This is a genomic window from Photobacterium sp. SKA34, from assembly GCF_000153325.1.
Classification (GTDB): domain Bacteria; phylum Pseudomonadota; class Gammaproteobacteria; order Enterobacterales; family Vibrionaceae; genus Photobacterium.
On the sequence record NZ_CH724141.1, the window covers coordinates 383185 to 440855 of the forward strand.

At 39.0% G+C, this 57671-nt stretch carries 43 protein-coding genes and 1 pseudogene (1 of these 44 running past the window's edge); 14 read left to right on the forward strand and 30 right to left on the reverse strand.

From position 1 onward, the window contains the following. The 12 genes from SKA34_RS23260 to SKA34_RS03200 all read right to left on the reverse strand — a co-directional run. The coding region (locus SKA34_RS23260) for an ABC transporter permease (protein WP_006644061.1) at window positions 1-273 on the reverse strand (273 nt) is incomplete at its 3' end. After that, entirely contained in the window at window positions 273-1199 is a 927-nt protein-coding gene (locus SKA34_RS03150; protein ID WP_006644062.1) for an ABC transporter ATP-binding protein, read from the reverse strand. The genes SKA34_RS03150 and SKA34_RS23260, both read right to left, overlap by 1 nt. Beyond that, the gene (locus tag SKA34_RS03155) at window positions 1199-2152 is read right to left on the reverse strand and encodes an HlyD family secretion protein (protein ID WP_006644063.1); all 954 of its coding nucleotides are present in this window, start codon (window positions 2150-2152) and stop codon (window positions 1199-1201) included. Before SKA34_RS03155 ends, SKA34_RS03150 begins: the two co-directional genes overlap by 1 nt. A 261-nt stretch (window positions 2153-2413) precedes the next feature. Continuing rightward, window positions 2414-2785, reverse strand: coding sequence for a nitrite reductase small subunit NirD (gene nirD / locus SKA34_RS03160; RefSeq protein ID WP_006644064.1), 372 nt, complete (start codon window positions 2783-2785; stop codon window positions 2414-2416). Then, window positions 2782-5298, reverse strand: coding sequence for a nitrite reductase large subunit NirB (gene nirB, locus SKA34_RS03165; RefSeq protein WP_006644065.1), 2517 nt, complete (start codon window positions 5296-5298; stop codon window positions 2782-2784). The genes nirD and nirB overlap by 4 nt, the downstream gene beginning before the upstream one ends. A gap of 9 nt (window positions 5299-5307) precedes the next feature. Further along, window positions 5308-6141, reverse strand: coding sequence for an ABC transporter ATP-binding protein (locus tag SKA34_RS03170; protein ID WP_005364475.1), 834 nt, complete (start codon window positions 6139-6141; stop codon window positions 5308-5310). A gap of 20 nt (window positions 6142-6161) precedes the next feature. Beyond that, window positions 6162-7088 carry an ABC transporter permease gene (locus tag SKA34_RS03175; RefSeq protein ID WP_086004110.1) on the reverse strand — a complete coding sequence of 309 codons (927 nt, stop codon included), beginning with the start codon at window positions 7086-7088 and terminating at the stop codon, window positions 6162-6164. A gap of 57 nt (window positions 7089-7145) precedes the next feature. Further along, on the reverse strand, window positions 7146-8606 hold the full coding sequence (locus SKA34_RS03180; RefSeq protein ID WP_006644067.1) for a CmpA/NrtA family ABC transporter substrate-binding protein: 1461 nt from the start codon (window positions 8604-8606) through the stop codon (window positions 7146-7148). Window positions 8607-8862: 256 nt separating this feature from the next. Beyond that, window positions 8863-9438 (reverse strand): ANTAR domain-containing response regulator, encoded by a 576-nt coding sequence (locus tag SKA34_RS03185; RefSeq protein WP_006644068.1) that lies wholly within the window; start codon window positions 9436-9438, stop codon window positions 8863-8865. Window positions 9439-9561: 123 nt separating this feature from the next. Beyond that, window positions 9562-10449, reverse strand: coding sequence for a uroporphyrinogen-III C-methyltransferase (gene cobA, locus SKA34_RS03190; protein ID WP_006644069.1), 888 nt, complete (start codon window positions 10447-10449; stop codon window positions 9562-9564). A gap of 15 nt (window positions 10450-10464) precedes the next feature. Further along, window positions 10465-13164 carry a nitrate reductase gene (locus SKA34_RS03195; protein WP_006644070.1) on the reverse strand — a complete coding sequence of 900 codons (2700 nt, stop codon included), beginning with the start codon at window positions 13162-13164 and terminating at the stop codon, window positions 10465-10467. 244 nt (window positions 13165-13408) lie between these two features. Beyond that, window positions 13409-14446: a potassium channel family protein gene (locus SKA34_RS03200; RefSeq protein ID WP_006644071.1), complete on the reverse strand. Its 1038-nt coding sequence runs from the start codon at window positions 14444-14446 to the stop codon at window positions 13409-13411. Window positions 14447-14846: 400 nt separating this feature from the next. Between SKA34_RS03200 and SKA34_RS03205 the strand changes: the two genes are divergently transcribed. Continuing rightward, the gene (locus SKA34_RS03205) at window positions 14847-15425 is read left to right on the forward strand and encodes a hypothetical protein (protein ID WP_157044442.1); all 579 of its coding nucleotides are present in this window, start codon (window positions 14847-14849) and stop codon (window positions 15423-15425) included. A 331-nt stretch (window positions 15426-15756) separates the two neighbouring features. Here SKA34_RS03205 and SKA34_RS03210 read toward each other — a convergent pair whose 3' ends face one another. Further along, window positions 15757-16089 carry a YnfA family protein gene (locus SKA34_RS03210; RefSeq protein ID WP_039859952.1) on the reverse strand — a complete coding sequence of 111 codons (333 nt, stop codon included), beginning with the start codon at window positions 16087-16089 and terminating at the stop codon, window positions 15757-15759. An 824-nt stretch (window positions 16090-16913) separates the two neighbouring features. On the opposite strand from SKA34_RS03210, the gene SKA34_RS03215 reads away from it, so the two are divergent. From SKA34_RS03215 to SKA34_RS03250, 7 genes are all read left to right on the forward strand, one after another. Beyond that, the gene (locus SKA34_RS03215; RefSeq protein ID WP_006644074.1) at window positions 16914-17513 is read left to right on the forward strand and encodes a LemA family protein; all 600 of its coding nucleotides are present in this window, start codon (window positions 16914-16916) and stop codon (window positions 17511-17513) included. Continuing rightward, window positions 17513-18271 (forward strand): YgcG family protein, encoded by a 759-nt coding sequence (locus SKA34_RS03220; RefSeq protein WP_006644075.1) that lies wholly within the window; start codon window positions 17513-17515, stop codon window positions 18269-18271. Before SKA34_RS03215 ends, SKA34_RS03220 begins: the two co-directional genes overlap by 1 nt. Before the next feature lie 2 nt (window positions 18272-18273). After that, window positions 18274-18891 (forward strand): TPM domain-containing protein, encoded by a 618-nt coding sequence (locus tag SKA34_RS03225; RefSeq protein ID WP_006644076.1) that lies wholly within the window; start codon window positions 18274-18276, stop codon window positions 18889-18891. Window positions 18892-19182: 291 nt separating this feature from the next. Continuing rightward, entirely contained in the window at window positions 19183-20007 is an 825-nt protein-coding gene (locus tag SKA34_RS03230; RefSeq protein ID WP_006644077.1) for a GIN domain-containing protein, read from the forward strand. Between the two features lie 166 nt (window positions 20008-20173). Then, window positions 20174-21247, forward strand: coding sequence for an acyltransferase (locus SKA34_RS03235; RefSeq protein ID WP_006644078.1), 1074 nt, complete (start codon window positions 20174-20176; stop codon window positions 21245-21247). Between the two features lie 638 nt (window positions 21248-21885). Beyond that, window positions 21886-23988 carry a S9 family peptidase gene (locus SKA34_RS03240; RefSeq protein WP_006644079.1) on the forward strand — a complete coding sequence of 701 codons (2103 nt, stop codon included), beginning with the start codon at window positions 21886-21888 and terminating at the stop codon, window positions 23986-23988. A 911-nt stretch (window positions 23989-24899) separates the two neighbouring features. After that, on the forward strand, window positions 24900-25829 hold the full coding sequence (locus SKA34_RS03250; protein ID WP_006644081.1) for a VirK/YbjX family protein: 930 nt from the start codon (window positions 24900-24902) through the stop codon (window positions 25827-25829). A 297-nt stretch (window positions 25830-26126) separates the two neighbouring features. Here the strand turns inward: SKA34_RS03250 and SKA34_RS03255 are convergent, their stop codons facing one another. Continuing rightward, on the reverse strand, window positions 26127-26531 hold the full coding sequence (locus SKA34_RS03255) for a DUF2007 domain-containing protein (protein ID WP_006644082.1): 405 nt from the start codon (window positions 26529-26531) through the stop codon (window positions 26127-26129). 112 nt (window positions 26532-26643) lie between these two features. Then, entirely contained in the window at window positions 26644-29022 is a 2379-nt protein-coding gene (ppsA, locus tag SKA34_RS03260) for a phosphoenolpyruvate synthase (protein WP_006644083.1), read from the reverse strand. A 173-nt stretch (window positions 29023-29195) separates the two neighbouring features. Between ppsA and SKA34_RS03265 the strand changes: the two genes are divergently transcribed. Continuing rightward, window positions 29196-30029, forward strand: coding sequence for a pyruvate, water dikinase regulatory protein (locus tag SKA34_RS03265; protein WP_006644084.1), 834 nt, complete (start codon window positions 29196-29198; stop codon window positions 30027-30029). 170 nt (window positions 30030-30199) lie between these two features. On the opposite strand, the gene SKA34_RS03270 is transcribed toward SKA34_RS03265, so the two are convergent. The 9 genes and pseudogenes from SKA34_RS03270 to tssJ all read right to left on the reverse strand — a co-directional run bounded on the left by SKA34_RS03270 (window position 30200) and on the right by tssJ (window position 43361). Then, window positions 30200-30553 (reverse strand): PAAR domain-containing protein, encoded by a 354-nt coding sequence (locus SKA34_RS03270; protein ID WP_006644085.1) that lies wholly within the window; start codon window positions 30551-30553, stop codon window positions 30200-30202. A gap of 318 nt (window positions 30554-30871) precedes the next feature. Beyond that, window positions 30872-34411 carry a type VI secretion system membrane subunit TssM gene (gene tssM, locus SKA34_RS03275; RefSeq protein ID WP_039859652.1) on the reverse strand — a complete coding sequence of 1180 codons (3540 nt, stop codon included), beginning with the start codon at window positions 34409-34411 and terminating at the stop codon, window positions 30872-30874. Window positions 34412-34427: 16 nt separating this feature from the next. Next, window positions 34428-35882: a type VI secretion system protein TssA gene (gene tssA, locus SKA34_RS03280; RefSeq protein WP_006644087.1), complete on the reverse strand. Its 1455-nt coding sequence runs from the start codon at window positions 35880-35882 to the stop codon at window positions 34428-34430. Window positions 35883-35891: 9 nt separating this feature from the next. Next, window positions 35892-36569: a type VI secretion system-associated protein VasI gene (vasI, locus tag SKA34_RS03285; RefSeq protein WP_006644088.1), complete on the reverse strand. Its 678-nt coding sequence runs from the start codon at window positions 36567-36569 to the stop codon at window positions 35892-35894. Then, window positions 36566-38101, reverse strand: a complete 1536-nt coding sequence (locus tag SKA34_RS03290; protein WP_006644089.1) for a sigma-54-dependent Fis family transcriptional regulator — start codon at window positions 38099-38101, stop codon at window positions 36566-36568. The genes vasI and SKA34_RS03290 overlap by 4 nt, the downstream gene beginning before the upstream one ends. A gap of 5 nt (window positions 38102-38106) precedes the next feature. Beyond that, window positions 38107-40737, reverse strand: coding sequence for a type VI secretion system ATPase TssH (gene tssH, locus SKA34_RS03295; RefSeq protein ID WP_006644090.1), 2631 nt, complete (start codon window positions 40735-40737; stop codon window positions 38107-38109). A gap of 9 nt (window positions 40738-40746) precedes the next feature. Next, window positions 40747-41544 (reverse strand): annotated as a pseudogene (gene icmH, locus SKA34_RS03300) (type IVB secretion system protein IcmH/DotU). Beyond that, window positions 41544-42881 (reverse strand): type VI secretion system baseplate subunit TssK, encoded by a 1338-nt coding sequence (gene tssK, locus SKA34_RS03305; protein ID WP_006644093.1) that lies wholly within the window; start codon window positions 42879-42881, stop codon window positions 41544-41546. Before tssK ends, icmH begins: the two are co-directional and overlap by 1 nt. After that, complete coding sequence (gene tssJ, locus SKA34_RS03310) at window positions 42882-43361, reverse strand: type VI secretion system lipoprotein TssJ (RefSeq protein WP_232284206.1); 480 nt, start codon at window positions 43359-43361, stop codon at window positions 42882-42884. Between the two features lie 111 nt (window positions 43362-43472). Between tssJ and SKA34_RS03320 the strand changes: the two genes are divergently transcribed. Then, window positions 43473-44650, forward strand: a protein-coding gene (locus SKA34_RS03320; RefSeq protein ID WP_086004105.1) for an IS3 family transposase whose coding sequence is annotated in 2 segments (ribosomal slippage) — window positions 43473-43731 and window positions 43731-44650 — 1179 coding nt in all. Because the reading frame shifts where the segments join, the coding sequence is not laid out codon by codon here. On the opposite strand, the gene tagH is transcribed toward SKA34_RS03320, so the two are convergent. The 6 genes from tagH to tssB are packed head-to-tail and all read right to left on the reverse strand — an operon-like array spanning window position 44643 to window position 51227. Next, complete coding sequence (gene tagH / locus SKA34_RS03325) at window positions 44643-46022, reverse strand: type VI secretion system-associated FHA domain protein TagH (RefSeq protein ID WP_006644095.1); 1380 nt, start codon at window positions 46020-46022, stop codon at window positions 44643-44645. The genes SKA34_RS03320 and tagH overlap by 8 nt on opposite strands. Before the next feature lie 11 nt (window positions 46023-46033). Then, the gene (gene tssG, locus SKA34_RS03330; RefSeq protein ID WP_006644096.1) at window positions 46034-47059 is read right to left on the reverse strand and encodes a type VI secretion system baseplate subunit TssG; all 1026 of its coding nucleotides are present in this window, start codon (window positions 47057-47059) and stop codon (window positions 46034-46036) included. Then, window positions 47023-48789, reverse strand: coding sequence for a type VI secretion system baseplate subunit TssF (gene tssF / locus SKA34_RS03335; protein WP_006644097.1), 1767 nt, complete (start codon window positions 48787-48789; stop codon window positions 47023-47025). The genes tssG and tssF overlap by 37 nt, the downstream gene beginning before the upstream one ends. Before the next feature lie 2 nt (window positions 48790-48791). Further along, the gene (tssE, locus tag SKA34_RS03340) at window positions 48792-49229 is read right to left on the reverse strand and encodes a type VI secretion system baseplate subunit TssE (RefSeq protein ID WP_006644098.1); all 438 of its coding nucleotides are present in this window, start codon (window positions 49227-49229) and stop codon (window positions 48792-48794) included. Window positions 49230-49234: 5 nt separating this feature from the next. Beyond that, window positions 49235-50692 carry a type VI secretion system contractile sheath large subunit gene (tssC, locus tag SKA34_RS03345; protein ID WP_006644099.1) on the reverse strand — a complete coding sequence of 486 codons (1458 nt, stop codon included), beginning with the start codon at window positions 50690-50692 and terminating at the stop codon, window positions 49235-49237. Window positions 50693-50729: 37 nt separating this feature from the next. Continuing rightward, the gene (gene tssB / locus SKA34_RS03350) at window positions 50730-51227 is read right to left on the reverse strand and encodes a type VI secretion system contractile sheath small subunit (protein WP_006644100.1); all 498 of its coding nucleotides are present in this window, start codon (window positions 51225-51227) and stop codon (window positions 50730-50732) included. A 988-nt stretch (window positions 51228-52215) separates the two neighbouring features. Between tssB and SKA34_RS03355 the strand changes: the two genes are divergently transcribed. From SKA34_RS03355 to SKA34_RS03370, 4 genes are all read left to right on the forward strand, one after another. Then, a complete protein-coding gene (locus SKA34_RS03355; RefSeq protein WP_006644102.1) occupies window positions 52216-52734 on the forward strand; it encodes an Hcp family type VI secretion system effector in 519 nt (172 codons plus the stop codon). 112 nt (window positions 52735-52846) lie between these two features. Continuing rightward, window positions 52847-54919 (forward strand): type VI secretion system tip protein VgrG, encoded by a 2073-nt coding sequence (locus tag SKA34_RS03360; protein WP_006644103.1) that lies wholly within the window; start codon window positions 52847-52849, stop codon window positions 54917-54919. Beyond that, window positions 54919-55443 (forward strand): DUF4123 domain-containing protein, encoded by a 525-nt coding sequence (locus SKA34_RS03365; RefSeq protein ID WP_006644104.1) that lies wholly within the window; start codon window positions 54919-54921, stop codon window positions 55441-55443. Before SKA34_RS03360 ends, SKA34_RS03365 begins: the two co-directional genes overlap by 1 nt. 8 nt (window positions 55444-55451) lie before the next feature. Next, window positions 55452-57671 carry the 5' portion of a LysM domain-containing protein gene (locus SKA34_RS03370; protein WP_006644105.1) on the forward strand. Its footprint extends 1434 nt past the window's final position, so only the first 2220 of its 3654 coding nucleotides appear in the window; the start codon lies at window positions 55452-55454; the stop codon falls past the right edge of the window.

The window sequence follows — 57671 nt, forward strand, 5'->3', positions numbered from 1 at the left end:
TTGCTGAGGAGTAGCATAACTATGAATTACATCAACAGCTTGCGTTGCTTTTACTGCCTCCACCATCATCCTACCTGTTGTAGAATGACTTTGATCAACAACCGCAACAGGAATATTACGTACATCAGTATTTATCGCATAGCCAAACAGTAGTAATTGAACCAATGGGATCATAACAATCATGGCAAAGGTAATACGATCACGACTTAATTGACGTAGTTCTTTTATTATTAGTGCTTTGATACGCAGTAAACTTAATTTCGCTTTATTCATTACTGCCGACCTTTTCCAGTGTTGGTAACAAAAACATCTTCAAGACTGGGACGTGTAATGGACATTGTTGCTGTCTGCAATTGAGGTATTTGAACTTTTAGCCATTCGATAGGATTATTAATCTGTTTGGCTATTAATACTCTTAAACGTATACCAAGCTGTGCTGCAGAGCGTACTTCAGGAAGTCGTATTATAATCGGCTTTAATTGCCTTAAATGCTCAGCTTCCACTTCGACAACATTAACAGCCATATTCTCCATGAGTTGCTGTGGATACCCATCAGCACGCACAATTCCCGCTTCCATAATCGCAAGACCGTGGCAGCGTTCAGCTTCATCCATATAGTGTGTAGTAACGAGGATTGTTGTCCCTTTATCTGAAAGATCAAACAACTGCTCCCAAAAATCACGACGATTTTCTGGATCAACGGCAGAGGTTGGCTCATCAAGCAACAAAAGATCTGGATTATGCACTGTCGCCGCAGCTAAGGCTAAACGTTGCTTTTGACCACCACTTAAACTTCCAGCTCGCTGTTTGGCTCTTTGATCTAAACCATACACTGCAAGCTGTTCATCAATTCTTGGTTTTAATTGCTTATTCGATAGCCCAAACATTTGCCCCATAAATTCAAGATTTTCATAGATGGTAAGATCTTGGAAAAGAGAAAATTTCTGGGTCATATAGCCCATACGAAGACGGAGTTGTTCAGCTTGTTGAGGAATTGATAACCCCAACACATCTACCTTGCCTTGGCTCGGTGTTAACAAGCCTGTGAGCATTCTTAATGTTGTGGATTTTCCACAGCCATTCGGACCAAGAAACCCGTAAATAGCACCTTTTGGCACTGTCAGGTTTAAATTATCAACCGCAACAAAATCACCAAACTTGCGAGTAAGGCCTTGAGTAACAATCGCATTACCACTCATTACGGCATCTCCACTTGTACGGGAATACCGGCAGGTAAATATTGACCATCTTGTGGTAGATCGATTTCTGCGAGATAAACTAAACGAGAGCGATCATCACCGCTTAACGCATAATAAGGTGTAAATGAAGGTTGGGTAGCAATCCAGCGCAGTGTTCCCTGATAACTCTTTTCAAGTCCATCAATATGTATCTTAACATTATCACCAGCTTTCAATTTAACTCGATAAGGTTCAGGCACATAAACACGCGCGTAAGGGACAGTATGCGCCGTTAAAATTGCAACCGTGCTGTTTGCTGTTACTCGGTCTCCCACATGAAATGGCAGACTTTCAAGTAAACCATCTCGCGTTGCTTTGATCGTATAGTCATTTAATAACTCTTGCTGTAATTGCACTTCAGACTTTGCCGCTAACAGTGCCGCCTGCGCTTGTTTAATATCTTCTAAACGCTCGCCATTAAGTAATTTTTTGAGTTTATTCTTAGCAACTGTCAACTCGGCTTGAGCGATATCTCTTTGTGCCAATACACGATCTCGATCTGCGGCCGAAACAACTCGTTTTTGATAGAGTTTTTGAAATCGTACGTATTCATCGTGTTTTTCTTCGAGATTCGCTTGATTTTGGACAACTAAAGCTTGGGCTTCAGCAATATCTTCTGGTCTTGCACCATTGGTTAAACGCTTTAAATAAAATTCGGCTTGTTGTTGCGATGCACGTGCTTTATCTAATCGACTTTGCTGCTGTAAAGATCGTAAGGTAACCAGCACATCGCCTTTTTTAACGTCACTTCCTTCTTTAATCGGTAACGAGGTAATGATTTCATTGGAGGTTGCCGTTAATTTGATTTGATCTCTTTCCAATGTTCCTAATGCCAACTTACTTTCTTGTTGGGTACAGCCCATCGTTAACGCTGAGATAAATAATAAGGTATATAATTTTATTATTAGTCGCATTTACGCATTCCTTTTCAATACACATAAATGTATATGCGTATAAAATCACCTTGTATTCAATATGATATTAGAACATCAAAGTCATTTTAAAAGTTATTTATTCATCACACCTTTAGTCATTCCCTATAACAACATGCGAATAATTAACTTAGAGCCATTAACAAAAAAAGCCGGCCTTGAGCCAGCTTTGTTGTTATTAGTGGTAGAACGCGATTTTCAACGTTTTCTTAATTGAATTACACCTCAACTTCACATTAATCACTAACCTATATAAAGCCATAATTCGTTATTGTTCCAGCGGGTTTTCCATGTACCTAGGGTATGCTCAGGCACTTCTAAGCACTTCCCTGTGGCCAGATCGTAGTGTTGTTTCAATAATGGTGATGCAACACATAGCACTCCATCTTGATCGCCAACAATACCGCGACTCATGACATAAGCTTTTGCAATAGGATCCCAATTATCAACGGCATAAACTGCGTTATTTTGTTTAGGCAGGTAATACAGTGCAATTTGTTGTTGATTCACTAAGGCTGTAATACCAGAGTTAGGAACTAAATCATCTTTATGGCAGATCTTAACCCAACGAAGATCTGATTTTATTGATCGAGGTATTTCCATTACAACACTCATAATTCCTCCTTAATAGGGATACGTTGACCTCTAATACGTTGATATGGTAGGGAGATCTCTTCATCTTTGAGATTGACAAACTGACGAAAGCGGTTCAATTTTTGCTCTGATGATAAAGTTGTTTTCCATTCACATTGATAACTATTAATAACATGTTCCATTTGCTGCTCTAATGAGGTGTTGATGGTAAGTTTATCTTCAATAACCACTTGTTTGAGATAATCGAGCCCACCATCTAAATTTTCTAGCCACACTGATGTTCGTTGTAGACGATCAGCTGTTTTTACATAAAACATTAAAATTCTATCGATATAAGCAATCAAGGTTGGTTTATCTAAATCAACAGCAAATAGATCGCCATGACGTGGACGCATACCACCATTACCGCCAACATAGAGGTTCCAGCCCTGCTCTGTTGCAATAATGCCAATATCTTTACTTTGTGCTTCTGCGCATTCTCGGGTACAGCCTGAGACAGCAAATTTCAATTTGTGCGGTGAGCGTAACCCTTTATAACGATTTTCTAATTCAATCGAGAGTGCCATTGAATCATCAACCCCATAGCGACACCACGTCGAACCCACGCAAGATTTAACGGTTCGTAATGATTTACCATAAGCATGACCCGTTTCAAATCCAGCCTCAATTAACTCAGCCCAAATATCAGGTAATTGTGATAATTGTGCGCCAAACAAATCAACCCGTTGTCCACCTGTGATTTTGGTATATAAATCATATTTTTTGGCCACTTCACCAAGGGTGATTAATTTATCGGGGGTAATTTCACCACCGGGGACACGAGGCACAACTGAATAGCTGCCATCCTTTTGAATATTTGCGAGAAAAGCATCGTTAGAATCTTGCAGAGGTTGATAAGGTGATTCGAGAACATGCTCATTCCATAATGAAGCAAAAATTGATGCTGCTGTTGGCTTACATATATCACAACCTAACCCTTTTCCATGAGTAGAGAGTAAGGTTTCAAAATCTTGAATTTTTTCCACTTGGCATAAATGGAAAAGCTCTTGGCGAGTATAAGAAAAGTGCTGGCAAACATGATTGTTTACTTCCATTCCCATGCACGCTAATTGCTCATCAACAATCTGTTTAACCATGGAGCTACAGCCGCCACAACCTGTACCCGCTTTCGTCACTTGTTTAATTTCACCGAGTTCGTGACACCCCTGCTGTACTTGGCTGATTAATGCGCCTCGAGTAACGTTATGACATGAACAAACCACACTATTTTCATCAGTGGATGGCGCTAACATTGAAGTATCAAATAACAGTTGTGCTGGGTGCTCTGTTAATATTGTCTGATTTAAATAACATTGTAATAAGGCGTCATAATCGCTGCTATCTCCCACTAAAATAGCGCCTAGAATTTGAGTACTATCAGCATTCACAACTAACTTCTTATAACGTCCACCAGCACTGTCTTGCAATACAACTTCTTTCGCTCCTTCAGTGCGCATCTGTGCATCACCGATAGAAGCCACTTCAACGCCTAATAGTTTCAATTTGGTGCTCATATCCGCACCAATAAACTTAGCCTCTGTATCGCTAACTAATTGTGAAGCGACAGTACGCGCCATGCTATAACCTGGTGCAACGAGGCCAAAAATTCGAGCTTGCCATAACGCACATTCACCAATCGCGTAAATATTCTCATCACTAGTTGAGCAGGTATCGTCAATCACAATACCGCCACGTTCGCCAATCTCTAATTCACATTGGCGAGCAAGGGTGTCTTGCGGTCTTATCCCTGCAGAAAAAACAATCACATCGACATCTAATGGCGTATCATTTTCAAACCACAAACGATGAGTTGCGGTTTCCCCATCAGTGATTTTTTCTGTACGCATATCTGTGTGGATATGAACGCCTAATTCAGTGATTTTCTTTGCCAGTAAATCACCCGCTAAATCATCTAACTGAACAGGCATTAATCGAGGAGCAAACTCAACGACATGGGTTTCTAAACCTAATAAACGTAAGGCATTTGCCGCTTCAAGCCCAAGTAATCCACCACCAATAACAGCGCCAGTTTTAGCTTGTGAACAGGCATTCTTTATAGCCGCAAGATCATCAACAGTGCGATAAACAAAGCAATTCTGACGATCGTTGCCTTTAATCGGCGGAACAAATGGTGTTGAGCCCGTCGCTAAAACTAACTTGTCATAATCTAAGCAGATCGACTCAGAGGTGACCACATCACGAATATTTACCGTTTGCTGAGCGCGATTGATCTCAACAACTTGTTGCCCTAGTCGTAAATCAATGCCTTGGTTTTGATACCACGACACATCACCCAACATAAGATCCTGTTGAGATTTATCAGCAAACATCGCTGATAATTGCACCCGATCGTAAGCCGCTATCGACTCTTCACCAATAACCGTAATGCAATAGTGCGCTAAACCGCCTTTATCGACTAATTGATCAATAAAGTGGTGCCCCACCATCCCATTACCAATCACAATAAGATGTTGTTTATCGATTCCGTTGTTCATATTGCCTCCTTACGCGACTTCTTGCGTTCTTGGCTGAGTCATGGGCTTAACTTTGCAGTGCTTCTCATATAAAAATTGTAAAACTTGCTGACGTAGATATTGATACCGTTCATTATTTGCGAGAGAAACACGATTTCTAGGACGAGGTAGATCAACCGCTAATACTTGACCGATTGTGGCTGCAGGACCATTTGACATCATCACAATACGATCAGACAACAGCACAGCTTCATCCACATCGTGGGTGATCATAATAATGGTATTATTAAGCTCAGCTTGAATTGCCATTAAGGCATCTTGCAGATGTGCTCTTGTCAGTGCATCTAAAGCACCAAATGGCTCATCCATCAATAAAACATTGGGCTGCATTGCTAAAGCACGAGCAATCCCTACCCGCTGCTTCATACCACCAGAAATTTCATCAGGCTTTTTGTCACTAGCATGGGTCATTTGCACCAACTCTAAATAGTGCATCACCTGCTGGTTAAGTAAGGTCTTACTCACTTTTTGTTTTTGATGTATCGCGACTTGTTTAAGCGCTAACTCAACATTTTGATAAACAGTTAACCACGGTAATAAAGCATGATGCTGAAAGACTACCGCCCTATCAGGCCCAGGCCCTGCAACTTCTTTATTACTGACAATAACCCCACCATCGGTTGGCATCTGAAGTCCTGCGATTAAATCAAGTACTGTCGATTTACCACAGCCAGAATGTCCAATTAAGGAAATAAACTCTCCTTTATTGACGGTTAGATTAACATCTTTCAAAGCAACAAATTCGCCCGTTGCGACAGGGTAACGCATCCCTAATTGAGTTAACTCAAGTAATGGTTTTTGCATCTTACTTCTCCTTTTTCGCCTTATCGCAACACTTGCTGCTTATCCCATGAAACACGCTTTTGGATCATGAGCATTAATCGATCGAGCATTAAGCCAATAAAACCAATCATCACCACTGCAACCATAATTCGGCTTAACGAAGATGCACTGCCATTTTGAAATTCGTCCCATACAAACTTGCCTAACCCCGGATTTTGCGCAAGCATTTCTGCGGCAATAAGCACCATCCATGCAATACCAATTGATAATCTTAAGCCGGTAAAAATCATGGGAATTGCAGAGGGCAAAACAATCGTTCGGATATGCTGCCAATAAGATAAACGCAATACTCGACTCACATTGACTAAATCTTTATCAACATTTGTTACGCCAACGGCCGTATTAATTAAGGTTGGCCATAAACTGCATAAGGTGACGGTAAGCATTGAATTAAGAAAGGATTTTGCGACTAACGGATCTTTTGTTACATAACTTGCGCTTACCACCATGGTCACTAACGGCAACCATGCCAATGGTGATACGGGTTTTAACAGTTGAATAATAGGGTTAAACGCCATGTATAACTTGTGATTGAGTCCAAGTACTAACCCCAATGGGATCGCAATAACGGATGCTAAGATAAAGCCACAAGCAACGGTCACTAAACTGGTGACTATTTGATCGAAAAATGTCGCTTTACCCGTGTAAGCACGCACTTTAATATTGGCATCAGGATCAGCGGCTAATTTTTTAGCATTACGTACTTCCTGACGCTCATAGAAAGCCTGTTCTTTTTCTCCCTCCTGCAGGTGATCTTCAACCAGTAACACAAATTGTTCAGCGGTTTGAACAGGTCCTGGTAATGAACCTAATGACGTTTTCACTTGTAATGCTGAAAAGTGCCAAACCACAACAAAAAACAAGACGCCTAATACTGGTAGTAACCATTCGGATGAGCGTTTTAACATGACTTTTTGCTCGGGTAATTGTTTAAGAAAACTAATCGTTGCTGACATGATCTCTCCTTAGATCTGCTGATCGCCTTTTAAGCCAATCGAAAATTGCTCGAGATACGCATTCGGGCTACGTCCGTCATAGGTAATATTGTCAATGAAATGATTATGTGGAGGGCGGAAACCCGTTTCATTATCGACGTCTGAAAAATCTGATTGCTTCATCAGGCCATCTGAAATCAGCGCATTAACTGCTAATCGATAAATATCAGGACGATAAACTTGTTTAGCGATATCGATATACCAGCTATCAGGTTTTGCTTGTGGTATTTGTCCCCAGCGACGCATTTGGGTTAATGACCAAACAGCATCACTGTAATAAGGGTAAGTGGCGTTATAACGAAAGAACACATTGAAATCGGGTGCAGGTCTAATATCACCAGCTTCATATTCAAAGCTCCCTGTCATGCTATTCGCTATTACCTTTTCATCTGCCCCTACATACTCACTACGAGCAAGTATCTTTGAAGCCTCAGCACGATTCTCATTACCATTATGATCAAGCCACGCCGCCGCTCGAATTAAGGCTTTAACTAAACGAATATGCGTATTAGGGTTTTCTTTCGCCCATGATTCCGTCACACCAAAGACTTTCTCTGGGTTATTCTTCCAAATATCATTATCTGCAATGATCGGTACCCCAATTTTTTTCGCTACCGCTTGTTGGTTCCAAGGTTCACCAACGCTATATCCTTGAATTGTTCCAGCTTCCATGGTCGCGGGCATTTGCGGTGGTGGCGTCACATTAAGTAAGATTTCAGCTTCACGTTGCCCACTGTTATCGCCTTTTTCAGGGGCATAAAATCCAGGATTTATCCCAGCAGCCGCTAACCAATAACGTAATTCGTAGTTATGGGTAGATACAGGGAAAACCATGCCCATTTGAAATGGCTTTCCGGTATCTTTGTAATGTTCCAGTACAGGCTTTAACGCTTCAGCTTTAATCGGATGGATAACTTTCCCATTCTCATCAACGGGTAATTGTGGCTTAATTTGTTGCCATACTTCATTTGAAACTGTGATCGCGTTACCATTTAGATCCATGCTAAATGCCGTAATAATGGGTGCTTTGGTACCAATACCGATTGTTGCACCGAGTGGTTGACCGGCCAGCATATGCGCGCCATCTAACTCACCATCAATCACGCGATCCAGTAGCACCTTCCAATTAGCTTGGGCTTCTAGTGAGACATACAAGCCTTCGTCTTCGAAATAGCCCTTCTCATAAGCAATAGCCAGCGGTGCCATATCCGTAAGTTTAATAAAGCCTAGTTTTAGTTCTTCTTTCTCAGGCTCTCCTAACACCAACGGCGATGCATTGACCGTTAACGCCCCAAACAGCAAAGCAGATAAACTGACGCCGTACGATTTTTTGATGAGCTGCATGAGTCCTTTTATAGCCATAATATTTCCTACCCAACTTAAAAAATAAAAGCCACTGCTTCGGTTAAGAAACAGTGGCTTCGGTGCCATCCCAAGTACCTTCATGGTAGCTATGGATTTTTATCGCTCTCGTCGGTTATTTAAGTGCGACCAAAAATTTTTGTGTAAGTGATGCAGTTGCACAACTTACACATTAATTAATCCATCATTTATGCCAATTTTTTTAAAACCGTAAAAAACATTAAAAACAGCCAGTTACGAAATTTCGATTATTCGTTTTATTCATATTTGCCTTAATATGGTGCAGGTCGCACCAGATAAGTAACAGATAAAAAAGTAAATAAAGCTAATATTTTTCAGTTTTCTGTAATGTTGAGATTAAGTTTCTCGCTATTTTCACCATCGGCAAACCATTATCCATCGCCGCTTTTCGTAGTACGTCATGAGCTTGATTCTCATTAAGACCATGGTGTTTTTGAAGTAAACCTTTTACTTTATCTATCCATTTTTTATCTATGATTTTTTGCTCTAAATCTGCAATTTCTTGCGTCAGTTTTATTTGGTTATCACGTACTTGTTTTGCTCGCCCTATCCACGTTTCAAACTCGCAGTCAACCGTTAACGGCAGTAACAAATACCCTTCGGGATCATGTAAGGCATTGAAAGTATTCATATTAAATTTACGAATAAAAACAATAAGAGGCATGCTATTTAAAGAAGTGAGTTTAATGATCTCTTTTAATTCAGCACAAGGTTGTAGCCATGAAGTCACAATAGTAGCGTCAGGATATTGCGATAACATCCCAGTTAATTGATTAAACTTAACCTCGATAACAACGCTGAAATCAATGGCAACACGCTGCGATATTTTGCTTTGTTCTTCTTGGCTGTCGCTGCAAATAATAATAGGGATAACTGGCATAATCTTTCCTTGATAACAACGTCTTTCTATACAAGTGGTTATTTTCCTATTACGTACACTGCAATTAGACTGCCAACTCTAAAACATAACTATTAATAAATGTATTTATTTAAAATCAGCCCCTTAAAGCAAACACACTTGCTCAGTTAATTGCCTTGCTGTGCGCTGTAATTGCTCACGTAGTGCCACCACATCACCGATGATGATCAAGGCGGGGGATTCGCCTTTAAGATCCTCTGCTAATGACGCGAGTCCTTTAAGTCGCTCAATATAGACGGCTTGATTAACAGAGCAGCCATGACAGATCACGGCAACAGGCGTCTCTTCACTTAACTTGGCCTTAATTAATTGGTTTTGTATCTGTTGTGCTTTCTCTAGTCCCATGTAAAACACTAAGGTTTGCCCATTCTCGACAAGTTGCGACCACGCATTAAAAGCCCCTGTTGCTACATGCCCTGTAACTAAGGTAACGGAACGCGAAACTTCACGGTGAGTAAGAGGAATACCAGCAGAAGCCGCGCAGCCAATCGCAGCAGTAATACCAGGAATGAATTCATAATTAATATTTGCATCCACCAAGGCTAACGCTTCTTCTCCCCCTCGTCCGAAAATCAAAGGATCACCTCCTTTAATTCTCACCACGTACTGCCCTTTAAGTGCTTCTGATATCAAGATCTGATTAATTTCCTCTTGCGATAAACTCGGTTTACCACAACGCTTACCTACATAAATATGGATAGCTTCAGGGTTGGCTAACGCAATAATATCTTGGCTGACTAAACGGTCATAAACGACAATCTCAGCCTGCTCAAGTGCGCGTAATGCTTTTATCGTTAATAAATCAGGATCGCTAGGGCCTGCTCCCACTAAACTTACAAATCCGCTATCAGGCTTACGACTTGCAGGTGAAAGCGGCCTCAGTACCTTTTTGTACCCCTGATCATCATGAGGCTGAAATCGACTTTTTAAGACTTGTTTTGCGGTTCGTTTGATTGTTGAAAAATCATCCATGATTTCATCCTTCATTTATAATTGAACAGTTGGAATAAGTTGCTGACTTTCTGAAAAATGTCGTTCAACTTGAGGTAGGCAGGTACCACAATTAGTGCCGCATTTTAATTGCTTAGTAAGATCGGATAATGATGTGATGTTATTGATGACAATCGCTTGTTCAATCATCAGATCCGTAATTTGAAAACAACTACAAACAAGCGTTTGCTTACTATGCTGACAACCTAGGGCTTCTAGCACATCAGTCATCACAAAGGGTTGATTCACACAGTTAATCAGTGTCGTCATATCAACATTAATTGGCTGATCACTAAAAAGATGGAGCGCTGTAGTATTCAATTTAACATCAGGGTTAATAACCTTGGCTAACTGCACTAAGGCAAATCCCCACTTTTGTTCTACTAATAAATACTGCTGTTTAGATTCAGATAAAGATCGCAATAGTGCTGTTTTGTCTAAGCAAGCCTTACCTGCATATCGCCAGATCCCTTTCTGCTGATAATGTTCATTCTTGTAAGTTTGGAAACTGGCATATTCATAGTCCAATTGTGCCGGAATATCCCCTAATGACACGCCATAAAATTCCATCGAGATCGGTGTTAGTTTTACTTGTGCGGACTTAAAACTTGGTTGACCCGAAATAGGATCACAAGCCACAATCACACTTTGATTGATAGCCGATTTCGCACCGTATTTTCCAGCCCAATGCATAGACATAAACACTTGCTGCTGGCTAAGTGTCGAATCAAAAACAACCCGAGCAAGGTGTTTATTCAAATCTTGATAGCTCTCAAGCGATTCAATACAAACGAAGTCACCATCAACTAACCCAACATGTTTTGCGCTGGTTGGATGAATATAAAGGCTCGGTTCGGCTTCAGACTGTGCCAATGCTGGAACATGCCCAGTCCGTGTCATGGTATGCCATTGATCTCGTTGTCGGCCAGTGTTAAGCCAGAAGATCGATTGAGGCCCATCTTGCGCTAACATCACATTTGACGAAGTGTTTTCACTTGGTGAAGGCGTGACGACTAATTGGGCTTTTCTGGTTGGGGTAGAAAATAAAGGAAGATTATTGTGTTGTTCAAATACGCGATTACCGTTCGGATTGAGAGGCCATTGCTGCGGCTGCCACGTTTGATAATCATCATCACTAAGCAGTGCTAAACATGAAATATCAAATAACAAATCAGTACTATTATTAATACCACTTAAGGCGGCATGTTCACGGAAAATATCTGCTTCTGATTGATATTTAAACGCTTTGCTAAAACCTAACTGCTTCGCCACATCACAAATGATTTGCCAATCTGCTTTAACCTCACCAGGCATTGCGGTAAATGCCCGCTGTCGGCTCATCATACGCTCTGAGTTTGTCACCATACCTGATTTTTCGCCCCATGCCGCTGCTGGTAATAAGCAATCTGCATACGCTGCTGTATCTGATTCAGGTGTAATATCAGAGACAATCACATATTCACACTTTTCTAATGCTCGGCGTATTTGCTCACTGTCTGGCATTGAAATCATGGGGTTAGTGGCCATGATCCACAAAATCCGGATATCACCGCTTTCTACGCTTTTAAATAAATCGACCGCTTTATGCCCTGCCTTTGTGGCGATATTAGGCGCTTGCCAAAACGCTTTAACTTGCGAAATTGAATTATCATCAAAGCCTCGATGAACGGCGAGTTGATTAGCAAGACCGCCAACTTCTCGCCCTCCCATTGCATTAGGCTGACCTGTTATAGAAAAAGGACCACAACCTTGTTTTGCAATTTTTCCACTCACTAAGTGGCTATTAATAATGCTATTGGCTTTATCTGTACCACAACTTGCTTGATTCACCCCTTGGCAAAATACAGTCACAGCACGCGGTGCTTCCTTCATCCATTGGTAAAATGTTGCTAGTTGTTCAATCGCAATGCCGCTACTTTTGCTTACTTCAAGCAATGTATATTTATCTTTCATTACCTCTTGCTGTAATGCATCAAAACCTTCAGTTACCTGAACAATAAAATCACTGTCGACAGCGTTGTTTTCTATAAAATAACGAATTAACCCATTGTAAATATGAATATCGGTATCATTGGCTAATGCTAAATGTAAATCTGCTTGTTCTGCTGTTACCGTTTTACGCGGATCTATCACCACAATTTTTAATGATGGATTTTGTGTTTTTGCTTGTTGAATACGTTTAAAAACAATAGGGTGAGTCCACGCTAAATTTGAGCCCACCAGCACAATTAAGTCCGTACTGTCTAAATCGCTATAATTAGTAGCAACGATATCTTCACCGAATGCTCGGTTATGTGCTGCAACAGCAGAAGACATACATAACCGAGAGTTTGTATCGACATGGCTACTACCAATAAAGCCTTTCATTAATTTATTGGCAACATAATAGTCTTCCGTCAATAACTGACCTGATAAGTACATACCAATAGCTTCAGGACCTGATTCTGCTATCACACGGCTAATGGTTTCAGCAATTTGAGTGGTTGCCTGAGCCCACTCGACAACCTCTCCTTTAATTTGAGGATATAACAACCGATTAGGTTGGCTCATACTGGCTGCAAGAGACGAACCTTTTACACAAAGTGCACCTCGATTTGTTGGGTGAGATACATCACCAATAATTTCAGACTGCTTTGTTACAACGCCACAGCCAACACCACAATATGGACATGCTGATTTAATTCCTTGGCTAATCATCCCTTCCCCTTAACAATATCGCACTGTCACTGAAATAAAAAAACGCTTATCCCAAGAAGAGATAAGCGCCAATGCTAAACGTGATAGTGAATGTGCAATTAAATTAATGCAGTGAGTATGCCAACATGAAGGAATAAAATATTATCATTAAATAACATATGGTTAGATATTTCTCTTTTACTTTTTAATTCTATCGCAATCCCCATAGCACCAAAATAATGCTTCATTGCACAATGATGAGTCATCAAGATGCAGGCTCTGGCCACGTCATATCATCAACACGTTCATCCGCAATATAAAATAGACGAGTAGCAGGAGTAATAGACTGGTTTAATGGTGGATTGACTTGAATACCCTTACCATCTTCATAAGCAATAAGGATAGCATCGTGCTGATATTTAAAATGCTCAAACAATAGCGCGAAAGTCGTTGATTGTTGTGTCGTAGGATAATCAATCGCATATTGAGTCATACCCTTATCCGTGCTTAATAGCTCTTGATGAAGCAAACTCGACCCCGGATCGACGGCTGATTTCGCAAGCATTTCAATCGCAACCGAAGGAATACATTCCGCATTAGGACAATGAAGCTTTAATAAATCACTCAGTCCCTCATCATCAAAATAAGCCAGTAAATGTGCACTTGGATTACGACCTGCCGCAAATAAGGCTGCAGTTAAGGTTACATCGTCATGTAGCGCATCAACAATAATACAACTGGCTTTATCTATGCTGGTGCGTGCCATTTCTTCTGCACTGGTATAGCTAGTAACACGGACAAATTCAATTTTATCAGGCATAGGATTTTCGATTTCAGAACGCGTACATAACACAATAGTCCGACGCCCTGCTTCTTCATGTAATAACATTCGTAACATGCTAAGCGTTCGATTTTCATTCCAACCTAACAGTAAAATATGCTGATCCATTTGAAGACTCCTTTTTCCTAACATGCCACGTCGCCAAACACTCACAAACAAGGTTGCTACCCGACCAACAACAATGGCAAATAACCCTAAACCACCCGGAATAATAAATAGCGCAGCCATCCATTTACCTAATGCGGTTTCAGGGGAATGATCGCCATAGCCCACAGTAGAAGCAGTTACGACTAAGTAATAAAAGAAAGTGGAGAAAGAACTACTTAATTGTTTTTCACCCACAAGAAACAGTAGCAACCAGCTTATTAAGATATATAGACCCGTAAGAACTGCAATATTTCGCCCAGTTAATTGAGAGAAATATTTAACGGTGATCCGTTGTAGATATAACCACAGCCCCATATTCACCCCACACTTAAATAAATATAACCCTCGTATTTAAGCGTAGCTTGTAAAAGGTAAATATTTAAAAGACGTGCTTAATTTGTAAATCATTTAAACCCCATTCAAAGAAAATAACTAAAAACAACCACCAATAATGAAACATTAAATACTACAAAATACTCACAACAACGTCTTTAATTAGCATTTAATTCTATTATCGATTGCTGTATATTGCTTTTCTTTATCAGTATGAGGATATTAATCTCCGTGTTAATTTAACAATGAATATCTTCGTCTTCATATTCAATTCATGTTTGTCATTTCTTTGTGATAGTAGCTTTACCCTTGCTCAAGTCTATTTACAGCCCTAGACACCTCGTTTATTGTCTGCAATAAAACAACAGCCAATTACATAGTTATGAAGAAATATGGACTTATAGGCGCAGTAGCACTGATTATGATTTGCTGCTTTTATTACAATAAAGCCGAGCAACCGACGGCTAATATTGCGCATTTTTCTAAGCAAGAAAAATCACTGCAATCAAAGTTAGAACTTGATATAAACCAAACCATTCTAGAGCAAGCAAAAAAGTGTATTAATAAAACACCAACAAGAAAAAACTTTCACTGCCCTATTGATATCAATACAGCGGCAATCGCAATAAATGGAAAACTCAACATTATACGAACAGGTAACCATTACGATATTCATACCACAGATTTTGTTTATAACGATAAAGCAAGAAAAATGCAGACCTCAGTAACCACTGAAGATAAGGGCTTTTATCAAATTAACGATGCATTACAAATTGTGAACTATCGCCTTACTTTTCAGCAAGGTGATAAAGATTGGTATAGTGAATCAACCAAGCCATTTACGTTTTCAGAGTCTTCAGCAAATGCGATCAAAATTGTAAAAGGCTCAGCAAGAAACTATGGTTGTAACAACTCCTATTTTGATTGGCATTCAAACAATCAGAAGGTCTTAAACGCCTAATATCAAGCAACCCAATTACTTTCCCTGATTGGGTGCTTGAGATACCTTTGCGATTCATAACAATGGGTTTTATAGCTACATTTTTGTTGGGTAGTTAAGATGCGACAGAGTCGCTCGGTGACATAATTAAGTTAGTTAAATAGCTAACTCATTTGTGAACAAAACCTTGTTAGACAGCCAGTTCAATTTGGATTGTTTAATATTAAGAAAAATAAGGGTAACGCTCGACTTCTTTTAGACATTACCCTTTATTATATTTCCTTATATAAGGTAGCTTGGGCTTGCCCTACACTTCGAATAGGTGTCGCTGTGCGACACATATCCTTATCTGTTATGTGGTTCTGGGCGCGAACATTATGATTGCCATACCCAACAGTGCTACTGACACGCCTAGTACATCCCATAAACTAGGACGAATACCATCTACTACCCAAAGCCATAAGATGGCTACAAAAATATAGACTCCACCATACGCCGCATAAACTCTACCCGCTGCTGTTGGGTGAAGAGATAGCAGCCATGCGAATAACGCTAAGAAGAATGCAGCCGGAACTAAAAGCCAAACCGACTTGTCCTCTTTTAACCAGAGATAGGGTAAGTAACAGCCAAGTATTTCCGCAATCGCCGTAACAAAGAACAAGCCGATTGTTTTAAATTCTACCAATTGATTTTCTCCGTTTTTATGCAACCACATAACAGTATATTAATAAGCATTCTTACTTTCGCGCAAAAACATACTCATAAAATACCTTTATCATACTCGATATACTCTTATATATATCATGACGTTGATAGTGCTTTTTTACACTAAGCGCTTTGTGAGAGGATGTGAAAAGTAAGAAATGTATTTAATACAATATGAAATTTATTAATTTTCAATTGTTTATGGCTTCACTTCCGTTTTTAACAAGAAATATTTCTTATTAAAAACAGAACTCATACGATAAAATCACCACGGGTCATTAAACTGTTTATATATACAGAAAATGAAACTAATCCAAAATCACGTTATCATGATATGAATGAGTATCTGTTCTAAGTAACTTTGGGGCAATTTTGAGTTGGATGGATAGATCATTCATGTGTGATAGCTAATTCATAATGTAGAAAGACATCTTTTCAGCATGACGGATGTTGTTGTATCTCTCCCCTTTAACTTCAATTCGCAAATTTAACTTCAATTCGCAAAAAATCGCGACAACAAAAGAAATACGCTTTCTCTACATACAACATCCAACGCTTCAGCGGTTAACAAGCAAGATAGGTATTACACATTTAGATGTGTATAACACCTAACCTTCTCCTTTATTTTCTCAATAATTATTACGTCTTATTGATTTTTTATACTAAAAATAACAATGACATATTTATGATAATTATTTAATTTTATTTATACTTAACATGTATAAACTCCATTATTTTGCATTGTTCAATTATCAATAAACAACGTAAATGTAATCATGACCATACATAATAGAAGGGATACGAATGTTTAATTTTCCAAAAATACTGAAATGGGTATTTAGATTAGCTTTACTGCTCCAACTGACCGGTTGCGGTATCAATACAATTCCCACGCTCGATGAACAAGTAAATGCAGACTGGGCACAAGTTGAAAATAATTACCAACGCCGTGCTGATTTGATCCCGAACCTTGTAGCAACGGTGAAAGGCTATGCGAGCCATGAGAAAGAGACATTAACAGCCGTTACAGAAGCGCGAGCAAAAGTCTCGTCAATGCAGGTAACCCCTGAAACATTAAATAACCCTGAAGCGTTTAAAAAGTTTGAAGCGGCCCAAGGAGAATTAAGCAGTGCGCTATCTCGTTTAATGGTTGTGTCTGAGCGTTATCCTGATTTAAAAGCCAACGAGCAATTTATCGCACTTCAAGCGCAACTTGAAGGCACAGAAAACCGTATTGCCGTTGCTCGTCGTGATTACATTAATAGCGTTAAAGCCTTTAATACAGAAATTCGTACTTTCCCAGGTCGTATCTGGCATTGGATCATGTATAGCGATTTAACCGTTAAACCAAACTTCTCAGCAACGACACCCAATGCTGATGTTGCACCTAAGGTAGCATTCTAATGATAAAAAAAGTCCTGTATTTTACCGGACTCTTGTTGCTAGTTAGCCAAGTTTGCTTTGCACAACCCACCTTTCCAAAACTGACGGGACGTGTGGTGGATGATGCGCATATCCTTAATGCTTCGCAAACAAAACAACTAGATCAACTGCTTGCGGATGAAGAGAAACGATCTTCAAACCAAGTCGTTGTTGTTACCATTCCATCAACAGATGGGATCCCTATTGCAGATTACGGGTATCAACTCGGACGCAAATGGGGTATTGGCAATAAAGAGCATGACAACGGTGTGCTTTTAATTGTTGCCTATAACGACAAGAAAATTCGGATAGAAGTCGGTTATGGCTTAGAAGGCGCACTACCAGATGCGACAGCTATTAGTATCATCAACCACGAAATAAAACCGGAGTTTAAATCAGGACAATTTGCCAAAGGGATTGAGAATGGTGTCTTAGCGATCCTTAGTGCAATTAAAGGTGAATATAAGCCTGTAGCTCAAGAAGAAAAGCCGTCTTATGATCTTTACCTATTCATACTCTTTGTCATCGTGATTCAAATTATCGCCTTTAGCCGACGTAGAAGTAATCATTCACAATACTATCGTCGTAATGGTGATGTATTCACCAGTGGTGGCTTTGGTTCGGGGAATTTCCCTCGCTCGGGCGGTAATGGTGGCGGCTTTGGCGGAGGCAGTAGTGGCGGTGGTTTTAGTGGCGGCGGCGGTGGATTTGGCGGCGGTGGCGCATCAGGAGGATGGTAAATATGAAATTATTTACTAATGAACAACTAGAAACAATCAGCCAAGCAATTGGGGAAATTGAAAAAACAACCGATGCTGAATTAATGACTGTTGTTGCGACTAAAGCCGACGACTATTATTTTGTACCGACATTATGGGCAGCAATTATTGCGTTATTTATTCCTGCCCTACTCAATTTCTTACCTTTTTGGTTAGAGTTAAACGACGTCCTATTATGCCAGTTAGTCGGCTTTATCGCGTTTACCTTGTTATTTAGGATCCCTGCGATTAAATATCGTCTGGTGCCAAAAGCAGTGAAACATCGTCGTGCTAGCCTTGTGGCAAGAGAGCAATTTCTCGCCAATGGTATTCATCGTACCAAGCAGCATTTAGGCGTGATGATTTTTGTTTGTGAAGCCGAACATTACGTTGAAATCTTAACGGATTTCGGTATTAGTGAACAAATCAGTGATGATGCATGGAGCTCTATTGTTGCTGATTTCACAACCAATGTTCGCGCAGGAAAAACCTATGAAGGCTTTCTACAGTGCTTAGAGCAATCAAGCAAGTTACTGGCTAATGCTTATCCATTAACTGAAAATAAAAATGAGTTACCTAATTGCTTAGTCGTGATTAGTTAATCTCAGATACCACAACCCAAAGGCGCTCACTGAGCGCCTTTTTCTTTATTACCATTTTGATGTGTATATAGGCATTTAGGCACATCTCGGCAGCAACGTATTAAATTGCTGAATCAGTGTTTCGCCCTAACATCACGCCCCATTATTTGTTAACTAAACAATATTGTATGTATCATTTAGTTACATTATTTTACACTCCCTTGGCAATTTTTAACAAAATAACACTATATTTTTTGTTTAACGTACACAGCTACGTTGTATGCAGTAATTATACGATTAAAAGGACATCCGATGAAAAAAAGTTCACTTTTCGTAACAGTGCTCCTGGCTGTTGGTACCCTCTCTTTTTCAAAAGCTATGGCTGAAACCGTAACAATGCATGAGGATATTCAAGGGATTTCCAAGATCGCTTTAACTTCAGCGGGGGATCTTTTCATCAAGCAAGGGAATAAGGACTCTCTAAGAATAGAGATCGATAAGGCACTCGTACCTGAACTTGACGTATCTAAAACTCGGAACACGCTCAATTTAAACCTAAAACATAGTAATAACTATCAGCCTAACTCGGTGAAATACTATGTTGTTATGAAAGACATCACAGAGATTAGTACAAAGAACTCAGGAAAAGTTGTTATTTCTTCTAACATCAAGGCAAAAGATTTTGATTTAAATGTCGAAAATAGCGGTAGCATTTCGGCTGAACAAATTAATGTCAGTGATTCAAGCAACATTAGACTTGCTAATAGCGGTAGTATTTCAGTTGGAAATTTAAATACAAATAATTTCCATCTTAGCCTTAAAAATAGTGGGTCAATTGATATCAGCAAACTGAATGCAAATAACCTTGATTCATCACTTGCCAATAGTGGTTCCATTAATATTTCAGAAGGTAAGGTAAATTTGCAAACGATTAAACTTGAGAACTCAGGAACATACAAATCAGGCGTCCAAGCTAGTCATGCTGATATTGATATTTCAGGCTCTGGAAGTGTTTATGCCGATGTAAAAGATCAGGCTTCAGTCAATATTTCAGGTAGTGGTGATCTCTATCTTACAGGATCACCTGCGCTTAAATCGGTATCTATAACAGGATCAGGGCAAATACACTCAATGTAAGCCGACCCATTAATCTTATCTACGAGAATCCTCATTAGCATGTTATTCGATAAAAACAATAAACAACTGATTTAAATTAGAAAAACGCTCGTATAAACCAGCGTTTTTTTATTCTTATCATGCTGTCTTTTTGGGGTTTTAAAAAAGTTAAAAAAACAGGAAACGAATGAATAATTCAATAGAAGCTAAGCGCTACGACTACCTGGATAATATCAAGTGGGTGTTGACGATAATTGTAATTTTGCATCACAGTGCAATGACGGCTAGTCTGGAGCCTATTGGTTACAATTTGCCCCCTGTCCAAGAATCAATGCAATATCAATATGGGATTTTAGGCACATTTCTGGGCATCAACCAGTCATTTTTTATGTCGCTGTTTTTCTTTATATCAGCCTACTTCGTGATACCCTCCTTTGAGCACAAAGGGGCTGGAAAGTTTATGTTGGATAAACTAAAACGCCTCGGGATCCCTACTTTAATGACCTTGCTTGTGATCTTTCCAATGATGTCACTTGACTTTGCCACATCAAACATTAAAGGCCTTTTCCTTACCGCAAATATTGTATTAGGCGTCACGTGGTTCTGTTGGACCTTGATTGTATTTAGCGCGGTATTTGCATTGTTCCAAGTTGTTAGTACAGGGAATCAGAAGGTTGAAGCTGATAAACCTTTTCCGGCGCTTTGGAAGATCTTGCTGTTTGCCGTAATCGTGATTCCATTCAATTTCTTTGGCTTATACCTGATGGATACGCTAGGTAGTGATTTCTTAGGCTTTCATCTCCTTAAATATTTCCCGATGTATATCAGTATGTTTTACTTTGGTATTCTGGCTTATAAATACCAGTGGCTGGATAAGCTGGAATTGAAACACGCCTTTTATGGGATCCTAATGTGGCTTATAGCTAAAGCATTCATCGAACCGATAGCTTCCGGCTATGGTTTTGATGCAGATATGGTTACCCGAGGATTTACCGTGATAGGGATGTCGATGTTTCTACTCTATTGCTTCAAAAAGCTATTCAATACAAAGGGAAAATGGAGTTCAATGCTGACCCGTACCGCTTTTGCTGCTTACGTTGTACAGAATCTCCCAATGAAATATACCGCAGATTTTTATCAGTCTTTCATGACCCAGACTCCCTTAATTAATTTTGTCGTTATTGCTATTCCTTCGGTGATAGGCTCTTTTGCGATTGGCTACCTTATTTGCAAGACACCCATCCTCAAACGTATCTTCTGAACAAGCTAAACATGTGACTCTGTCATCGGGTGACAGAGTCACAGCCCATCAGATTTATTACTCGTATGACCTACAGTAGTTGTCACAGACTAATCCACCTTCACTATGCCGCCGATCACGATAGTCCCAGCAACAACTCCTAAGGCTATAATCCATGCACTCTTCATAAAAGTTCATATAATCAATTACTTATATTTATTACATTAGTCTTGAGCAAAACTCATTTAGTGAGTTAAACCACGTTATTTCGTTTTTTAAAGCCCAAAAGACTGCATGAGCAAAAAACACTCCACTTAATAAATAAAACATATTAAAAACAATGAGTTAAAACTCTCACGTATATATGAAAGAATTACACATATTACTGTTTCATATAAATAAAACACAACATATTTGATATTACTTTTTACCTTAATTCTACGATTTAAGTTCTAAGGATTGAAAAATAGAGAATTACCCCAAGATATAGAATATAAGCAGAGCACAATAAAGCCATAAATGCATTCATATCGCTTTTATTCATGCCTAAATCTGTCTTAAAAAATAACAAAAATACAACACCTTAAGGCAATCGTTGTATCCTATTTTAAATTTTCTTTTATGCTCAATGAAAAGAAAATACTTGGAAGGACATTATTGTGAATACAAAAACAACAAACGTGGTTCATGCGTCTTCATTTAAAGCGCCAGTCGCAAAGAAAGTACCACATGAAATGACCATCCATAATGATACACGGACTGATAATTACTATTGGATGCGTGATGATAAACGCAGTGATCCTGAGATCATTGCACACTTAAACGCAGAAAACGCCTATACCGATGCTGTAATGGCACATACGGAAGCATTACAACAGCAGTTATTTGAAGAAATTAAAGGCCGTATTGTAAAAGATGATAATTCAGTCCCCGTAAAACAAGGCAATTACTTCTATTCCAGCGAAGTAACGGGTGATAATGAATATCCAATTTCAGTTCGAGCAGATGATTTCGCAGGAACGAATAAAACCATATTACTTGATATTAACGAACTGGCTAAAAACCACGAGTACTATAACGTTTCAAGCCTAAGCATTAGCCAAGATGAAAATTTACTGGCTTATGGTGAAGATACCGTTAGCCGTCGTATTTACACTATTAAAGTGAAGAACCTTACAACGGGTGAATACCTTACTGATGAAATCATAGGCACCAGTGGCTCTGTTGCATGGCAGAACGATAACAAAGCGTTTTACTACATCAAAAAAGATCCGCAAACCTTACTGGGTTTTCAAGTATTTCGTCACCAATTAGGTACAAACCAAACAGAAGACGTATTGATTTTTGAAGAAAAAGATCAAACGTTTTATACCTCCATAGGTAAAAGTAAAGATAACGATTTGGTGTATATTTGGCATTCAAGCACAGAAACTAGTGCCGTTTCTATTATTGATGCTAATGATCCATATGCCACAGCTAAGCCATTCTTAGCGCGTGAAGAAGGCTTAGAGTACAGTATTTCGAAACTTGGACAGCAATTTTACGTATTGACCAATTATAAGGCAGTTAACTTCCGCTTAATGAAGGTTGCGACCGATCAAATTGGCGATAAGTCAAAATGGCAAGATGTAATAGCGCCAGCTGAAGGTGTGATGCTGGAAGATTACGAGTTATTTGATAACTACCTTGTATACCAGCAACGTTCAAATGGCTTAACCCATGTGACAGTTCGTCAATTAGATAGCAATGAAGAACGTGAATTACACTTTAATGATGAAGCATTCACCGCTTTCTTCTATGGTAATAAAGAGTTAAATACCAACAAGCTACGTCTTTACTATTCCAGTATGACAACGCCAGCGTCTCACTTTGATATCAACCTTGATAACAGTGAGTTTGACCTTTTAAAACAGGCTGAAGTATTAGGTGATTTTGACGCTGATAGTTACAAATCTGAGCGCTTGATGATCAACGCTCGTGACGGTAAACAGGTACCTGTTTCTTTGGTTTACCGTAAAGATCTATTTAAAAAAGATGGCACCAATCCGCTTTATCAATATGGCTACGGTTCTTATGGTTCAACCATTGATCCAAGCTTTTCATCATCACGTTTAAGCTTGCTTGATCGTGGTTTTGTTTACGTGATTGCTCATATTCGTGGCTCTGAAATGTTAGGTCGTCCTTGGTATGAAGACGGTAAAAAACTCACCAAGCAAAACACCTTCAATGATTTTATTGATGTAACGAAAACACTAGTCGATCAAGGTTACGGTGCGAAAGATAAAATCTTTGCTGTTGGTGGCTCTGCAGGCGGTTTGTTAATGGGTGCTATTGCTAACCAAGCGCCTGAATTGTATTGCGGTATTGCAGCACAAGTGCCATTTGTTGATGTGGTAACAACCATGCTGGATGAGTCTATTCCATTAACGACAAACGAATATGACGAATGGGGTAACCCTAATCAAAAAGAGTATTACGAGTACATGTTAAGTTACTCACCATACGATAATGTTGGTCATCACGACTACCCAAATATGCTTGTGACAACAGGGCTACATGATTCACAGGTGCAATATTTTGAGCCGATGAAATGGGTAGCAAAATTACGTGAGATGAAAACAGACAACAATCGTTTACTGTTTAAAACCGATATGGAAGCAGGTCACGGCGGTGCATCAGGTCGCTTTAAAGCACTTCATGAAGATGCATTGGAATATGCCTTCTTCATCGACCTTTTAAATGAGAAAACGTTGAAGAATTAAGACGTTTCAATCGTTATAAAACATCAAAGCCAGCATATTCGCTGGCTTTTTTATTCAATTTGTATCGAATCAATCTGCTCAATACAAATTTTCTGTATATCACTGTCAGTTAAAGCAACTTGGGTTAAACCACACCAATGTGTGCTATCACCCAGTATTTGATTATGCATGCAAGTTTTACATAATCCGAAAGACTTGCACTGATTTTGCTTCTGCATAGCAGCTAAAAGGCTTACAAGCTATTGCTGTAATAGTTCGCCATCTAACCCACAATCCCCCCAGCTGTTTTGCCATACATTTTTCAAAAGTTGTGATGGTTGAGTTAAGTGACGGCGATAAAACTCTTCCCTTGCTCTGTGACAGTAAGATGGGGTATCCGTTTGTCATCAGGGTTAATGAAAGTGCTCATACGCCATCTTTTATCTTTATTATTCCGTTTACAGGGTATTTTCAATACTTACCTAAGTAAGCTATTTGGGATACAACATTTTAATAAATATCTTTGATACTTTATACATTTAAAAATCCTTAATTTAAAGCCACATCCTCGTATTAGCATGAGATAACTTATTATATTTCAGATAAAAATATAACGACTAAAAACGTCACTTTATTGATTTCATATTCATAAGATAAAAGACTAAATTAAAATTTCAACACTCTTACTCTTGTAATATATAGAAACAATTAAGTCATACCCCTTCATATAAACCCAGATTATAACGCCTCATATTAACACCTTTTCATCACTGTTAATGATAATTAACGATAAAACCATTTAGTTATAAGTATTAATCTTCTGTTCAGCCTTCATTAAACGAAACACTGTTTAATTAAGTTTTTAACTTTCAACTCTTATTACCAGAAAATACCCATACTAAAAATATAAATATATATAAGGTTTATCAAAAATGTCTCAACAAACCATCGCATCAAACACGGTACTTAAGCGTGGTTTATTTTTATCCAACATGCTTTATCCAAACATCAAAGGAATAGATAAAGTAAGAAAAAAATTTCGTCTCTATTGCTGGTGTGTTTTATCACCCAAAGTTACTGATGAACTAATGGACTACTTCGATGACCCATTACTCCAAGAATTAATAACGGTATATCCGTCATTTATTGAAAAACCACTTAAGCCATATGGCTGTGTTTCATGGGATAAAAAACAAAGAATGCAGATATTGAAAAAACATCTGCAATTTATGCTGAAAAACTTTTTTTCAAACCTTTTTAATATATACCAGCATGAAGGCCTTAAGTTATCTCAAATAACAGATAAAAATGACATCGTTTACAATATATATCTTGATGCAGGTTACTCAAGAGAAGGATCACTGGGCCTTACGCTCACCGATAGTAACGACACGCAATTATATTGTATTAGTTTTACCGTTGATCAAGAGCAAAGCCATTTACATATTGGCGCTTTACAAGGCCCAGACAGTGATATTGAGAACCGTCAAGAACTCATAAAAGAGCTAACAAAGGGGCTATATGGTTTACGCCCTAAGGCATTAATGGTGGAATTGGTCTTAATTTTTGCTAATGTTTATCAATTAAAAAACATTACCGCTGTCAGTAATAAAGGTCACATTTATCAAGCACTCCGTTATATCGGTTCAAAACGTAATGCTGTTAGCTGTGACTATGACCAGATATGGCAAGAATATCATGGAGTTAAACAAAGTAACGTAATCTATAAATTACCCTTATTACCGATACGAAAAGACTTAACCACCCTCAATCGTAATAAGCGCAAGCTTTATAAAAATCGTTATCAGTGGCTGGATGAACTAAAACAAGCATTACCGTTAGCACTTAAATCGTTAAATTAATAAAAATCAGCATGAGTGATAGTTATTATTACTCATGCTGATTTTATTAGAAACCTTGTCGCTAAATGATAATAAAAGAAAAACCTCTTCAAACAGATATATCGAGCTATTTAATAGGATAATCAACTAACCTTCAAAAACGTGATTATATTTAAAATAGCAAGGTTAGATACGTGAATAGGAGTGAAAAACGACAGAGTTAGAATGATTCAACTAAACTATCAAATAAAGATTCTTTTAAAACAGAATTAACAGCTTACTGATAAGTAATAGCATTGACAATAATAATAAATAGTTTTACAACTTCTTACTGAATTTACCGCACTGGTTACATTTATAACCATGTTGATATGTAAACAAAGGAAAACCAACCACAATAAACATTAAAAATGCTGGGCGCTTACCTTTCGTATAAGTAACTACATCATTACTACCGCAATAAGTACAATGGTCATGTTCGCTATCATCAGATGGTATTTGTTCTTCTAGCGCATCAGAAAAATCACTTTCAAGCAGCACTCTCGCTGACTCTATATCTTTTTCTTCTACCATTAAACGCACTCCCCCCATTGCATTAGAATAGAGCCATTGCGTATTGACCGTAAATTCGTCGGCAAGGTAGCAGTGAATACCTGCACTTTCTAGATTGGCTTTCGCTATATTCGCTTCATGTACAAATGAAAATCTCTCAACAACAACCATATGTCCTCCTAACTTAGGTGTACAGTATTTAATTTTCAATCCGCTATAAAAAAAGCTCTGATCAATAATCAGAGCTTAATTTTACCTTTACTAACTAAACCTAACCTGTCAGTTAATGATTTTTATTTACATCACCTAACTTTAACCAAGTATCGATCACAGTATCAGGGTTTAACGATACTGAACTAATACCTTGCTCCATTAGCCATTTCGCTAAATCATCATGGTCTGATGGTCCTTGACCACAAATACCAACGTACTTACCCGCTTTCGTTGCCGCATCAATCGCCATTTTCAGCATTGCTTTAACCGCAGGGTTACGCTCATCAAAGAGATGTGCAACATCACCTGAATCACGATCCAAACCAAGCGTTAGCTGCGTCATATCGTTAGAGCCAATCGAGAAACCATCAAAGTATTTTAAGAAATCATCCGCCAGTACGGCGGCATTTGATGGCAGTTCACACATCATGATCACTTTCAAACCTTGGTCGCCACGACGTAAATCATTTTTAGCCAGTAACTCAATAACCGATGCAGCTTCACTAGGCGTACGTACAAACGGGATCATAATTTCAACGTTCTTTAAACCCATTTCATTACGAACACGCTTCATCGCTTGTGTTTCAAGTTCAAAGCAATCTTCAAATACCGGTGATATATAACGAGAAGCACCACGGAAACCTAACATTGGGTTTTCTTCATGGGGTTCAAATTCTTTACCACCAATTAAGTTACTGTACTCATTCGATTTGAAATCAGACATACGAACAATCACGCGCTTAGGCCAGAACGCCGCAGCAATGGTAGAAATGCCTTCAGTTAACTTACTAACATAAAAATCAATCGGATCGTTATAGCCCTTAATTTTCTCTTGAATTTGCGCTTTTAACTCATCACTTTGCGTATCAAAGTTCAATAATGCTTTCGGGTGAATACCAATCATTTTATTGATGATAAATTCTAAGCGCGCTAAACCTACGCCTTCATTGGGTAACTGCGCAAAATCAAACGCACGTTCTGGATTACCTACGTTCATCATCACTTTGGTTGGTAATATTGGTAATTCATCTACCGCAGAGCGTCGAACTTCATAGTTCAATTCACCTTGGTAAACATAACCTGTTTCACCTTCCGCGCACGAAGCAGTAATCGTTGTGCCATCTTTTAATACTTCAGTTGCATTACCACAACCAACAATCGCAGGGATACCCAATTCACGGGCAATAATCGCAGCATGACAAGTACGACCGCCACGGTTAGTAATAATCGCTGAAGCACGCTTCATCACAGGTTCCCAATCAGGATCTGTCATATCAGTCACGAGTACGTCCCCTTCCTGTACCAGTGACATTTGATCAAGCGAATCAACCAAGCGTACTTTACCGCTGCCAATACGTTGACCAATAGCGCGGCCTTCTAATAAAACATCCGCTTTATTGTTCAACTCATAACGTTCAATTACATTTTGAGACTCTTGCGAACAGACCGTTTCAGGACGTGCTTGAACAATATATAGCTTGCCATCAATACCATCTTTAGCCCATTCAATATCCATCGGACGTTGATAGTGATTTTCAATGATCATCGCTTGTTTAGCAAGCTCTTTAATTTCTTCATCATTGATTGAAAAATTCTGTTGCTCTTCAGATGATGTATCAACAATATCGACTTGCTTACCAATCTCCTGGTTATCTGAATAGATCATCTTGATCAATTTAGAACCAAAGTTTTTTCTTACAATCGGTGCATTGCCAGCTTCAAGCATTGGTTTATGGACATAAAACTCATCAGGGTTAACAGCTCCCTGAACCACCATTTCACCTAACCCCCAAGATGAGGTTATAAATACCACTTGGTCAAAGCCAGATTCAGTATCAAGCGTAAACATTACCCCTGATGCTGCTTTATCAGAGCGTACCATGCGCTGAATACCCGCAGACAGTGCAATACCCTTATGATCAAAACCTTGGTGAACACGGTAAGAAATAGCGCGGTCATTAAACAATGACGCATACACATGCTTCGTTGCTTCTAAAACTGCATCAACGCCTTTAACATTAAGAAATGTTTCTTGTTGCCCCGCAAAGGAAGCATCTGGTAAATCTTCTGCGGTCGCAGATGAACGAACCGCTACAGAAAGTGCTTGATTACCCTCAATCAATTCAAGGTAATCATGACGGATGCTCTCTTCGAGTTTACTTGGAAACGGCGCATCTAAAATCCAATTTCGGATTATTGCCCCTGTTTCACGTAGCGCATCTACGTCATTAACATCAAGAGTATCTAGCAAATCGTAAATACGATCATTTAGCCCTTCATACTCTAAAAACTCATGAAATGCGAAAGAGGTAGTCGCGAAGCCGTTAGGAACAGACACTCCCGCATTTGAAAGGTTTGATACCATTTCACCGAGCGAGGCATTCTTACCGCCAACTTGGTTCACATCGTTCATCGATAATGTATTGAACCAAAGGGTGTGCTTTTGCATGTGTTTCTCCAACAATAATCAACTACCATGTAAAGAAAATGCAAACGTTTGCTTAAGAAAGTAAAAAATTTTCACTTTTAAGTCAGGTTGTGGACTTGGTAGCAAAACGTTTGAACTCTTTTCTATACCTTAACTGCATCTTATCTAAATTTATTTTATAATTTAAACTTATTATGCATACCAAAATTAAAACTCGTGACGTATTCTACATTTCTGATGGAACAGCGATTACTTGTCAGACCGTTGGTCACGCAGTCCTCGCTCAATTCCCAGTTAAAGTCAATGAGAAAACCTTCCCTTTTATTGAAAATGCGCACAAAGTCACTGAGGTGCTTAAGGAGATTGATCGATCTTTTTTAGCGACGGGAGAAAAGCCTTTAATTTTCTTCTCTATGGTCGTGCCAGAAATCAAACAACAGCTATTGTCAGCCAATGCTCTGTTCTACGATGTATTACAAACCATGGTCAATTTCGTTGCTGATGATCTACAGCTAGAGCCAAAGCCACAACTGCAACGCTCACACAGTGTTGGTAAGGATCAAGACGGTTATTTTGATCGAATAGCGGCCATCGAATACACCCTTTCCCACGATGACGGTATATCTCTTCGTGGTTTAGAAGAAGCTGATTTGATATTACTTGGCGTGTCACGCAGTGGGAAAACACCCACCAGCCTTTACATGGCAATGCAATTTGGTTTAAGAGTGGTGAACTACCCATTTATTGCCGAAGATCTTGCTAAACTCCGTTTACTGCCTGAATTTGAAATTCACCGCCATAAGCTTTTTGGCTTAACCATAGATCCAGAAAGATTAACAGAAATCCGCAACAACAGGCTCGCCAATAGTGATTATGCAAGTGAAAGTCAGTGTGAGTCTGAATTGTTCAGTGTTGAGAGTTTATTTCGAAGAGAAGCGATCCCTTATATCAATACATCCAGTATGTCCGTCGAAGAGATCTCAACCAGAATATTAGAAAGAACAGGATTAAAGCGCCGACTGTTTTAATACTTAATTAAAAACTTAGAAAAAGAAAATGAAGCTCTGAATACATAACCGTAAACAGAGCTCTTATTGATTCAATCACAACGAGTCAGAAGAAATATTTGTTAATTCCTGCTGTTGTACTTAAATGAGAACCAAAGGTTACAACATTACCAATATTGATATTACTACCATTAATTAATATTGACGCCATTACCAATGTTAACACCACTTCCCATATTTAAATTGGTGGCGGTTGATGTGCTCAAACTTACCTGATGAGAACTTGCTTCAAGAAAACAGCTACCACACCCAGTATCAACAAAATCACCTACTCGTGCTAGATTTGTACCTGACACATTTGCAGCTCTTGGTGACTGAGCAATAATAGGCCCTTGACCACTACAACTTTTACTTCCACATGGGCAAGTTGCAATATCACCAACAAGGGCAACCTTTTGTCCATTTATAATTACACCGCCGTGACCTGATATAACAGAGCCGCCAGTTGTGGTTTTACTGCCAACCGTTATTACGTCATTACTCATCAGATAGCCCTTTAAATTTACTGAACGTAATAATACTAAATAATGTGCGTAGGCAATAATTTGCCCGTATTTCTGAAATATTTATAGCAACCCATTTACTCTTAAAAACCTAGTCATATCTATTTCCACCATAATTTTCTGTTTTCCCTGACCTTTCAGCTCATACCGGATAATAGGACGATAAAAGGAGTAATGTAATAATGCACATTAATGCCCGATTTTCTCTATATCATCGAAAGGCAATAAAATTAGAAAGTTAACTTAGATCAAATCATGGTAGGAAGCGAAATGACTCGCCTCCCACCATTTTATAATTGATCAATATAACGTCTTACTTAATTTAAAATTCTTAAACAATGACGTAGTAAAAGGATTGGCATCCGCTTCCGAATTTAAACGATAAACGACATCCCCACCATCAAGCGCAAACTTGTAATCCACACTAGTAGAACTTGCGCTTACAACTTCTCCTTTTTCTAATAATCGGAAGAATGCCCAAGGCCCTTGTACAGTTACAGCTCTTGGTGACAAGTTGGCTGCCGAAGGCACTAAAGAAAGCTTAGAAATTGCCGTTTCTCGAAGAGTATTTGGCCATATAACCTCTGTCGGATGACGAGGACCATGACTAAACTCGATATATTGACCATCAACATTAATAACACTGCGAAGTTGATTTGCACTTAAACTAACAGGCTCAATTGTAAACTCGACATCCAACAGTCCTTTACGGTTAAAGAATGCATGTTGAATTTTCTTAGCGCTCTCAAATTGCTTCTGCACATCACCACGTAGTATTGAGTTTTCACCATTGTTTCCCAAAGAAATATTGTCATCTACAAATAGCTTCAAATCATTTTCATAGAAATTATCCAATGTTCCATCAGGCGCAAAAATTGACTCAAAGTCTTTTAACGATACATCTTTCGACGCATTATGATTAAATGGATATCGTGTCATCAGCTTCTCTTGATATTCTTTATAAACATCATTTTGCCAGCGAACTTCTACATACTTAATTGCTTCTTGTTTTAGTACATACCAACTCTCATCAGCAATACCTTTAACTAAGGTATCAAGCGGTGCTGGCAAATTTGTCGCCATTTGGTTTAATGCGAAAATTGGATCGTTATTTTTTAATGCTAACCTTTCCTTCGTTGATTCTAGTGCAGCTTTTCCTTTATCAGGAGCATCTTGAATTGCCTTCATGTAATGATAAAGTTTTTGTACCGAAGACATTACTTCTTGTAAGTATGCTGGTTGATTACCATTTTTTTCTAACATTGAATCTATATCAGCAAACGGCAATGCAATCGTTGAAGCAACACGGTATTGAGGAGATTTCATCATTGCTAAACGCGCATCATCATTTTCAGATAACTTAGGAAATAGCTTTGTGTTAACGTCAACGGTTTTAACAAAACGTTCTATTGGTTGATTATGACCAACAAGGTTCCCTAAGATACTTACCGCTTCATCAATATCTGAGAAATATTTTATATCTAGGTTATTAAGAGCAAGCTGCCAAGTATTTATGTAATCTTCTACATATAAATCGCGAATTTTATTACGTAAAACCTGTTTGTCTTCTTCACTAAACTTCGCAACTGTTGATTCACCAAGAACCCAACTGTCAGCCAACGCGATATCAGATAAAGATTCTACCTTTGGTAAAAAGTAGCTATTAAAACCTTTGCGAGTTAACAATTGTGAGATAACAAGTGCATTATCTTGAACACGTTCTTCGAAAACAGATTCAAACATAGGTCCAACAGACTTCTTCAAATTCAGCGGTGCACCTAAAGTTTCAGCAGCTGATCGCTTTAAGCTGTCATAAACACGATCCGCTAGAGCAACAGAACTAAGAGCGCTCTGTGTATTGCCAATTAAGTTATCATAAGGTTTTAATACTGCGGCCGCACTCTTATTTCTTTGATTTCGCAGTCCCTGTAAATCAGTGTGCAGCAAAGCATAATTTAAGTGTTCTAATAGCTGATCTTGAGTTTTTGCATCATTAGGAAATGCGTGTTGCCATAAGCTCGAAAAGTAACTTAATACAATAGTATTTTGGCGGCCACTTAGATCTGTTAGCATTCTAAAAGTACGTAATGCAGCCAGCTCTTGTTGCTCTGAATCAGCATTTTTCATATCCAAAGCAAGTTGCTTCATTAATGCGGGTAAAAAACGAAACTGTAAAAGACCCAAATACGTTTCTTCTACCTTAGGTCCAATAGCGTGCCCCTGATATAACCCCATATCAGATAAATATTTTGACTTATCTTGAAACACTCCAAATTCTAAGGTGGCATTGCGAATTGAATTTAAAGGCTCTAATAGTTCCTGCTCCGTTCGCATCAATTTCACATCAGAATATTCGTCCTTAAATTCACTAACTTGCTCAAGAACAGTGTTTTGATGTGAGATATTCTGCTGATAATAACGTTGCCAGCTACCAATTAAGAGAACAGAAGCAATTGAACAAGCGAGAACAGATACAGCCATCACCCTTCGTTTGTGCTTTATCACACGTAAACTATCTGACGCTATACCCGCCTCAGGATAAATAACTTCACTAAAAAGTTTCTTGATAAAGTAAGTGGTTGAGTTTTTCGAGTGCTGTGCACTGTTAATACTATTCGACAGCCCATATCGACGGGAAGAAGCATCAACAAACACATCTGTTGGTACGCCCTGTTGATAAACAGACAGAAAGTACATACCACGAATAAGGGCTGGTGTTGAGAATTGGTCACTGACAAAAGCATCATTTAATAGCTGCTTTAGTATGTGATGTAAGCCTGCTATCTGGCGAGAGAAACTATAAATGGCAGCCCTATCATCACTATCCGTTGCATGACGCAATGCCGCAGGCAAAGAATCATTAATTCGATTAATAAACTCTTCATAGTCATTATCGAATTCAGTTAGCCATTTATCAAAGTCTTCAACAGTATCAAGCGAGAATGTAAATCCCATGACCTCTTCACGTTGGCTTTGAGTATAGCTTCGGAAATAGGGTTCAAAACCATGCAAAAGGTCAAACTTTGTCAACGTTATATATACAGGCATACGGGTAGAGAGAATTTCCATTAATTCCCTCAAACGTGCACGCAAAAGGTTCGCGTACGCACGACGTTCAGATACCGTAGAGCTCGCTAAGTGCTCAATATCTAGTGCAATTACAACACCGTTTAATGGACGCTGAGATCGTGTTTTTTCAAGCCAGTTAACAAAGTTTAACCAAAGGCGGCGCTCCATCTCACCATCATTATCTTTCTCATTTTGGCGCTGAGTTAACAACTCTCCATCAGGATCAATTAATACTGCATCATCGCCAATCCACCAGTCAAAAGAATAAGGATTTTCACTTTTCTTACCTGAGGCTCTCATTACATTTGAAAATACAAAATCTTGGCTCGAACGGTTAATTAAGCTTGTTTTTCCTGCATTCTCTAAACCTAGCACCAGATACCAAGGTAAGGAATAAAGGTAGTTACGCTTATTTAAACTGTGTTTCAACTCCCCCATCACTTGGTTTAATTCTGTTTCTTGACGCTCTTCTAAACGCTTTATCGGATCTTCAAGTAACCTTTCTTCACGATCATTATCTTTGTGAATACGTTTCAAACTGCGCCATTGCATAAATCCCCATACAGCAAAACAGCATAAGGAAAAAATAACACTCATAACGATACGAGATGCCACAGAGGCGAATGGTTGTTGGTCACCAATTTTTAACCATGGGCCTGCCCACCAAATGGCAACATTAATCAGAATAAAAATTGTAAACATGAGCATAGGCATTGATGATTTAACACCTGAAAGAAGCCTATTTATGATCGGTCTTATTAAATTCAACATATGATATTTTCCGGTGTTATTGTTCGGCAATATTATTTTTAAGTTGGACGAGTAATGATGGTTCCCATTCAGTCACCGACATTTCATTAACTTGCCGATATAACGTCTGGTATTGCACCGTTGCCATGGAAGAGAGTGAATGAGCTTCCATGACATCTGCAGATAGTAATCGCCAATAGAAAGCATCTCTGGGTTCTGTCGCTTGTGATAATCCTTCATCAAGCATGCTTAAGGCTGGTGCTATCCCTTCATCCTCAGCTAACTGTAATGCTTCTGTACGCTTTACATTCCAACTGCCTTGTTGAGTTATTTGAGCGACTTTAACGCTTTTATCTTGGTTAAGAAGCCAAGCGATTGTAGTTTCACTCGAAAAAGGAACTTGTCCTTTGAATGAATAAGTCAGTAATGCTGGAAGACGATCAACAAATGATTGAAGTTCATCTTTAATAATTGAAGCCCAATCATCCAACCCTAAAGCCTTTGCAATACGAAAACTAAGAAAGTGTCCATCTAACCAATAAGGTGACTTAGTTAAACTTTCTTCAACACGACTCCACAATTCAATATCCGCACCACGCTGTAAAGACTCTTCATAATCACTAATACGATCTGATGAAACGGGCATTAGTTGTGTTTCTTTTTGAGCATTTGCATCTGGTAAGGTGTTGATTGAAAACCACATAGCAAAACGACGCACACGTATACTCAGCTTTATTGCATCGCTGCCAAGCTCATTTAGCGAATCTACCGCTTTCAATAACGAATTTTTAAAAGCACGCTCACTACTGTTATCTATATCTAAATTAGGAATAGAAATCGGGGTTCCAGTCGACGTCTGACTCGTAATGACTGAAGATGACGAAGCTGCAACATCTTGTGATGGTTGTGGAGCTTTAATTTTATTCTCATGATTATTACGACCAGCCTGTCCTAAGTTAACGCGAACACGAGCAGAAATATCATTAATAATATCTACGGGCAGTGATAGCGAAGATGCTTGGTTATCGAGCTCTTCAAGCAATGCCTCTAACACTTGTTTTAAATCACTGTCGAATAGGCTCCAATCTAACTTGTCTGCGGCAACATATGTTCTCTGACAAATTTGATTAAAGAATTTTTTACGGTGTGTTTCACCACGCGCCCCAGGAAATGGTTGGCATTCAAGCCAAAAATTAGAGAGAAAATCAACCAATACACCTATCGACAATGAAAAACGCTCTGGTGTTGCCTGATGCTGTAAACATTGCATCAACACTGTCAGTAATTTCAGATCCTTGGTGTGCTCTGAAATTAAGCTTACGGCGCAACTTTCCACTTCATGCCATTGCACTTCTCCATGGGAAAGAGTACCTACCTTCATCATCTGATCATCGATAAAATTTAATTGAGGATGATCTCTTAAACGCTCTCCTACTGGGTTATCCGGTGATATCGGAGCGAGAAGTTGCTCCCTTAAAGTTCCCTTCAACATGATTCACTCCTACCAGCGACAATTTTCACGCATCGGCTCTAAGGCCTCTGCTAGATTGGAGTTATCAAATTCCAGATGATCAATATCAGCAACATTTGAACGTAAAATTAATTGCGGTGAAGAAATCATCGCTTTTATTGCTCTAATAGCAGGTAAACCTCGACCTGAACGTAATACATACCCTGTTTCATCACTCATCCACTCTTGTGTAATAACAGGAGAACCCGGTATTGATAGTTCAACTTTTCCAGCCTCAACCGGAGTCGGTAAGATCAATTCAGCACGGGTGATTTTTTCATAACACTCCAACATCAAAATTGGGGCTTTCTGATCTTTTAACTGCCCTGATGAACGAACAGCAGCAGACGTTAACCACATTCGAGAAGCCTGATTACTACTGTCTAACTGATGAAAAATAAACCCTGATCTTTTATCTCGTTTTTTCTCACTATCAACGGCACGAAACCATGACGATGGATATTTCACATCTGCTTGACTGATCGACACTTGCTCTACAGGTGTGTTAAAAATAGCGTCAAAGCACTGTAACCGCTCAAGTTTAGAAGGGATATCACGACAAGCTTCAGCGCGATTCAACTTGGTTAGCGTACTCGATTGAGAAAAAACAGACACAGAAAAGGTGTTCAACCCGATTAGTAACGTATATATCATCCACGACTTTTTCATTTAAACTGGATCTCCAACTTTTGACACTTATGTGCAAGTGTTCGTTTAGGTAAACCCAGGCTTTCAGCCGCTTTTGCACGATTACCGTTATATTGCTTTAATCGCTCGTTAATGATGGCTTTCTCATACAGTTCCACTGCAATGCGTAGATCATCTATGCTTGAAAAGTCGTCTTTTGGCGCAACTGAGTCTTTTACAGGAAGGCTAATATCTAAAGGTAATTTTGCTACAAATACCTTTTTTTGAATAAAATCATCACATTCAGTTTGTACACAAGCCACTTCTATTAACGAACGTAATTCACGGACATTACCGGGAAAACTCATTTCTTTAAGGTGATCTAAAGCCTTGGGAGATAAACCCAAAATATTTCGTTGTTCACGATTGTTATATTGCTGGATAAAGTAAGTAGCTAACTCTTCAATATCATCCTTTCGCTCATTAAGACTTGAGAGCAATAATGGGTATTGATAAATGCGATAATAAAGATCTTGTCTAAAACCACCATCATTTACACTTTGACTTAAATTTACATGCGTTGCAGCGATCAAACGAAAATTAGAAGATTGCTCTTTATTAGAGCCAATCGGGCGATATTGGCATGTCTCAAGCACACGTAAAAGCTTCGCTTGAAGGCCTAAAGATAACTCTCCAATTTCATCTAAAAATAATGACCCACCGTTAGCTTGAGCAATCAGTCCCTTACGGTTAGCTACCGCGCCAGTGAATGCCCCTTTTTCATAACCGAACAGTTCACTTTCTAACAAGCTTTCAGGTATTGCCGCACAGTTAATCGCTACAAAAGGCTCTTTACATCGATCCGATAAGCTATGTAGTGCTTTTGCGACTAACTCTTTACCCGTTCCGGTTTCACCTTGAATAAGTACACTAAGGTTTGAGCCAGCAGCCACTGTTATTTGTTCTCGTAACTGTTTCATTACAGAGCTGCTTCCAATGAGCTTGCATGTCATATCTGACCATGCGCTCTTTTTCTGATGCTCTGCTTTTAGTCGTGTAATCGAGTCACTAAGTTGCTTTTTATGAGAAGACTGCGCATCCATATCCCTAATGAGTAACCACTGAGAGATAAAGGCACTGCTAAACTCACGCCAGTTTTCATCAGATAATAAATCGTTAATCTGCTTTTGTTCACCGATTAATACTTGAATAGCTGTCACATGGTTTTGACTATTCATTAAAGGAACAATAAGTAAACTACTTGATGCATCTACTTGCGAAGATAACTGCTTAAACGAATCATTTTGTTGCCAATAAACCAATTGTTGGCGATCCAGTAAAACAACTGACGCTTGCTGAAGTACATGTGAAAAGGGATGATCAAAATCATTTACATCCCATACCCACGATTGATTTTCTGTCGCAAATAAAGTGCGACCGTCATCCGTCGGATAGATGATATAACTGGCCGTTAATGCAAGCACTTCTTTTAACGCACTCTTATAGAAATCAGTGAGTGTAGCTCGGTCACGATAACCTATTAATGCTGAGGTATAATGAAACCACTGCTGCATAACAATTACTCCACCTCACTGCAGAACTCGCCATTTTCTACCGTTAAACAAATACGTGTAATCGCTTCACGATGAGCAAGTTTATTTAACAAAGCTAAAGAGACTGGCGGTAACATCTGCCCTTCAATGATCGCTTCTAACATACGCGCACCATTTTCAGAGCGCGTTGCACGTTCAAGTATTTCTTCAACAAGGCATGATTCAATAACAACTTCCGCCTTATAACGAGAAGTTAATAACTTCTCTAGTCGTGAGAGTTTTCCTCGAACAATTTGTGCTAAAACGTCCTTATTCAGAGGTAAGTAAGGCACTACCTCCATACGCGCTAACAATGCGGGTTTAAAGAAATTCGCCAACTCTGGATACATCTTTTCTTCGATCAGCTCTGGCTGCTCTGCATAATCAACAATGGTCTGATAACCAAGGTTTGACGTTAGGAAGAACAAGATATTTTGACAATCGATTAAACGCCCTTCGCCATCAGCAAGTTCGCCTTTATCGAAAGCTTGATAGAACAGATTCAAGACTTCAGGGTGTGCTTTTTCTACCTCATCAAGTAAAACAATTGAATAAGGCATCTTTCTAATAGATTCAGTTAATACGCCACCCTCACCAAAACCGACGTAGCCAGGGGGGGAACCAATAAGACGAGAAACCGTGTGCTTTTCCTGATATTCAGACATATTTATGGTGGTTAAGAATTGCTGCCCACCATATAACTGCTCAGCTAATTGAACCACAGTCTCTGTTTTACCCACACCACTTGGACCAACTAATAAAAATGCACCTTGAGGTCGGCCTGGACGACGAAGATCAGCACGCGCAGTCAATAAATGGCGATGAATACTTGCCAGTGCGATATCCTGACCTTTAATCATCGCACTTAATATAGAGGGCAACTCAGTAATTTTGGCTAACTCATCAGTATTCATCTGATCGACAGGCACTCCCGTCCAGTCAGCAATGACTTGTGCAATTTGCGCCGCATCTACCTCTGGGTAAATAAGCAACTCGTCATGAGGAATGAGTGCTAATTGAGAGTAAAGATCGACTAATCGATTCTGTAATTCATCAACCGACAAGCAAGATTCATCATCATCCTTCTGCTCTGGCAATAGATCAGTCATCGGCGATAAAATCTGTTGGCGTGTCTCGATAATCTCAGTAACAAGTTCTTTTTGTTGCTGCCAATCTTTATAGAGAGATTCACACTCTACTTGTTCTTCTAAATCTTTTTCTAATAATGCCGATAGTCGCTCTTCATCAACGGCTTTGCCTAGTAATTGCTGACGATTGATCATTTGAATTTCAAGCTGACGTTGATAAGTACCACTTTCAATCTCAGAAATTCTGCGAGGAGGCGCTGTAAGATTAATAGCAATACGTGCACAAGCAGTATCTAAGACATCAATAGCCTTATCGGGAAGTTGACGGCCAGATACATAACGAGCAGACAATTCTGCTGCCGCACGTAGCGCATCATCACTGATCAATACATTATGCGCATTTTCATAAACACAGTGCAGACCACGCATAATATCAACAGCTTGCTCGGTTGTTGGCTCATCCAATTTAACTAACTGGAAGCGTCGAGTAAGGGCGGGATCTTTCTCAAAGTACTTTTTGTACTCTTTCCACGTTGTTGCCGCAATTGTACATAATTCACCACGAGCTAAAGCTGGTTTAAGTAAGTTCGCAGCATCACCACCACCCTCTTGATTACCAGCACCAATCAAAGTGTGAGCTTCGTCGATGAAAAGAATGATCTTCACTGGTGAATTTTTTACTTCATCAATCACTGACTTCAAGCGTTTTTCAAATTCACCTTTTACTGATGCTCCTGCTTGCATAAGCCCTAGATCAAGTAACCATAGCTCAACATTCTGAAGCTGCTCTGGCACTTTGCCCGATTCAATGCGTGAAGCGAGACCTTCAATAACGGCACTCTTTCCAACACCAGCATCACCGACCACGATGGGATTGTTTTTGCGTCGACGACATAAAATATCAATCATTAGATTAATTTCATTATCGCGGCATAAAACAGGATCTAACTTACCTTGGCGAGCTTGCTCTGTAACATTTGAACAAAAACGATTCAGCGCACTATCACCAGAATTTACATTTAGTGGCGCTTTTGTTTCGCCAGAATTTATAACAGGTGTTTCAGCAGAGTTCGCTACAAGTGATGTGAACTCTTTACGTAAAGCCTCTCGATTAATATTTTCAAAGGCTTTTACTAGGCTAAAACTTAAATAACGATCGGGGCGAATAAGCGCTGCCAAGAAAATAAGACCCGATCTTAACTCTGCTTCATTCATTTCTGTTGATGCTAATAACCATGCATCTTGAAGTAGTTCAACCAGTAAAGGTGAAAAGCTCGGATATGTATCATTCCCTTTATCATGCGGCATTGCATCACCACACAACTGCTTAACAACATCTGTTTTTAAATTAACTTGTTCAAGTAAAACCCTAATATCTGATAAAGGATTTTCTAGAATAGAAAATAAAAGGTGCTCAATAGTAACTTCATTATTTTCACGGCTCATACATAACGATGAAGCCTGTTCTAATGCAATTTTTGTTTGTGCATTTAATTTATTGATGAGTACAGGGAGTTCTATTCTGATCACAATGAAGTCCTATTGAAGAATGTGATTAAGCTGTGTTAAAACATCTAAAGATTTATTATTGAGTAAGATTGAATACGCGATATAAATAGCAACCCAAGATAGACCAAAGCCTGTAAATACAGCCCAAAGAGGAATCTGTCTTGTTAACTTATATTTTTTTTGTGCAACATGTTTTGTTGCGGTAGTTAACGGTTTCGGTTCTTTATCTATTCTTCTTAACGTTTCATAAAGATTTGAAACGACTTTATCAAACGCTTCTTGACCATTATTCATCACCTTATATCGACCTTTAAATCCTTGCATTAAACAAAGATAAATAAACATCAATAAATCATGATAACGTTCTGGCTCAGTCATTAATCGAGATAAGATCGAGAAAACTTTTTCTCCACCCCATGTTTCATTGTGAAAACGAGTCAGCAATGAATGTTCAGCCCATATGCTATCCGCTCCCCAAGAAGTACTCATTACCGCTTCATCGATAAAGGATCAGAGAACATAGCGATAAGCTAGAATCACAGCATGATCATAACCTGCTTCGGTGAGCTCTACCTCTATCGCTTTAATTTCTTCAACAACTTGATGATAAATTTCTTCAATATTATCGCAGCTACTTAAACTACGAATGCGTGACGTCATGCCCATTAGCGGCGTTGCAGCATCAATCAATAAATTAATATTGCTACCGCGTAATTGGAACCAAAAGTCCTGATCAAGATTTGTATTTTCTACATTGTCATACAGTAAATCATCATAGTGCGTGTCGCGTATACGGCCTTTCTTTTGAATAGTATGATCCATCATCATTAGCTCCTGATTGCCCAAAATTGAAGATCAAGTTCAGGGAAATCACCTGCAACATGGAATGCAAAACCACTTGAATTATTAAGCATCAGCCAAGCTTGGCTCGTCTTGTCCAATTTAAAGTACGTGTATCCAGCGTGGTAAGGTAATTGACGTGGAGCCACAGGCAATGGCGACAATGGAATACCAGGTAACTGCAATGAAATAAGTTCACGAATCTTTTCAACAGACGCAATTTTTGTTTGGTGCATAAATAACTTACGTAACTCTTCCTGCGGAATACGAGCACGTACAGCCAAGATAAACTCAGCATCAGTAACCAAGTTAGTGTCCTGAATCGATGCCACCATGAGACCGTATTTTCTTTTCTGCAATTGAATAGATACTGCACGAGGCTCAAGAACAATACTCAATGCCTGTCGTAACATAGACATAACAGGCATAAATGCGTGCTCAGGCATGTCATGGTTATAACTTGCAAACTCTGGCGTCATACGACTTTCATCAGTAAAAGTGGCTAGTTCACCACAAAATGAAGTGAGTTCCTGATATAACTCTTCAGGATGAATACTACGTAAATGCGCGATATGCTGAAACCTTGGCTGCATGCGATTAAGCATCTGAAGTAACATGAAATCTGCCACATCGGCAACGCCACCTTGATTAGGAGAGCCTAAACGTAATGCAATATTTTTTGCTCGCTCTCTCATTAAACCTGCCATTTCACCGACAAAGCGCTGTAATCGTGGTACTGCTTTCACATTTAAATGGCAAGGAATAAAGTTGTCGTCCAACATCACACTGCCATCAGGACGTTTTTCTAAAATTCGTGCAATAGCAATAGACGCGTAAGCACTTCGGTCATCCTTACCAAGCAATAGGCGAACACTTGTTGAGCCGACGTCCATTAAGCAGCTGTCACCTTGAATGGATTGGATATCTCTAACTTCTTCACGTTTAGATTTATAACGTGTCATACCACCCGCAGTCTCATTCCAACTAACTTCCGCTAGTGAATCACTACGTAAAGGGATAGCTAAATAAATAATTTGATTGGCTAATGAACTATCAGTAACTTCCAACGCATCAGGCAACATGTCTTGCTGAGGAATATTAAAAGGTGTGCCGTCAGGCATAATACCAGCCGCACGCTCAATGGCGATGCGACCAAAACTTAGGTATTCCAAATTTAAGCTTAATTCTGTTATTCCATATAAATAGAGACTTACAGAATTAAGCCTTTCATCAATGATGCTTTCAAAATAGCGCTGCTGTTGTTGAAAGTGTTGAGGTTTAATAAATAAACCTTCATTCCATATTACTCGGTTTTTTGATGACATCTACTCAACCCTATCTAGCACAACTTGATTATCTTTTAAATAAATAAGTAAGTGATAATCACGACCTAACGTTTTTACTTTTACAGACTTTTTCCAATCACTATTATCGCTATCAGAAAATAAAGCCATCACACCGATATAACGCGTGTCTTCATCTAATTTCATTTCTTCGACGAACTTAAATTTATTCGGTAGCACTACATAATCATAAACATCAACATAATTACTCTTTAGTGCTTTTTTATATTCAAAAGCTAGCTGATCATAAGATGCTGAATTAAACATAGAGTCATCTTCAAGTTCGAAAACTTTTAATTCAACAGGTGAGGCTTCATCATTCCCATTCGTATTTATTGAATCGGTACTCACCATGCTGATTGTTATCGTACTTGGCTCTGATGCAGGATCATATTTAGAGCTACAACCCATCAACGTTAAGGCAAAAATAAAAACCATATGGAACAAAGACGACGATTTCATCCTGCTACACCTCTTGTTGTTTATCACGCAGGTTCTTATTGTAGTGGCATAGTGAATTTGGTCACTTAGTTAGAGGTGATATCATCACTTCATACGTTAACAGGTGACACTATGACAAATCGTACAAGACGACTATTCAGCGCAGAATTCAAGCTCGAGGCTTCACAGTTAGTGATTGATCAAAATTACTCAGTGGCAGAAGCCGCCCAAGCCATGAATGTGGGTAAATCCACGATGGATAAATGGGTTCGTCAGCTTAAACAAGAACGACAAGGCAAAACGCCAAAAGCTTCGCCTATGACCCCTGAGCAAATAGAAATTCGGGAATTAAAAAAGAAGTTAGCTCGTCTTGAAGAGCATAATGAAATATTAAAAAAAGCCACGGCTCTGTTGATGTCGGACTCACTGAACAATTCTTGATGATCAAGAAACTCAAGCAGAGCTATAGCGTAAAAACATTATGCGAAGTCTTCAATGTTCATCGAAGTAGTTATAACTATTGGCTAAAGCGTCCAACAGCGATTAGGGCGGAAACAGTCAAACTTCGCAGCTTAGTTAGTGAGGCCCACGCAGCAAGCAACGCCTCTGCGGGAGCGAGGACTATTGCAGATATAGTCACAAATCAGGGTTTAAAACTGAGCCGATACCGAGCAACAAAACTCATGAGAGAGCTTGGTTTAGTCAGTTGCCAACAGCCAAAGCATCGATACAGAAAGGCTTCTCAAGAACATGTTGAGGTTCCAAATCACTTGGGCCGACAGTTTGCTGTTACCGCCCCAAATGAAGTTTGGGTTGGTGATGTTACGTATATTTGGACAGGAAATCGCTGGATGTATTTAGCGGTTGTTATTGATCTTTTTGCCCGCAAAGTGATTGGTTGGTCGATGTCTTTATCACCTGATTCCAGTCTGACAGGCAAAGCTCTTTCAATGGCTTATGAGTCGCGTGGTAAGCCGAAAGGCGTCATGTTCCACAGCGATCAAGGTAGCCACTATACAAGTCGAAAGTACCGTCAATTACTGTGGCGTTTTAAGATAAAACAGAGTTTATCTCGCCGAGGAAATTGCTGGGATAATGCACCAATGGAGCGTTTCTTTAGAAGCTTAAAGACCGAATGGGTGCCAACAGTGGGTTATCGTAGTTTTGCTGAAGCTCAACAAGAGATCATCCGCTACATTATCGGGTATTACTGTCAACTCAGGCCGCATCAATATAATGGCGGCCTAACTCCCAACGAATCAGAACGATTATATTGGGAAAACTCTAAAACCGTGGCCAATTTTAGTTGACCACTACATTATCGTAAGATTGATCAAAGATCTCCCAGAATAACTTTTCAAATCCATGCTGACGATTTGAAGTCAATTCTTTATGATAACTTTGATACATTTCCCAAGCCCATGCTTCTGGTGATTCACCAACCGATTGCCCAGGACGACGATAACGTAAAAATCTACGCATCAACACTTCAGGTGAAAAGGCTTGAATAATTTGATTCAGTGCTTCGCTAATTGCAGTATGTACAGCATCATTATGATCTTTAACTGTTCGAAGACTTTCTTCAATGGCTGCTGGTGCAGATAAGTGAACAAGGCTACGTTGGCTATCAAACATAACCTGTACCGTTTCGTCATAATTTAAACCAAGTCGTAACGGGTTATCTTCAATAGGTTGTAAGTTCTTATTCATCACACCATATCGACTGGTGTTAACTTGTTGATGAAGTTCTATTAACCCTTTCACTGCAGCTTGTAATGATGCCCCCATCTCTTCAGATAACATTTGCATTTCAGCTAAATCATCACTGTTATTCGTTCTAACACCTAAACCACGAAATAGCGGACCCGTTAATAAATGGTTTTCATCTGTTGCTACCATCGAATGATTATTCGAACCAGAAAAACCTCGTCCCATTTCTTCTTCAAGTAGATCCAGCGTGTTATCGTCCATTTTTAGTTCCTTGCTATTTAGAGTTGTCGCTATGTATCCCGATGATTTTTCATCAGCATTCAACGTAGATTTAAAACCGCTTAATGTAATAGCAGATGTTGTGTCATTTTCAGTATCTGCTTGTATTGTCTGGGCGTCACCGATCCACGAATCACATTCAGAAATTAATGACTGTGCATTATTAAGAGACGCTGCTGGCTTATTTCGTGTGATTAACGATTCCACTTCTGCTTTATGTTTGAGTTGATCGAGTGCTAATAATGGATCATCGACATTCGCTTTTTGTTCTTTGGTAGTGACATCCAACTCATCGCCAAATAAATCAATATCAGTTGATTTAGATAGCATCTCTTCAATGTCTTTATCATTTTCAGTACAAGCTTCACCGATAGAAACACGAATTAAATAAGGACCAATTGAAATAACATCATTTTCATTTAAACGTGCATGCTTTTGCCAACCAATCGGCATTGAAGCACCATTGATATAGGTTTGATTTGAAATATCAGTGATACAAAAACAGCCATCAATCAGTGTGATCTGACAGTGAATCGGTTCCAAAACTCCGTCTCTATCAGCTAGGTGCCAAAAACTCGATGAACTAGAGCCAATCGTGCCACCAGCAGATGAAAATTCTTTCGTTGCCGACAAACCCGGTTCTAAGAACCGAGTATTAGTAACTTTTAACTTTAGTCGTTGTTGTTCCGCCATTTTTAGCCCCTTTACTGACGAACTTGTATACAAACTTTACGGTTGTTATTCGTCTCACCTAAGAAAGAAGACCAACCTAGCGACAGCGTTGAGCCTTGTATCAATTGCAATGAAGGTACTTCGTCTTCTTTAAGTTCTAACTCCAGGTCAAATGCCATTTGCTCACGAAGAATAAATTCGACCAGCTTACAAAACGGCTGGTACTCTTTACCTGATGGTAAAAAATCATTGAATCGTGATTGAGTAAGATCTTTAATCTCAATAACAAATTTTCCCGTGCAATCACGAACAGTCGAGCCAATAATCGTACTTTCACCTAACTCACAGTTTGCATTTCCAAGACACATTCGTTGATGATTTGGTATGTCTACTTTTCGCTCTACCCACTGACGAATAACAACGTTATCCAAATCAAAACAATGCGAAATGATACCTGCAACAATTTGTGGGGAACGACTTCTACCAGCTAATGTGCCGGCGTATGAGAGCATTTTCCCCCAGTTAATTGCAGTTTCACCACGAAGGTCTTCATCAGCCAAACCGACTAAAGCAAATAACTGAGAAGAGAAGACATCACTGGCATTTTCTTTAAACCGAATGTAATAACGGTATTTACGCCAAATTCGATATACCAACGCCAATAGTCGGTTATTAAAGAAATCGAGAAAATGTCGTCTTAACCCCGTTTCACTCTCAGATGCTATTTCTTCTAATAAAAAGCCAGGTAATGGCGATTGAGCACCATTTAATCCAAAGAACGTCGTTTCTAAACAGAAACCACCTTGCTCCAACATCTCTAATTTTGAAATATCACTCGCAGCAAACCCTAAACTCGGATTGGCTTTAAACAGTAAACGACAATGCGTTTCCCAACCTTCGGTTTCAGGATCTTCATCAGCTAAGCGCTGTAAAAGCTCTACTAATTGATAAAAGTCATAAGACCGAACTTGTTGCTCTAATATTGCTAATTGATCGGATGCAAGATGGTCACAATCAAGATCTATATCAAAGGCTGTAGACCCGTCTGCGTTCCCCATGAATATCGTTCCTGATTGACACTGTTAATTACAATAAGCTCATGAAATGAATTGATACTTGCATATAAAGAAAAGAAGCGACTCAACACACTTCCAAACAAATATAAATCCCCTTCAGAGCTGAACGCTTCTTCGTTAAGCACTAACTCAGACAGTAAACCTCGAACAGGTAATCCTTTGATGATCCGTTCAATCGGCTTAGATGTAATTTTTACGATCCCATCAAGTCTTTGTTTAGCAACACGTTCAGCTTGCCTATCGACAAGTGCTCTAAAGTCATATGCTCGAAGTACAGAACACAGTGCATCTTTCGAAAGCAATGAAAGATAGTTAAGCGATAAATTTGAAATCAATGTCCACAACAAGCTGCCATCTAACGTCGGCCTTAACGGCTGTGTTGGTTCTGTGATGTTAGAAAATGTCACAAAAGATGGTGAACTGTTTGTTTGCACACAAATATCACCGACCCCTAACTCCAATGGCAATTGTCGATTCGTACACGTTAACTGCAATGAAATCGCTTCACTGGTTCCGACATTTAGCGTTTCATCCCCACGAACAAATGAAATGTAATGATCAAAACCATCATTTCTTACACTCTCTCTCACTCTTGCGCGGTAATAGAGTGCTAATCGGTGGCGGGAACGTTCGATTTCATGTTGAAAACTTTCAAAAGAGGTATAAACACGCTTTTGCCCCTTTGAACGTAACTTATGATCTTCTTGTCGCCCCTCTACATGATCAATACTAAAAATTTCATAATGAGCAGGTAGACGACTTGATGGTGCAATGCGATATTCCGCCCGCTTTCCCGTTAAATCGATAGGATCAGAATCATGAGTAAATAGATTGATAATCGGTGTACAAAATAGTTTAAAGCTATCTTTACGTACGCGAACATCGGCAGGTAGCGTTCTTGAAAAAATAAATTTCAATTGAAACTTTCTACCCATATCCGGTGTGATATAACGATCAAGATTAACCAAATCACCAAATAAGAATGCATCTGGAAACGTTAAGTACTCTTGTAAAATACGATAACCTTCATAAACATTTTTTGGATATGGCATTACCGCATCAGCAGAATCAAAGCCACGGCTTTTAAATTGTGATGCAGGAATCGATATCGTTTTATCACCACACACTAATTCAATATGTGATAAATAATGGTTTAGCCATAAATACAGCATCTGCGCGCTGTACTGATGTCCACCTAAGAACAATGACAGCGTTTTTAGATCTATATCAGGTAAACCTTGTTCGCCTAATACATCGAAATTTAAATCAATGATTGACGACTCCCGGCTATGGGTAGTCGCAACATCAACCAACTCCAAAGGATAAATATCTAGGTTTCGGCAAGTTCTAAACCGACAAACAGTATCGAACACCGCTTCACTATCAACATCTGTATTGGCTGGTATTGTTTGACGAACACTTATTGCTTTTTCAATAGGTGTAAATTGAACAATACTAAAGCTTGGTACAGGCCTTAAGTAATTAGGCCAAAGCATGTTGATTATTGAATGTGTGAGCTCAGGAAATTCATCTTCAACTTTTTCACGCAAACGAGCCGTTAAAAAAGCAAAGCCCTCTAATAATCGTTCAACATCAGGATCTGTATTTTTCCCTTGTAAAAAACGAGATAATTGAGGATGTACTTCAGCAAAAGCAACGCCTTGCTCTTTTAAAAAAGCAAGCTCATCCCTAAAATATTTTTCTTGTGACAAAGTTACATTACTCTGTATTTACGACTATTATCCAACATCAAATCAATACGCACCGAATTATGCAGTGCTCTTGAATTAATACATGCTGTAATATGAAAGAAAATATTTAATGGACTTTCATCATTTGGCACATATTGAATATCAATCTTGTCTAAACGTGGCTCGTAGCGCTCAAGACAATGACGAATTGCCAGCTTAATTTGTAATGCCAGATCATGCGTACCTAAAGTTGCATCATTAAAATCAATTAATCCTAAATGTGGCGCGCATAATGCTTCACCCAAACGAGTGTTAAGTAATTGCGCAACATTGCGCTTAATTGAGCTTAAAACATGTTTAGCATCTGGCCCTTTCGTCATCACTTTTCGTGGCGCGTTAGTCTCTAATCGTTCAAAGAGACTAACACCATAAGCCCTATCTTCTAGTTCTATATAAGACATTGAAATTATGCCTGATCTAAACGACCAACTAGTGATAACTCAAAGTTTGCGCCCATGTATTTAAAGTGAGGACGAACAGACAATGCCACTTGGTACCAACCTGGATCGCCCTCAACATCAAGCACTTCAATTTTCGCAGCACGCAAAGGACGGCGACTACGAACATCAGCGGGTGGGTTTTCCTGATCAGCCACAAATTGTTTAATCCATGCGTTCAATTCACGCTCAAGATCTTGACGCTCTTTCCAAGAACCAATTTGTTCACGTTGTAATACTTTCACATAGTGCGCTAAGCGGTTAATGATCATCATATAAGGCAATTGAGTACCTAATTTGAAGTTCATTTCAGCTTCGCGCCCTTCTTTCGTATTAGGGAACACTTTTGGTTTCTGAACTGAGTTTGCAGAGAAGAATGCAGCGTTATCACTACCTTTACGCATGGTTAATGCAATAAAACCTTCTTCAGCTAATTCAAATTCTTTACGATCTGTCACTAACACTTCTGTTGGGATTTTTGCTTGTAATTCACCCAAAGATTCAAATAAATGAACAGGTAAATCTTCAACAGTACCGCCACTTTGAGGACCGATGATATTTGGACACCAACGGTATTGAGCAAAGCTATCAGTTAAACGTGAAGCCAAAGCAAAAGAGGTATTACCCCATAAGTAGCTTTCGTGTGAATCACTCACGTTTTCACGGTAATTAAATGTTTTAGTTGGGTTCTCTTCTGGATCGTACGGGGTACGAAGAAGAAAACGTGGAGCCGTTAATGCAAGGTAACGAGAATCTTCAGATTCACGTAATTGTCGCCATTTAATATAGCGAGGGCTGTCAAATGTTGCTTTTAAATCTTTAATATTTGGTAAATCTTCAAAAGATTCGATACCAAAGAATTCTGGTGCTACACTTGAGATAAATGGAGCATGAGCCATTGCTCCCACAGCACCAATGTATTGAAGTAGCTTAATATCAGGTGATGATGGAGTGAATGCGTAATTACCAATGATAGCGCCACCGAATTGTCCGTACCCAGACGAATATACATGCTTGTATAAACCAGATTGAGACGTCTCTGGCGCAAATTCGAAGTCGTCTAAAAGCTCTTCTTTAGTTGCATGCAATAATTCAATTTTATTGTTTTCACGAAAATCAGTGCGATCAACAAGCATCTTCACACTACGCCAAGCTGATTCAACCTTTTGAACCTCTTCACAGTGTAAAATTTCATCCATTTGCGAACTGATCTTACTATCTAACTCAACAAGCATCTGATCAACAAGTCCTTTATTGACTTGTTCTACACCAGCATTACCCAGTAAGTTTTCAATAAATGCAGCCACCCCTTTCTTGGCAATGTCATAACCTTCATCGGACGGAGTCATGCGTGTTTGAAGCATAATTTCATCAAGTAAACTGCTTTCAGTTGTACTTGAAGATTCAAGTGTTTTTTGTAAAGACATTTATCGTTCTCTTAAAATTAAAGCCAAAAGAAAATTACTATTTCTCACCTTCGCCACTAACAAGCTGTAACTCGTTAAGTAGCTTTTCACGTGACTCGTCAGATTCAATTAGCTCTTGAAGACGAGAACGAAATGCTGGAATATTTCCAAGTGGCCCTTTTAAAGCAACTAATGCTTCTCTTAATTCAATCAGTTTTTTTAATTCTGGAACTTGTTGACTGATTGCATCAGGAGAAAAATCATTAAGACTTTTAATTGAAAGATTAATTGATAAGTCAGAATCATCGTCTGAAAGTTTGTTTTTCACAGAAGTTGTCAACGATAATTTACTTTCACGCATAACAGATTCAAAGTTATTTTTATCAACTGAAACGGCTTTACGCTCTTCAATCGGTTTATCTTCCCCATCACCTTTAAATTCACCCACAACAAGTGTTTTTAATGGTAGCTCTACTTCAGATTGAACATCACCTTTGTGAGGAACATATTTTATATTAATACGTTCTTTAGGTGCGACGGTGCCTTCTTTAGACATTTTAAACCCCGTTATTTTTATTATTTACAACGAATAGATAAACCAGCAGATTTAACATCTTTAACAAATTAAAAATGAATTTTATAAAAATGAAAATGTTATTTTAATTAAATATGCTTTATTACTTATATTATTTTCTAACCAACAAAAATGCTTTTAGACAACAAATAATGCTCGCAGCGAATTAAATAGTAATTGCCGTTGCATATCAAGCCAAAGTGTATGGATTATGAGGCATCAACATCTATTAATATATACAAACGAGATTTTTAACAAATTGAAACACAACATAAAAACAAACATTTTCAACACCTTAAGCCCAGTAAATGCAAATTAATGCTAAGTGCCAGACCAAAACACTCCGTTTATTTAACATATTGATTAAATTAAAAAAAACCAAAGCTATGTGACACTATTTCCAAAAAGCGAACTCTGATATAAAATTTTCAGCATAAAAATGTGCTTCATTCTATTAATAATTTATAGAATCTAATTAATATAACAGAATAGAATAAAGGATATGATTTTAATAATACTTTGCTATTCCTCACTAATAAAAAAATGTAAGTAATAAATTTGAAGCAATGTCTGACATTTAACATTCGAGCAAGATCTTGCCCATTTCGTTATTAATAAGCTCCATTAAAAAAAGAGATTGTTAAATAAACTTTATTATTTACATTTTATTAAACATATCTATTGCGTGTTTTTTAATTTATTAGCCATTTTTTTAAGCCCTTAATCATTGCTTATTCAAGTGATAAATCATTACCAATAAAAATTCTTTAATCACAAAAGTAAGCAAGATCTTGCCAAAATCAAGCAAGATCTTGCCCATCTGGGCAATATATTGCTCAATATTTAAAAGCATAAAAACGCAAAGCTCATATTTTTCATACAGTTAAAAGTTGGCACACTTCATGCTTTAACAGCACGTCGTCACAGCATAGGCTGTGTAATTTAATCCATCATAAAATAGGATATTAAGATGCCAACTCCTTGTTATATCGCAATCCAAGGCCAAACTCAGGGTAACATCACTGCGGGTGCATTCACGGCTGATTCTGTCGGTAACATCTATGTTGAAGGTCACGAAGACCAAATGCTTGTTCAAGAATTCAAGCACGTTGTTACTGTTCCTACAGACCCACAATCAGGTCAGCCTTCAGGTCAACGTGTTCACAAGCCATTTAAATTTACCGTGGCACTGAACAAAGCTGTTCCTCTGATGTACAACTCATTGGCATCAGGTGAGATGCTACCGTCTGTAGAGCTGAAGTGGTACCGCACATCGGTTGAAGGTAAGCAAGAGCACTACTTCACTACGACGCTGACCGATGCAACGATTGTTGATATCAACACGCACATGCCACACTGCCAAGATTCATCAAAAGAAGACTTTACTCAGCTTATCGAAGTATCAATGTCTTACCGTGCAATTAACTGGGATCACACTGTATCGGGCACATCAGGTGCTGATGACTGGCGTGCACCGCTAGAAGCGTAATCGCACTCAACTATGTATCAGCCTACACACCTGTGTAGGCTGCTTTTCGTTTATGCCTTTGCTAAATACGCCGCAAGGCCGACGTTAGCAAAGGTTTAATCACGAGGTCAGTATGGCAACAAAAACGGGTTTGCAATTTACATTTGAAGTCGATGGGCTAGATGCCGATGCCTTTGCCGTCACACAATTTTCAGGCACTGACAGCCTGTCTTTGCCTTTCGCCTTTACCATCGACTTAGCCAGTCGTCACCCTGCCTATACGCCGCAAGAAACCGTCGATAACACCGCCACGCTCACGGTCTGGCGAGACGGTGAGCAGCAACAGCAATGGCATGGCATTATTAGACGTTTTACCCAGGGTGACACAGGCCATCACCACACCTTGTATCAGGTAGAATTTGTACCGCCAGCAGCCCGCCTCGCGTTGTGCCATAATAGCCGAATTTTTCAAACACAAACGGTGCCTGAAATTATCTCGGTGATACTACAAGAATTAGGGATTACCGATGTTGATTTCGTTTTAACGCGAGATTACGTGCCGCGTGAATATTGCGTCCAGTACCGTGAAACGGACTTAGCCTTTATCGACCGCATTGCCGCAGAAGAAGGCCTGTTTTACAGCTTTGTCCATGATAATAAAAAGAATACCCTGCGCTTTTCTGATGACACCCAAAGTGCCGCTCGACTGACGGCACCACTGGCCTATAACAGCCGCAGTGGTGGGCAAAGCGGCGTGCCTTTTGTACGCACCTTTGCTCGCCATACGCAAATTCGCCCATCATCTGCGCAACTCAAAGATTACAGCTTTAAAAAGCCAGCTTATAGCTTCTTACAAACAGCCAATGCGAAAGAAGCCGATTACCAGCAGGCCAATTACGAACATTACGATTACCCAGGGCGGTACAAAGACGATGCCAGTGGTAAGCCGTTTACTTCTTTTCGACTCGAGTCATTACGTCGTGATGCCAATACAGCCTATGGTGAAAGTAACACCCACGGGTTAATTGCTGGGGTGAACTTTGCCTTGCAAGAGCACGATGATGAGCAATGTAATGACGAATGGCTCGTGGTGGCGGTTAACCATATGGGCACGCAACCGCAAGCATTAGAAGAAGCTGGCGGGCAAGGCGTAACGACCTATAACAATGATTTTATTGTGATACCCGGTCATCGCCCATGGCGAGCACCCTACACGGCTAAGCCTCGTGTTGATGGCCCACAAATTGCGATGGTTGTTGGCCCTGAAGGCGAAGAGATTTACTGTGATGAATATGGTCGCGTCAAAGTCCAATTCCCATGGGACAGATACAGTAACAGTGATGATAATGCGAGTTGCTGGATACGTGTTTCCCAAGGTTGGGCGGGGAGCCAATATGGCATGATCGCACTGCCACGTATTGGACACGAGGTCATTGTTAGTTTCTTAGAAGGCGATCCAGACCAACCGATTATCACTGGCCGTACTTACCATGCGACCAACAAGCCTCCTTACCCATTACCAGCGAATAAAACCCGCACGGTATTGCGTACAGAAACGCACCAAGGTGATGGCTATAACGAGCTGCGCTTTGAAGACCAAGCAGGTAAAGAAGAAATCTACGTTCACGCACAAAAAGACGTGAACATAATGGTGGGAAATGATCGCAAAGACGACATCAAACACGATTTACACCTTGATGTAGACAATGAACGTTTCACCCACATCAAAACCCACGACCACCTAACCGTCGACGGTGAAAGCCGTACACATGTGAAAGCCGATCAAACCCTTTCGGTTGATGGCAGCTTACACATGAAACAAGGCCAAGCCTTACTGGTGGATGCGGGTAATGAAGTACACCTTAAAGCTGGCTCAAAAGCCGTGATTGAAGCGGGTGCTGAAATCACGCTGAAGGCTGGCGGCAGCTTTATCAAAATAGATGCATCCGGCGTTTCGATCTCGGGGGCAGCGATAAACATCAATGCAGGTGGCAGTGCGGGCAGTGGCTCTGGCTTTGCTGGACAATCTCCATTACTGCCGGGTGCAGTAGAAGCGGCTGTGGCATTAAATCCTTTACCCCTTCAACTCTCCCCTGCAACCATGGAAACATTGGCAATTGCTAATGTTCCTCTTGCAAAGCTTTGTCAAAAACAAACAGATGGCAGTTGCCCACTTGATGATTGCCCATGTAGAGGAGATGCATAATGTCGCTGAATTATTGGTTACTCGTTGATACAGTTCGTATCCCCGATGCATTTTTAATAGTAAATAACTCTTTTTCAATTGAACAAAACATCGCTCTTTTTAAAGAGTGTGATTTTGAATATTTGATAGATCAAAGTCCGTTACTATTGAACTTAGGGCAAGACAAGTCAGCGTTAGATAAATGGAAAGCAATGCCCTACTTCGATTCAAGTTCAGTCATGTTTGCCGTTGACGCATCCGTTGAAACAAACACATTACTTAACCACCTTCAGAAATTGCTGATTATTCAAGTGGACGGTAAAAAGATGCTATTTCGGTATTACACCAATGTTATGTGGGAACAAATTGAAAGTGATCAATGTAAGGTTTCGCCTCAAGACTTAGCGACATTACTTGGTCCAGCGAAAGCCCTATATTGGACAGACGAAGAGCAACATATTAAATCGATTCAACAAGAAAATATTCATTTCCAATATTCACCAACCGGTCATTACGCTCTGGTTTCTACATGCTTTAAACAATAGGTTCAACAATGACGACGTACACAATAACAAAAGGTGACTGTCTTAGCTTAATTGCCCTGCGATTCAATACAACGTTAGAAGAACTACAAAAGCTTAACAGTGAGCAGCTACGCAACGTTGATCTTATTTCTGAAGGCGAAGTTATCAATATTTCAAATCCTGAAGTAAGAATCGCACTTCCTAAAGCGCCACAAAAACCAGCTAATGGCAATAGTACTTGCTCACACATTATACCTAATTTTGTAGATATTCTATACGTACCAGCTCACCCTAAAACAGGTAAAAAAACTTGGTATGCAGTAACTCAAGAAGCAAAAAATAAAATATTGGAAGAAAAAGGAAATCTTGAAAATACAATCATACCAAATAACAAAGAAGCAATCTTTAACAACATAAATAAATTAGGTGTTTTATCAAAATTTGAAACTAAACCACATGATCAGTTTTTATCTAAAGAGCAAAAAAGACAATATCATGATTTACTTCTTCACATCTTAGTCGTTAAATCAGGTGCCATTAATTTCTATAAAGATGGTAAAGATGAAGCTATTGTTCAATTGGCAAAACAGCATAATATTGATATCGATGACTTCATTACAGGTGCGTATACATGGGAAAAGCTGAAGCATAGTTTCGATACACTATTCTCTACTACTAATAATTATTTACTTAATTCAGCAGTATTTATTTCAGAATATAATAATGCGCAAGTTGCGTTTGAATTACGACAAAATGCAATTCGGAAAGCACATCATAAATTAGTTGAGACTTTAGAAGAAAAAATAGCGTCAATAGAACGCATCGCTGAAGGTAAGGCTCAAACAAAAAAATCTGACGATGGGACGAACTTTGTTTTTGATGAAAAAAGTCAGGTATTTACTAGTAAAAAGCAAGTTGATATCAGGCAATGTATTGAAACAATGCACGATAAAAGGAAAGAAAGCGATGAAGATTTAATTTATTCATCGCCTTCTTATGTTGATAAGTACTATGAAAGCTTTTGGAACGATGAACTATTAACAGCTAATATTGCTGTTGAAAAAATGAAAACTAGCCCACGCGCGGTTAAACCCTCTTGGCTATTTGCGAAGAAATTACAACAGTTAAACAATTATGGTTTAGTAATTAAAGAACAGTGCTTATCAAAAGAGCAATTGATTGGTATTGATGCAAGTAAAAAACATTTCGGTCCCGATAGTCTTGTTCTTAATCCCTCTTACAAGGATTGGCGAGAAAGAAAAGGTTTTTTTTCTAATACTCCAGAAACACTAAATTACCTTCACACTGGAAGTAATGATCAAACGATTATTGATAAGATCTATGTTGAATTACAGGGTGGTACTGGTAAAGATGCGACAGATATTGCTAATGAGGCCTCTATTTGTAACTGGGCTTATTATCCGACACTTGCACTCATTGGCGTGGTTAACCTTACTCTAAAGAAATTCAACAGCGACATAAAGTTGTTATTGAATGGTGAAAGTGTAAGCCCTGACTTTTTAACAAAACTAATTTGGATAAAAAAAGTTGCAATAGCACGTAAAGAAATTTTACAAAAAATTGGTAATCAAAATGCTTTAAAAGGAAATAGTACATTTCATATAGCGAAAGAAATAGAAGAAGAAGTAAAAAAGCAGAAGCTTACTGTTATTTGGGATGAATCTAAACATAAAGTACAAAGAAAAAAATTAGGTTCTTTTATTAATAAAGCAGGCTTAAATGACTTACAAATTTGTGAGTGTAGTTTTATCTCTGATGGCATTGTATTTTGGGTTAGAGCACCTCATTGGTATATGCCTGAAAAAAATAAAGAAAATTTCACTAATGTTCATGTAAAAAACATTACGGCGAATTTAAAGGCTATAAAAGCAGAACCATCAAATGAGAATACTTTTGAAGAAGCATTAGAATCTCTAAAAAAACCGACAATTAAAGGTCTGGATTTATCCAAACAAATACAAACATTATCTAAAAATAATACCTTTTGGTCAGATAATTATCATTACGAAGCGGGTCAAGGTCCAAAAAATGGACATTCTTTGTATGTAGCAGACGCTCAAGCTCAATTTTTTCGTTTTTCATCAGAAGCCAGCGCAAAGATAAATACCCCCGTTGATAATTTTTCAGGATTTGAATTTAGTAAAGAGATCGGCCTTGGTGGAGAAATAAAAGGGAACTTAACCTTATTAAGTGCCCAGATGACTTTTTCTACTTGGTTACCATTAAAT

Bases quoted from the DNA above. Each gene is read 5' to 3' on its own strand.
- SKA34_RS03150 (WP_006644062.1), bottom strand. From the start codon at position 1,199: ATGAGTGGTAATGCGATTGTTACTCAAGGCCTTACTCGCAAGTTTGGT.
- SKA34_RS03155 (WP_006644063.1), bottom strand. From the start codon at position 2,152: ATGCGACTAATAATAAAATTATATACCTTATTATTTATCTCAGCGTTA.
- nirD (WP_006644064.1), bottom strand. From the start codon at position 2,785: ATGAGTGTTGTAATGGAAATACCTCGATCAATAAAATCAGATCTTCGT.
- nirB (WP_006644065.1), bottom strand. From the start codon at position 5,298: ATGAACAACGGAATCGATAAACAACATCTTATTGTGATTGGTAATGGG.
- SKA34_RS03170 (WP_005364475.1), bottom strand. From the start codon at position 6,141: ATGCAAAAACCATTACTTGAGTTAACTCAATTAGGGATGCGTTACCCT.
- SKA34_RS03175 (WP_086004110.1), bottom strand. From the start codon at position 7,088: ATGTTAAAACGCTCATCCGAATGGTTACTACCAGTATTAGGCGTCTTG.
- SKA34_RS03180 (WP_006644067.1), bottom strand. From the start codon at position 8,606: ATGGCACCGAAGCCACTGTTTCTTAACCGAAGCAGTGGCTTTTATTTT.
- SKA34_RS03185 (WP_006644068.1), bottom strand. From the start codon at position 9,438: ATGCCAGTTATCCCTATTATTATTTGCAGCGACAGCCAAGAAGAACAA.
- cobA (WP_006644069.1), bottom strand. From the start codon at position 10,449: ATGGATGATTTTTCAACAATCAAACGAACCGCAAAACAAGTCTTAAAA.
- SKA34_RS03195 (WP_006644070.1), bottom strand. From the start codon at position 13,164: ATGATTAGCCAAGGAATTAAATCAGCATGTCCATATTGTGGTGTTGGC.
- SKA34_RS03200 (WP_006644071.1), bottom strand. From the start codon at position 14,446: ATGGGGCTGTGGTTATATCTACAACGGATCACCGTTAAATATTTCTCT.
- SKA34_RS03205 (WP_157044442.1), top strand. From the start codon at position 14,847: ATGAAGAAATATGGACTTATAGGCGCAGTAGCACTGATTATGATTTGC.
- SKA34_RS03215 (WP_006644074.1), top strand. From the start codon at position 16,914: ATGTTTAATTTTCCAAAAATACTGAAATGGGTATTTAGATTAGCTTTA.
- SKA34_RS03220 (WP_006644075.1), top strand. From the start codon at position 17,513: ATGATAAAAAAAGTCCTGTATTTTACCGGACTCTTGTTGCTAGTTAGC.
- SKA34_RS03225 (WP_006644076.1), top strand. From the start codon at position 18,274: ATGAAATTATTTACTAATGAACAACTAGAAACAATCAGCCAAGCAATT.
- SKA34_RS03230 (WP_006644077.1), top strand. From the start codon at position 19,183: ATGAAAAAAAGTTCACTTTTCGTAACAGTGCTCCTGGCTGTTGGTACC.
- SKA34_RS03235 (WP_006644078.1), top strand. From the start codon at position 20,174: ATGAATAATTCAATAGAAGCTAAGCGCTACGACTACCTGGATAATATC.
- SKA34_RS03250 (WP_006644081.1), top strand. From the start codon at position 24,900: ATGTCTCAACAAACCATCGCATCAAACACGGTACTTAAGCGTGGTTTA.
- SKA34_RS03255 (WP_006644082.1), bottom strand. From the start codon at position 26,531: ATGGTTGTTGTTGAGAGATTTTCATTTGTACATGAAGCGAATATAGCG.
- ppsA (WP_006644083.1), bottom strand. From the start codon at position 29,022: ATGCAAAAGCACACCCTTTGGTTCAATACATTATCGATGAACGATGTG.
- SKA34_RS03265 (WP_006644084.1), top strand. From the start codon at position 29,196: ATGCATACCAAAATTAAAACTCGTGACGTATTCTACATTTCTGATGGA.
- SKA34_RS03270 (WP_006644085.1), bottom strand. From the start codon at position 30,553: ATGAGTAATGACGTAATAACGGTTGGCAGTAAAACCACAACTGGCGGC.
- tssM (WP_039859652.1), bottom strand. From the start codon at position 34,411: ATGTTGAATTTAATAAGACCGATCATAAATAGGCTTCTTTCAGGTGTT.
- tssA (WP_006644087.1), bottom strand. From the start codon at position 35,882: ATGTTGAAGGGAACTTTAAGGGAGCAACTTCTCGCTCCGATATCACCG.
- vasI (WP_006644088.1), bottom strand. From the start codon at position 36,569: ATGAAAAAGTCGTGGATGATATATACGTTACTAATCGGGTTGAACACC.
- SKA34_RS03290 (WP_006644089.1), bottom strand. From the start codon at position 38,101: ATGCAGCAGTGGTTTCATTATACCTCAGCATTAATAGGTTATCGTGAC.
- tssK (WP_006644093.1), bottom strand. From the start codon at position 42,881: ATGTCATCAAAAAACCGAGTAATATGGAATGAAGGTTTATTTATTAAA.
- tssJ (WP_232284206.1), bottom strand. From the start codon at position 43,361: ATGAAATCGTCGTCTTTGTTCCATATGGTTTTTATTTTTGCCTTAACG.
- tagH (WP_006644095.1), bottom strand. From the start codon at position 46,022: ATGGCGGAACAACAACGACTAAAGTTAAAAGTTACTAATACTCGGTTC.
- tssG (WP_006644096.1), bottom strand. From the start codon at position 47,059: ATGGGGAACGCAGACGGGTCTACAGCCTTTGATATAGATCTTGATTGT.
- tssE (WP_006644098.1), bottom strand. From the start codon at position 49,229: ATGTCTTATATAGAACTAGAAGATAGGGCTTATGGTGTTAGTCTCTTT.
- tssC (WP_006644099.1), bottom strand. From the start codon at position 50,692: ATGTCTTTACAAAAAACACTTGAATCTTCAAGTACAACTGAAAGCAGT.
- tssB (WP_006644100.1), bottom strand. From the start codon at position 51,227: ATGTCTAAAGAAGGCACCGTCGCACCTAAAGAACGTATTAATATAAAA.
- SKA34_RS03355 (WP_006644102.1), top strand. From the start codon at position 52,216: ATGCCAACTCCTTGTTATATCGCAATCCAAGGCCAAACTCAGGGTAAC.
- SKA34_RS03360 (WP_006644103.1), top strand. From the start codon at position 52,847: ATGGCAACAAAAACGGGTTTGCAATTTACATTTGAAGTCGATGGGCTA.
- SKA34_RS03365 (WP_006644104.1), top strand. From the start codon at position 54,919: ATGTCGCTGAATTATTGGTTACTCGTTGATACAGTTCGTATCCCCGAT.